The following is a 57671-nucleotide window of genomic DNA, read 5'->3' as shown; positions in this document are numbered from 1 at the left end:
GCTACTGACGATGTGATGGAGATGCCAGAGCCGGAAGAGCTATAAGTCTTTACCACAGCGTCTCAGTTTTCAGGACTCCGGTAGCGAAATGCACCGGAGTTTTGTTTTTAGCGGGATTAACTCAGACCTTAGCCACCACTTTACAGCCGTCGACAGACGGCTGTTGCTTTTCTGGCATAGTACGGCATAATACGCCTTATTTAGACGTCTAAACGTATAGAAGTTATCAGGGGTGCCAGCTGACTAACCAGACTCAGGTTCAGTATGGTGCTAGCCACAGGCGGAGCCAGCTATGCCTATTAAAGTGATTGACCAGTTACCTGCAGTAGAAGCCTTATCAGCAGAAAATGTCTTTGTAATGACCGAGAGCCGGGCGGCAGCCCAGGATATCCGGCCATTACGGATCGCGATTCTGAATTTAATGCCCAATAAAATTGTGACTGAAATTCAGTTACTACGTTTATTAGCGAATAGCCCGCTGCAGCTGGATATTGAGCTGATCCGCATCGATGATCATGTCAGTAAACATACACCGGAGAGCCATTTAAACTGCTTCTATCGTTACTTTTCTGATGTGCAGGGGCAGAAATATGATGGTCTGATTATTACCGGGGCGCCGCTGGGGCTGGTCGATTACGAAGATGTCACCTACTGGCAGCAGTTTGGTGAGATCCTGCGCTGGGCGGATACCCATGTTACCTCGACGCTATTTTTATGTTGGGCCGCCCATGCTGCGCTGTATCATTACTACGGCTTACAGCGGGAAATTCGCGGCGAGAAATTATCCGGTGTTTACTGGCAAGACGTAGTACAGCCGTTGAGCCCGCTGCTGCGCGGCTTTGATCAGCAATTTCTGGTGCCGCATTCGCGTTATGCGCAGGTGCCAAAACAAAAATACCAACAGCATGATGATTTGCATATCCTGGCTGAGGCCGATGTCACCGGAGCCTATTTGCTGCAAAACAGCAGTGGTAGCCGGATCTTTGTTACCGGGCATCCGGAATATGATCTGACCACGCTGGATGATGAGTATCAACGTGACCTGGCGGCCGGTTTGGCGCCGCGTTTACCGGAAAACTACTACCGGAATAATGATCCGGCCCAGGGGCCGCTAAAATTATGGCAGGCGCACGCCTTTTTATTATTCAGTAACTGGTTAAACTATTATGTTTACCAGGCTACGCCCTTTGACCTGAATCAGATAGGCAACAGTTAATGACAAAGCTTCGTTTAACGCCACAGCAACTACGCCAGCTGCTGGCCTCACGTATTTTGGTGCTGGATGGCGCTATGGGCACCATGATCCAACAGCACCGCCTGGATGAAGCCGGTTATCGCGGCGCGGAGTTCGCGGATTGGCCGTGCGATCTCAAAGGTAACAACGATTTGTTAGTGCTTACTCAGCCGGAACTTATTGCCGATATTCACCGGCAATACTTGCTGGCCGGGGCGGACATTATTGAAACCAATACTTTTAACGCCACCACCATTGCGATGCATGATTATCAGATGGCGCACCTGTCAGAGCGGATCAATCGTGAGGCGGCGGCACTGGCGCGGCGGGTTTGTGACGAAGTCACAGCACTGCAACCTGACAAACCCCGTTTTGTCGCCGGTGTGTTAGGACCTACTAACCGTACTGCCTCGATTTCGCCAGACGTTAACGATCCGGGGTTTCGCAATGTCAGCTTTGATGAGTTAGTGCTTGCTTACAAGGAATCGACCCGGGCGCTGATTGCAGGTGGCGCCGATATTATTATGCTGGAAACCATTTTCGATACGCTGAATGCCAAGGCCGCAGCCTTTGCCGTGTTGGAGGTGTTTGAAGAGCTGCAGCTGGAGTTACCGGTGATGATTTCGGGTACCATCACCGATGCCTCGGGCCGCACGCTGTCCGGCCAAACGACCGAAGCTTTTTATTATTCGCTGGCGCATGTCAAGCCGGTGACCTTTGGCCTGAACTGCGCGCTGGGGCCGGATTTGCTGCGTCCTTATGTCGAAACCCTGGCCACCATTTCCGAAGCTTATGTCTCGGTGCATCCCAATGCAGGTTTGCCGAATGAGTTTGGCGAATATGATTTAGGCGCTGAGGCGATGGCAGCAGAAATTGCTGATTGGGCCAAACAGGGCTTTTTAAATATCGTCGGTGGCTGCTGTGGTACCACGCCAGAGCATATTAAAGCCATTGCCGAAGCGGTAAAAGATGCGCCGCCGCGGCAACCAAAAGCGGCCGATCATAGTTTTCATCTGGCCGGCCTAGAAGCCTTTGCGGTGGAGTGGTAATGCAACAGCAGGCAAGATTTATCAATATCGGCGAGCGGACTAATGTTACCGGCTCGGCGAAATTTAAAAAACTGATATTAAAAGGCGATTTCGAAGCGGCGCTGGATGTGGCACGGCAACAGGTTGAAAACGGCGCCCAGATCATTGACATCAATATGGATGAGGGGATGCTGGACAGCAAGGCTGCTATGGTGCGCTATTTAACGCTGCTGGCAGCAGAGCCGGATATCGCCCGGGTGCCGATTATGGTCGACTCCTCGAAGTGGGACGTGATTGAAGCGGCGCTAAAGTGTATTCAGGGTAAGGCGGTAGTGAACTCGATTTCGCTGAAAGAAGGCGAAGCGAGCTTTTTACAGCAGGCAAAGTTGTTGCGCCGCTATGGCGCGGCTGTGGTGGTGATGGCGTTTGACGAGGTGGGGCAAGCTGATACCAAGGCCCGAAAAGTCGAAATCTGTCAACGCGCTTACAAGATCCTGACTGAGCAAATTGGTTTTCCGCCTGAAGATATCATTTTTGACCCCAATATTTTCGCGGTGGCGACCGGTATTGAAGAGCACAACAACTACGCGGTGGACTTTATTGAGGCGACCCGTGAAATCAAGCGCCTTTGCCCTTATGCCAAGATTTCCGGCGGTGTATCCAATGTGTCGTTCTCGTTTCGTGGTAACGATCCGGTGCGCGAAGCCATCCACTCAGTATTTCTATACCATGCTATTGCGGCCGGTATGGATATGGGCATCGTTAATGCGGGTCAGCTGGCGGTGTATGACGATATCCCGCCCTTGCTCAGGGAGCGGGTAGAGGATGTGATTCTAAATCGCCGTCCGGATGCCACCGAACGCTTGTTAGAGATTGCTGCGCAGTTTAAAGGCGATGGCAGTGTCGCCGAGAAAGTGGATGATGCCTGGCGCAGCCTGCCGGTAAATAAACGGCTGGAGCATGCGCTGGTAAAAGGCATTACCGATTTTATCGAGCAGGACACCGAAGATGCCCGGCAGCAGGCAGAGCGACCACTGCATGTGATTGAAGGCCCGCTGATGGATGGCATGAACGTCGTCGGCGATCTGTTTGGGGAAGGCAAGATGTTTCTGCCGCAGGTGGTCAAGTCAGCACGGGTGATGAAAAAAGCTGTTGCTTACCTGCAACCCTATATTGAGCAGGAGAAAGCCGGTGGCCGGGCGCAGGGTAAAATCCTGCTGGCAACGGTAAAAGGCGATGTGCACGATATCGGCAAAAATATCGTCGGCGTGGTGCTGCAGTGTAATAACTTTGAGGTTATCGATCTGGGTGTGATGGTGTCCTGCGCGGAAATTCTGCGGGTAGCTAAAGAGCAGCAGGTTGATGTGATTGGCTTATCGGGTTTGATTACGCCGTCGCTGGATGAGATGGTGCATGTGGCGAAAGAAATGACCCGGCTAGGGTTTAGCGTGCCGTTGTTGATTGGTGGTGCCACTACCTCTAAAGCGCACACTGCAGTTAAGATTGCGCCGCATTATGCGCATGGCGTGGTGTATGTGCCTAATGCTTCGCGTAGCGTCTCCGTAGTGCAATCCTTAATCAGCGCCGAACATAAACCGGCCTATCTGGCACGGGTGGCAGAGGAATATCGTATTGCGGTAGAGCAGCACCAACGCAGCCGGCCTGGTGAGCGGATGCTGAGTCTGGCCGAGGCACGGCAGAATAAATTCCATCTGGATTTAACGAAAGTAGCGCCAGCGCCGAAACAGCCTGGTGTACATTACTGGCAGCAGGTTGATTTACAGGTACTGCGCGACTACATCGACTGGACACCGTTTTTCCTGACCTGGCAGCTGTCTGGCAAGTTTCCGGCGATTTTGCAACATGCTGAAGTTGGGCTGGAAGCGCGGAAGGTGTATCAGGATGCCAATGCGCTACTGGATCAGATGATCAAAGAGAACCTGATTAGTGGTAAAGCGGCCTTTGGCTTTTTCCCGGCCAACAGTGATGGCGATGATATTATCATCTACCAGGATGACAGCCGCACCACCGAGCGCTGCCGCCTGCATAATCTGCGACAGCAACTGGCGCTACGGAATAATGCGCCGAATTGTAGTCTGGCAGATTTTGTTGCCCCTGTTGGCTCCGGCATTGCGGACTATGTGGGTGCCTTTGCGGTGACGACCGGCTTTGGTGCTGATGAGCTGGCGGCGCAGTATGCGGCAGCACATGATGATTACAATAGCATTATGGTCAAGGCGCTGGCCGATCGTTTGGCCGAAGCGCTGGCAGAGTATCTGCATTTAAAAGTCCGGCGCGAATATTGGGGTTATGCCGCCAATGAACAGCTGGATAATGAACAACTGATCCGCGAGCTGTATCAGGGGATCCGACCCGCGCCCGGCTATCCGGCCTGCCCGGAACATACCGAGAAAGGCACCTTATTTCAGCTATTGGATGTGCCGGCGCAAATTCAGATGCAGCTCACCGAAAGCTATGCCATGTGGCCGGGTGCTGCGGTCAGTGGCTGGTACTTCGCCCACCCGGACAGCAAGTATTTTGCCGTCAGTAAAATCGACCGCGATCAGCTGGCGGATTACGCACAGCGCAAAGGCTGGAGCGAGCAACAGGCCGAAAGCTGGCTGGCGCCGAATCTGCGCTAGCGCAGAAACTTGGTCAGCTGTTGCTGCAGACTGGCAAGACTGAAAGGCTTGGTCAGCATATCATCAAACTGCAGCTGACCTTGCCGTTCTCCCAGTTGCACTGCTGTATGGCCGGTGACAGCGATCACCGGCAGCTGCTGCCGCCCTGGCAACTGACGGATCGCCTGCAAGGTTTGATAGCCATTCATCGCCGGCATCTCAATATCCAGCAGCACTAAAGATACCTGCTGTTGCGCTAGCAGCAGCAGCGCCTCTTCGCCGCTGCTGGCAACCAGGCAGGGATACCCCAGTTTATCCAGCATCAGTTTCAGTAATTGCTGATTGTAATAGTTGTCATCGACGACCAGCAGTGGGTTGCCGTCATAGGGTTCAGCGCTAATCAGCGATGGCTCCGCAGGGGCTTCGCTACTGTGAGGATTGGCCGCAGGCAGTTTTGCCTTGCTAAAGTAAGCCGTAAAGCTCACCGTCGTGCCGACACCGGGTTGGCTTTGCAATTGGATCTGGCCGTGCATCAGCTCAACCAAACGCTTACTGATTGCCAGTCCAAGACCAGTGCCCCCATACTGACGGCTAATACTCTGATCCCCCTGATTAAAAGCCTGGAACAGCTGCTGTTGCTGTGTCTCACTAATGCCGATACCAGTATCGGCCAGGCTGAACAGCAGACATAGCCGCTCGTCAGAGGTGGTCAGCAGGCTGATTGTCAACCGGATAGCGCCACGTTCAGTAAATTTAACCGCATTGCTCAGCAGATTAATCAACACCTGACTCAAACGCAGTGGATCACCAACCAGCTGTGCTGGCAGATCCGGCGCCAGATTCAGTTGCAGTGGCAGTTTTTTGTCGGCTAACTGCGCACTAAACAAGGTAACGACCTGCTCAATACAGTCCTGTAATTTAAACGGCAGTTGCTCCAACTGAATTTTTCCGGCTTCGGCTTTAGAGAAATCCAGTAGGTCATTAATAATGCTGGACAGTATTTTTCCGGCATTACGGATCCGCCCCAGATACAGTTGCTTATCGCTAATGGCTTTGCTCTGCTGTGCCAGTTCAGCAAAACCCAGTACGGCATTAAGCGGCGTGCGTAATTCATGGCTGATATTGGCCAGAAACTGACTTTTGGCCTGGGTAGCTGCCTCTGCCCGCCGTCGTGCTGCCTCCAACTCCGATAAGGTTTGCTGTAAATGTTCGGTACGCTGGGAAACTAGGGCTGCCAGACGCTGCTGCTCACGCAGCAGGCTATGAGTGCGCCACTTCATTAACAGCATCATTGACAGCACAAACAGCAGCGCGAGTGCAGCATATAGCCAGCGACTTTGATACCAGGGCGCGAGAATACGGAAATGCAGGGCATCGGCACTACTGATCTGGCCGGCAGCATTGCGAGCCCGGATCTCAAAGCGATACTCGCCGGGTGGCAGATTGGTGTAGTCGCGATAGGGCTCTAAGCTCCAGGCCGACCAGCTGTCGTCATGCCCGAACAGCCTGACTTGCAACTGCTCTGCCTGCAGGTGATCAAAGTTCGGGCTGCTGTAACTAAAACGCAGGTTATTTTGCTCTGGTTGCAAGCTGAGTCCGGCGGGAACCGGTCCACCATCATAGAGTCGCTCGCCATCACTGCTGGTCAACTGCCGCAGTAACGGGGGCTTTGGTTGCGGGGCCTGAAACTGATCGGCGACAAAGCGGAAAATACCTTCGGCGCCACCAAACCACACTAATTGTTGATCAAGCAGGATGGTATCCAGCGGAATATCCGCCAGCGGCTGTAAGCTGCTGGTTGTCCATTGATAGCTGCCATCTGCTTTGGGCAGGGCAACACCGGCATGGCGGGTGCCGGCGGTATTATCCCAGATTAACATCCAAAGCCGTCCGGCGGCATCCATCAGGGGATCGCGGATCCATGGCTGTTCGCCACTGAATAAAGCGCCAAAGGTTGGATCTAAACGAAATTGGCTCTCATTAGCGTGGAACCGAAATAAGCCCCTGACCGTGGCAAAATACAACTGATCATGTAACAGATGCACACTATTCCGATTCAGACTGGGCAGACCATGGCTTTTATCATAATGGCTCAGTGATAATGGCACTGAACTGCCTCCCTGCCACTCGGCTGGTAACTGCAAACGATAAAGGCCGTGTGCCAGGGTGCCAAGCCAGAGTTGGCCATCCGGCATTTCGACGATAGAATTTAAGTTACCGTGCACGCCGGGTACCTTACCTTCATCCCGCCATTCGCCGTCCTCCAGACGCATAGTGGCTAAGCCATCTTGCAAGCCAATATACACCCGTTCTGGCACCAGCTGTGAGCGAACCAGCACTTTTGATGCCAGTTCTGAGCGTCGGATCAGCTCCGGGCCAGTTGGTTGCAGCCGGTAGACACCACTATTAGTGGCGGCCAGCAATTGCTGCTCAAAACTCAAAAAATCCCAGCTTTGTTGCCGTATCGGTTCAACCCGTCTGAAGTAGGCGTCCAGATTATCGGCTTGCTCCAGCCGGAACAGGCCCAGGCTGGTAGCGGCATAAAGATGTTGTTGGTGACGGTGAATTGCAAAGACATTACCCTCTAAGCCTCTGGCACTGTTAAAAACCGATAGAGCTGAACCCAAGGCAATGCGGGCTAAACCATGATCCAGTGCCAGCCAAAGCCCGGCCTGATGATCCTGCGCCATGGCCCGCACATTTTGATCATGTAAGCCGGAGGCCTTGGTGATCCGATCTACCAGCCTTCCCTGACGATCCAGAATAAACAGGCCGCCGTGCACGGTACCGATAGCAAAATGGCCATTTTGCAGCGTTAAGCCACTGTAAATTTCAGCCTGTTGCAGTTGTTGGTCAACGGCGGTTGCCCATGGACTGATCTGACCGTCTCGCCAGAGAAAGAAACCGTGGTCGCGGGTACCAATTAATAGTGTTTGTTCGTCAAAGGCTTCGAGAAAGAACACTGCCTTGTCGCGGAAAAAGTCACCGTTTGGCAGTGGCACAAACCCCTGATCCTGCCATTGCAGTAACCCCTGCTGCTGATCGCGGATCAGCAAACGTTGTTGAACCCAAAAGGCTTTCAGAAAGGCGCTGTCGGTAGTCCAGATACGAAACTGTTGCTGCTGCCATTGCAGCACATATTGGCGACTGATAAAAAAGACCCCATCCGGGGTAACAAAGGTTTGCCGCACGTCCTGAAAATCGCGGTAGCTCTCGGGTAGCTCAGCTGTCAGCGAGACATAATGCCGGCCACCGCTCTGCGGTGCCGTCAGATAACCGACCTCCCCTTTGGCGCCAACATAGATGCGTTCATCTGGTGCCAGGGCTAGAGAGCGGGCAACTGATTTATTAGCGGTTTGAATGGTGCGCCAGTTTACGCCATCGTATTCGAGGATGCCGACGTTATTGGCAACATAAATTAAGCCAGAGCTATCCTGCAGTAATGCCCAATTCTGGGTTCCCGCTGCGTAATCTTTGGGCTTGAAGTTCTGGAGCAGCGGGATGCCCTGGCTATGTAGTGGGGCGGCATAGCCACTGGACACAGCGCCAATAAAGAGCAGCAGGCAGATCAGCAAAGTGCGCAACAAGATGAACTCCGTTTCTGTGAGCAACAAATCAACAACGGCATCTTAACGCTTATCGCCGGTGCTGTCAGCCCGCGGGCCGGATTTCGGTCTTTAGCCGGCTTTTTCCACAGAACAGGCTCTTAATTGTGCAGCGTTTGCAGTATGATAGCGCTATTTTTCGGCGCGACGCTGAACTAAACTGTGGAGCAAGAGTGGAAAAGCCGTTTCAGATAAAATTGATTATCAGACGCTTACCGGCCAATGCGGCTATCGGCTGGATTAAGCAGGCCTGGGAAATCTTTAAACAATACCCACTGGTGTTTATTCAAATGCTGTTGCTGACCTTCGTCTTCACATTTCTGGCGGCACAATTTACGCTGACTTTTATCATTGCTGTTTTTGCCAGCCCCTTTCTGACGGCCGGGCTCTATGGCGCCATTGTTGGCGTTCAGCAACAGCAAAAAATTGACATTATGTGGCTGTTTAGGCCGTTTCAGCAGGCGTTTTGCCGGCAAGTCCTGATTATGATCGCGGCGTTGAATTTTCTGCTCAGTGTGCCGCTAATGCACTTCCGGGAACATCTGTACACTGCGATGGTGAATGCCCAACAAAGTGGTGAGCAAGAACCCTTGTTACTGCTGCAGATGATTTTGTTAGTCGCCGGCTTGTTAATTACGACCATGCTGTTTGCCTATGCCGTTGCTATTGCTTACTTTTTGAAAGAACAACGGGTGTTATTAATTTTACAGGCCAGTTTTCTGGCATGTTGGCGCAATATACCGGCGCTGTTGTTATTTGGCTTACTCAGCCTGGGTTTGTTATTGTTAACGGTACCCACCATGTTACTGGGGTTAGTCGTCGTGGTGCCGCTATTGAACATTGCGTTCTTTCTGTCGTTTAACGAATTGTTTGCGTTAAAACTGGCGGCGGGCAAGGACGCAGTGCTGGAGGTCTGAGTATGGACACGCTGGCAACCTGGCGAAAAACCGCGATCGGTTGGTTAAGCCGCCGGGAGCATAGCCGGGCAGAGCTGAAACAAAAGCTCCTGCAAAAAGGCGCTTCAGGCGCAGAAGCTGAGACAGTACTGGACTGGTGTCAGCAGCAAGGCTATCAGAATGAACAGCGTTTTCTGGAAATGCTACTGCGCAGTCGCTGTCGCCAGGGCTATGGCTATCAGTACATTCAGCAGGAAGCTCGGCAGCATCAAATCACCGCAGCTGAGCTGAGCGCGCTGGCGGAGCAATTGGAAATAGATTGGTGGGCCCTGGCCGAAGCCGCCTATCAGAAAAAATTTGCTGATAAAGCGATTGCTGATTATCAGGATAAAATGAAGCGTATGGCGTATCTGCAGCGTCGCGGTTTTAGCAGCGAGCAGATCCGTGCTGTGTTAGGTAATAATAGCTGATTAATTAAACAGGATTTTTCATGAGTATGACATCCGCCGCAATCCGGCAAGCCTTTTTAGACTTCTTTGCCAGTAAAGCGCACAGCGTAGTGCCAAGCAGTTCGCTGATCCCCGGCAACGATGCCACCCTGTTATTTACTAATGCTGGCATGGTGCAGTTTAAAGACGTGTTTCTGGGCCAGGATCAGCGCAGTTACAGTCGTGCTGTCTCCGCACAGCGCTGCGTGCGCGCCGGTGGTAAGCATAATGATTTAGAGAACGTCGGTTATACCGCCCGTCACCATACCTTTTTTGAAATGTTAGGCAACTTCAGCTTTGGTGATTATTTTAAACAGGATGCGATTCGGTATGCCTGGGAGTTTTTAACCGAGGTAGTAAAACTGCCGAAACAGCGGTTACTGGTCACTGTCTATGCCACGGACGATGAAGCCTACAATATCTGGTTAAATGAGATTGGCGTACCCGCTGAGCGGATTATCCGCATTGGTGATAACAAGGGTGCACCCTATGCCTCAGATAACTTCTGGGCGATGGGAGATACCGGCCCTTGTGGTCCTTGTACTGAAATTTTCTATGACCACGGCGACCATATCTGGGGTGGCCCGCCGGGCTCTGCGGAAGAAGATGGCGATCGTTTTATCGAGATCTGGAATATCGTCTTTATGCAGTTTAACCGCCTGGCCAGCGGTGAAATGCAACCCTTGCCAAAACCCAGTGTCGACACCGGTATGGGGCTGGAGCGGATCGCCGCCATTTTGCAGCACGTACACAGCAACTACGAGATTGATACCTTTGTTGCGCTGATCAAAGCCGCAGCTGAAGCCACCGGTGCTACCGATCTGACAGACAAATCGCTGCGGGTGGTGGCTGACCATATTCGCAGCTGCGCCTTTTTAATTGTCGATGGTGTGATGCCATCGAATGAAGGTCGTGGTTATGTACTACGCCGGATTATCCGCCGCGCTGTGCGTCACGGTAATAAGCTGGGTGCCAAGGGCGCCTTTTTCTATAAGTTAGTCGCTGCTTTGGCTGCTGAAATGGGTGATGCATACCCTGAACTGCGGGCGAAACAGGCGATTATTGAAAAAGCGCTGCAACAGGAAGAGGAGCAGTTTGGCAAAACGCTGGAGCGGGGCTTACAGATCCTGGATGAAGAGCTGTCGGGCCTTGCCGGCACAGAAATTCCGGGCGCGCTGGTGTTTAAACTGTACGATACCTACGGCTTCCCGGTAGACCTGACCAATGACGTGGCACGTGAGCGTGGCCTGAGCATTGACCAGGCGGGTTTTGATGCCGCCATGGCTGAGCAGCGCAAGCGGGCGCAGCAAGCCAGTAACTTTGGTCTGGACTATAATCAGCAACTGACATCAGCGGTACAAACCGGCTTTACCGGTTATACCGAGCATTTTGTTAATGCCAGAGTACAGGAAATTATCAAAGAAGGTCAGCAGGTTAGCCATTTAGCAGCAGGAGAAACAGGCCTGGTGATCCTGGATAGCACGCCGTTCTATGCCGAATCAGGTGGTCAGATTGGCGACACCGGTAGCTTTAAGCTGCAGAACGGTGCTGTGTTAGCGGTGCTGGATACGCAAAAGATTGCCAAAGCCTTTGCCCATAAGGTTGAAGCGAGTAGCGAGCTAAAGGTCGGTGATCAGGTTGAAGCGACTATTGATCTGGCGCGGCGCAATGCCATTCGTAAAAATCACTCGGCAACCCACTTATTACATGCTGCCTTGCGTAAAGTACTGGGTGAGCATGTGACCCAAAAGGGCTCGCTGGTTGGCCCGGAGCGGCTGCGCTTTGACTTCTCGCATTTTGAAGCGGTAAAACCCGCTGAGCTGCAGCAATTGGAGCAAATGGTTAACGAACAAATCCAACTGAACCTGCCACTGCTGACGCGCGTAATGCCTATTGAAGCGGCGAAAGCAGCCGGCGCCATGGCGCTGTTTGGCGAGAAGTATGACGACGAAGTGCGGGTACTGAGCATGGGCGAGTTCTCAATTGAACTCTGTGGTGGTACACACGTCGAACGCACAGGTGACATTGGTTTCTTTAAAATTGTCAGCGAAGGCGGTATCGCCTCGGGCGTGCGGCGGATTGAAGCCGTCAGTGGCCCGGCCGCCATTCAGTACTTGCAGCAGTTAGATCTGCAAATCAGCCAGGCCGCCAGCTTGTTAAAAGGTGATGCCTTTAGTCTGGCCGAGCGGGTACAGCAAACGCTGGACCGCAGCAAACAGCTGGAAAAAGAAATCGAGCAGTTAAAGGCCAAGTTGGCCAGCTATGCCGGAGCTTCATTAACGGCGAATGTGCAGCAAGTGGGTGAGGTTAAGGTGCTGGTGCAACAGCTGGAACAAACCGATCCCAAAGCACTGCGGACTCTGCTGGATGAGCTGAAGAACAAACTTGGTTCCTCAGTGGTGTTACTGGCCACCGTGAATGATGACAAAGTCAGTTTAATTGCTGGCGTCAGCAGTGATTTAACTGCCAAGGTACATGCCGGTCAATTGGTTGGCTGGGCAGCAGGTCAGCTCGGCGGTAAAGGCGGTGGCCGGCCAGATATGGCGCAGGCTGGTGGCACCGATACTGCAGCACTACCGGCCGTATTAAAGGCGGCATTCGACTATATTAGTGAGCGGCTGTAAGCGGTTAACGGTATAATCGGATATAAGAAAAGTTTTAAATACACTGGCGCTGAGCTATGATTCAGCGCTAATCTTATAACAGCACAGAGACAGAGCTCTGTGGTGACAGGCAAAGGAGCAATCGCATGCTAATTCTGACGCGTCGAGTGGGTGAAACCCTGATGATCGGTGACGAAGTAACCGTTACTGTACTGGGTGTAAAAGGTAATCAGGTACGGATTGGCGTTAATGCGCCGAAAGACATTTCAGTTCACCGTGAAGAAATTTATATGCGGATCCAAGCTGAAAAAGATACCAATGGCGGTAATTTCAGCGAAGGTGAATAAGCCTCGTCCTGTATTTCATTAGTGTTAAAATCGTCATTTTGCCGCTTTTAAGTCAATTAAACAGCGAATTGCTTAAAAGCTCGGCAAACACACTGTACGTTTCTAAAAATAGTTTGACTTATTTTCCTGAGACATTAATATACACGCCGCAACACAGCGCGGAGATGTGGCCGAGTGGCTGAAGGCGCACCCCTGCTAAGGGTGTATAGGGGAAACTCTATCGAGGGTTCGAATCCCTCCATCTCCGCCATTTCTCGGAATGGACGCGTAGCTCAGCTGGATAGAGTACTCGGCTACGAACCGAGCGGTCGGAGGTTCGAATCCTCCCGCGTCCGCCATCCGAGAGAAGAAGCGCTGTTATTGTAAGATGCAAAGTTTATGGACGCGTAGCTCAGCTGGATAGAGTACTCGGCTACGAACCGAGCGGTCGGAGGTTCGAATCCTCCCGCGTCCGCCATATTCGTAAGAAACCCACTAAGGTTAACGCCAAAGTGGGTTTTTTATTTTCAGCTCAATGCTAAATAGACGCGGGAGGTGAGAACCTCCGTTAGGTTCGACCAATTTGCCGGGAGCAAATTGGGACAGCTTCAGCTGGCCCGCAGGGCAGGCGGCAGGATAGCCGCCTGCAATCCCCGCGTCCGCCATATTCGTAAAAACCCGCTAAGGTGAAAACCTAAGCGGGTTTTTTATTTCCAACCAGATGATAAGCATTTGCAGCGTCAAGACCAGCGCAACGCCCTTAGCTGGGTAGTAATTTTCTCCACCGGCTTCAAGGATCACATCCCTGTGCCCTTTCAGCCTCCGCAGCATCCCTGCTGCTGTTACGAAAATTCTACCGCAACTAAGGGCTTAAATAGCATCTGTTAGGCGTCACGAAAAACATCTTAGAACACAGCAGATATAAAACGAGGTGGAAAGCATTCCGTGCACTTTGTAAGGGACTGTATTTTTCAGGGATGAAAAATGACACAAATTTGCCGGGAGCAAATTTGAACAGCTTTAGCTGGCCCGTAGGGCAAACTTCAGGATGAAGTTTGTAACCGCACGGGGATGTATTCACAGCGTGTCCCGTCAAAGTTGTACGGAATGATTACCGCCGGATGCGCTGACCAAGACGCTGCAGAGTCGGAATATGAACATGCGGTGGATTATCTAAGATGCTCTGTCAGAAGAGACTTCAACACCACCACCTATTCCTCCCCCCTGCTGAAATATGCTATAAATGGCATACTTAGCGCGACTTTCTAGCCCGGAAACCCCGTGTCCTTCAGCCAGAGCCTGACCATCAACGATGATATTGACGCCGCTGCCCCGGAGCAACAGGGCGAGTTGGTGCTTTGCCGGCATTGCGACCTGTTACAGTGGCTACCTCCACTACAGGAAGGCGAACAAGCCCATTGCCAGCGCTGTGATCATCAGCTGGATGTGCGGCAGGTGCAACCGATATTAAGACCGGTGCTGTATGCGGCGTCCGCGCTGTTTATGTTATTGCTGGCCAACCTGTTTCCCTTTATCAGTATGGGCGTGGCCGGTAATCGCAGTGAAATGCATTTCTTCGACACCTCAGCCGTGCTTTTTACCGAATACCATCAAAGTCTGGCCATTCTGGTGTGGTTATTTATTCAGGCCGTGCCGGCTTTCTGCATGGCGGCGGTGATCTATCTGAAGCTGGGCATGCTGTACCGGCTACCGGCGCGGATCTGGGTGGCGCGGGTGCTCTTTATGCTCAAGCCCTGGAGTATGGTTGATATCTTTTTAATGGGTCTGCTGATTAGCTTTGTCAAACTGGTCGCCAACGCAGATATTTCGCTTGGTTTAAGTTTTTGGGCATTCTGTATTTTTTGTTTACTGCACTTGCGGACCTTTCAGGTGATCGACCGCCATGAAATGTGGTCCCGCCTGGCCCTGGCACCTAAGGTGCCAGTGACGGCGGAGGCAGGCAAAACCGGCTTATCACAACAGCTTAAGCTTTGCCCCTGTTGCACGGCTATAGTGCCGCTGGCACAACAGCATTGTCCGCGCTGCCATACCCGGGTTTATCCGCGGGTACCGGCCAGTTTACAGAAAACCCTGGCGCTGCTGGTGACGGCCGCCGTTTTGTATATCCCTGCCAATTTGCTGCCCATTATGCGTACGGTGTCCTTTGGTAATGTCACCGACTCCACTATTATCAGTGGCTTTTTATTAATGTGGCAGGATGGCGAGTATCCGGTGGCGCTGGTGATCCTGCTGGCCAGTGTGGTGGTGCCGATCGCCAAGATCCTGATCATGTTCTGGCTCTGTTACCTGGTGCTGGCACCGGTGGCGGTGCGCAGTAAACTGACTACCCGCATTTATTTACTGGTGGATTGGGTCGGGCGTTGGTCAATGGTCGACGTGTTAGTGGTCGCCATACTGGCGGCTCTGGTGCGCTTTGGCTTGTTAATGAGTGTTTACCCAGGTGTCGGGGCCTTGGTTTTTGCTGCAGTGGTGATAATTACTATGCTGGCAGCGATCAGTTTTGATCCGCGCTTGCTGTGGGATCAGCCAGCGCGAACAGGAGAGCAGGTGTGACAGAAACGCAAAATACGGCAAAAGTAAAACCGATCCGGCAGTGGTCGCCGATCTGGGTGGTGCCCATCGCCGCGGTGTTGATCGGACTGTGGATGCTTTATAACCATCAGCAGCAACAGGGCGATATGTTGTTACTGATAGCTGAAGACGCTGAGGGCATCGTTGCCGGGAAAACCCAGATCAAAAACCGCAGTGTCGATGTCGGGCAGGTGGTATCGGTTGAGCTAAGTAAGGATCTGACTCAGGTCATGATCAAAGCCCGGATGAAACCTAATGTAACGCCACTATTGAATGAGGGCTCACAGTTCTGGGTGGTGAAGCCACAAATTGGCCGTGGCGGCATCACCGGCCTGAATACCTTGTTGTCGGGTGCCTATATCGAATTACAGCCCGGTGATTCACCGCGGGTGGTACTAACCCATCCGTTATTGAATACGCCGCCGGTGGCACCGGCAGATGCGCCCGGGATCCGGGTACAGCTGAAAACCGCCGATACCCGTGGGCTGGCAGTTGGCGATCCGGTGTTATACCGTGGCTACGAGGTCGGTACTGTTGAGAGTAGCCTGTTTGATCTGGCAGAGCGCAGCACCCGCTATCAGCTGTATATCCGCCAGCCCTATGATGCGCTGGTCACTGAAAACGTGCGCTTTTGGTTAAGTAGCGGTATTGCGATTGATTTGTCCGCAGAAGGCCTGTCGGTCGATGTCGGCTCTGCGGCCACTATTTTAAGTGGCGGAGTCAGCTTTGACTTGATGGATGGCTGGCCAGCCGGAGCCGCTGCCGCCAATGGCAGTGAATTTCAGTTATTCCCGGATCGGCAGAGTATTCAGGAAGGGATGTATAACCAGTTTGTTGAATACATCGTCTTTTTTGACGAATCAGTGCGGGGCCTGAAAGCCGGGGCGCCGGTGGAATACCGTGGCGTGCGGGTTGGTACTGTAGCCAGTGTGCCGTTTTTCTTTGCCATGGAAAAGCCGTTTGAGGTGTCTTTAAATCAGGGGGTGCCGGTACTGATCCGGATTGAAGCCGGTCGCCTGTACGAGAACCTGACGTTGCAGCAACTGGGCGTTGAGTTGCAACAGGCGGTCGATCGTGGCCTGCATGCGATGCTGAAAACCGGCAATCTGCTGACCGGTGCCCTCTACGTTGATTTAGATATTAACAATGAATTACTGGCTGATAGCAAACAGCAGCAGCTTTATCAGGAGCAGGTGGCCCTGAGTAAACAAGCCGGTTATCCCAGCTTGCCGGCTGCGCGCAGCGGTCTGAGCAATATCGAGCAGAAAGTCCTGTTGGCGCTGGATAAAATTAACAATCTTGAGCTGGAACAATTCTTAACTCAGGGTCAGCAAACCCTGGCGGCGACCGAGCAACTGCTTAGCAGCAGCGAACAGCTGTTACAGAGCGTGCAGAGCTTTATCACCCAACCTGAGCTACAACAACTGCCAGCCAATCTGGAGCAGAGTTTACAGCAGTTACAACAAGCCCTGAGCGGGGTCAGCCCGGGGTCTGCCGCCTATGAGCGGGCGGACAGTAACTTACAGATGCTGGAGCAAACCTTACGCGAGTTGCAGCCGGTATTGAAAATGCTGAATCAACAAAGTAACGCCTTACTGATTAATGCCAGTGAGCAAGCCGATCCGCAACCGAGGAAAGCCAAGCCATGAGAACCCTGCTAGTTAGTTTCAGTTTGCTGCTGGCCGCCTGTAGCAGCCAGCCGGTGCAGATTGCCTATTATCAGCTGGCGCCCTTACCAGCAGTAACGGCAACAGTGCAGCCCCTGCCGGCATTGCAGATCCAGCCGCTTAGGGTGGCGTCTTATTTGAATGGCAGTGGTTTGGTGTTGCAGCAGTCGGCGGTCGAGTATCAGATCGCCCGGCAGCATCTGTGGGCGGATGCGTTGCAACAGCAAATGCAGCGGCAACTTACCCAATATCTGTTGTTAGCCTTGCCACAGCAACCACTTGCCACAGGGTCAACTCCGGCGCCGCGGCAGTTATGGCTGGAAATCGATCGCTTTAACGCTGATGCGGCTGGCCAGGCAGTACTCAGTGGTCGTTATCGTTTAAGCAGCGCAGAGCGTGAACATTATCAGCCGTTTGAATATCAGGTCGCGCTGAATGCCGATGGTTATCCGGCGATGGTGGCCGCACTTAGTGAGGCCTGGCAGCAGTTATTACAGGATTTAGCGTCAAAACTTAAAGCCGGTGTTTAACCGGCTTTATTTTTAGTGTTGTTGTGTTTTGTGCTGTGGTTATTGTTCCGGCGGAAAATTTGCCTTTTCACAATAAAACGTATAGATGTCTGGAAATATAAACGGCTTTGGCTTGATTGTTAAGCGGCAATCGTATAGAAATATCAATAGTAGTTATAAGGCTAATTTATTATCGGTGATGGCGGTTCTGCGTCATACTGAAAGCAGAATGGGAAAATAGTGCAGGATTTACCTATGGTTGCAGATTTACTCGCGGAAGCGGCAGGCCTGATGCTGATTGGCATGATCGCGGTTTTTACCTTCTTATGTTTACTGGTACTGCTGCTGAAGCTGATGAGTTACAGCATCCAGCGCTTCTTCCCGGTGAAAGTGGCTGACAAGGTCACCCGGGTTGAACAGTCGGCCAGTGATGGCGTCTCACCTGCGGTGGTAGCAGCCATTAGCGCTGCTGTGCATCAATATCGTCAACAACAATAACGGACCAAGAGGATAATGGCATGACGAAGCCTTTACTATTAACAGAACTGGTGCTGCGTGATGCACATCAATCTTTACTGGCCACCCGCATGCGGTTGGAAGATATGCTGCCGATCGCCAGCAAACTGGATCAAGTCGGCTACTGGTCTGTTGAATCCTGGGGCGGCGCCACCTTTGATGCCTGTATCCGTTATCTGGGTGAAGATCCCTGGCATCGTATCCGTGAATTAAAGAAGGCGATGCCAAATACCCGCCAGCAGATGCTACTGCGTGGACAAAATCTGTTGGGGTACCGGCATTACGCCGATGATGTGGTGACCCGCTTTGTGGAGCGTGCGCATGAGAACGGTGTGGATGTGTTCCGGATCTTTGATGCGATGAATGATATCCGCAATTTGCAAACTGCGGTGCAGGCCGCACTGAAAGTCGGCGCTCACGCCCAGGGTACCATCTCCTACACCGTTAGCCCGGTTCATACTGTTGATATGTGGGTTGATATGGCGCGGCAGCTGGAAGATATGGGCTGTGATTCGATCTGTATTAAAGATATGGCTGGCCTGTTAAAACCCTATGACTGTGAAGAGCTGGTTACCCGGATCAAAGAATCGGTCAAGATCCCCCTGGCGATGCAATGCCACGCCACCACTGGCTTAAGTACGGCGACCTATCAAAAGGCGGTGGACGCCGGTATTGATATGCTCGACACCGCAATCTCGTCCATGAGTATGACCTATGGCCACAGCGCCACTGAAACCCTGGTTGCCATTACCGAAGGCACTGAGCGCGATACCGGTCTGAATATGGAATTATTGGCGGAAATCGCTGCCTACTTCCGCGATGTCAGAACCAAATATGCGCAGTTTGAGGGCTCGCTCAAAGGCGTCGATGCTCGTATTTTGTTGGCGCAGGTGCCAGGTGGCATGCTGACCAATATGGAAAGTCAGCTCAAAGAGCAGGGCGCACTGGAAAAGCTGGATGCGGTATTAAAGGAGATCCCGCGGGTACGCGAAGATCTGGGGTATATCCCGCTGGTGACACCCACCTCACAAATCGTTGGTACTCAGGCCGTATTGAATGTGCTGACCGGCGAGCGCTATAAGAGCATTACCAAAGAAACCGCTGGTGTACTAAAAGGCGAATATGGTGCGACGCCAGCACCGGTAAATACGGAGCTGCAGCAAAAAGTGCTGGCGGGTGGTAAGGCCATTACCTGCAGGCCGGCCGATGTGTTAACGCCAGAGTTGGATAAACTTACCGCCGAACTGACTGAACTGGCCAAGAGCGAGCAAATTGATTTAGCTGCGGCGCAAATTGATGATGTGTTGACCTATGCGCTGTTCCCGCAAGTTGGCCTGAAATTCCTGAAAAATCGTAATAATCCCGCCGCCTTTGAACCTGCGCCACAAGCTGCCAGCAGTAAGGCTGCCGCGGCGCCGGCGGTAAAAGCTGCGCCTGCTGCCGTTCAGGGCCCGGCCAGCTACAGCGTGCGGGTTGATGGCAAGGTGTATGAAGTGGAAGTGGCACCCAGTGGCGAGCTGAGCAGTATCAAACCAGTGGTTTCTGAGAATATCCCGGGCAGTGCTTCGGTTACCGGTAGCACCACCTTAAATGCGCCCTTGGCCGGTAATATCTGGAAAGTCGTTACCAAAGCCGGTGCCGCGGTAAAACGTGGCGACGTGGTGATCATTATGGAAGCGATGAAGATGGAGACGGAAGTGCGGGCAGTAGCCGATGGTGTGGTAGCGAAAATTCATGTTGCTGCCGGAGATGCCGTGTCAAACGGCGATGTGCTGATCAGTTTTGACTAGGACAGCGTTAAGTAAGGATCGGAAATGGAAGCTTTGCAAACGCTGGTTGCCTCAACCGGCCTGGTGAATTTTAGCGCCGGCCAGGTGGTGATGATGCTGGTGGGTTTGATTTTGCTGTATCTGGCGATCGCCAAAGGCTTTGAACCGCTGTTATTAGTGCCTATTGGTTTTGGCGCTATCCTGACCAATATTCCGCTAGCCGGCATGGGTGAGCCTGGTGGCATCCTCTATCTGTTTTATGAAATGGGGATTGCCTCTGGCTTGTTTCCACTGCTGATCTTTCTGGGCGTAGGCGCTATGACCGACTTTGGCGCCCTGATTGCCAATCCGCGAACCATGTTTCTCGGCGCCGCCGCCCAGTTTGGCATCTTTGCCACCCTGTTTGGCGCCATCGCACTGAATTGGGTGCCGGGTTTAAGCTTTACCCTGAAAGAGGCCTCAGCTATCGCCATTATCGGCGGTGCTGACGGGCCAACGGCGATCTTTCTGGCCTCGCGGCTGGCGCCGGATCTATTGGGGGCTATTGCTGTAGCTGCCTATTCCTATATGGCACTGGTGCCGCTGATCCAGCCGCCTATTATGCGGGCCCTGACTACAGTAGAGGAGCGGAAGATCCAGATGACCCAGCTGCGGGTTGTCAGTAAGCGCGAGAAAATTGTGTTCCCGCTGTTACTGCTGATCCTGACCATTTTATTGTTACCCACCGCAGCACCGTTAGTCGGGATGTTCTGTTTGGGCAACCTGATGAAAGAATGTGGTGTGGTCGACCGGCTCAGCAAAACGGCGCAAAACGAGCTGATTAATATTGTCACCATCTTCCTTGGTCTGGCAGTTGGCTCACGCTTAAGTGCGGACAAGTTCCTGACCACGCAAACTCTGGGGATCCTGGTGCTGGGCATGGTGGCCTTTGCTATCGGTACTGCCGCTGGCGTATTGATGGCCAAGCTGATGAATAAGGTTTCCAAACAGCCGATTAATCCGCTGATTGGTTCTGCCGGCGTGTCAGCTGTGCCGATGGCGGCCAGGGTATCGAATAAACTGGGGCTGGAAGCCGACCCGCATAACTTCCTGTTAATGCACGCCATGGGACCCAATGTGGCCGGCGTCATAGGCTCTGCGGTCGCCGCCGGTATTTTGCTGGCGCTGGTAGGTTAATCCGCCCAGTCTCATTGCTGAGTCATCTCGCATCAAACCAACAGCCCCGTTCCGGGGCTGTTGGTTTTTTACCTGGTGAGCATTTTAGGTTTTCTATTGCGCCAAGCCTTACCTGGCTGCGATGTCCTGACAGCCTGACATTATCAAATGTATACTGCTGTCAGGTGATAATCAGGGTGCTGTTTGTATGCTGTCCGCTGTCTGGCGGGCTGCCAGATATTGTTGCTGCTGCTCGGCTAACTGGCTTAGCAGTCGGGTCGCATTCTGGCTAAATTGCTGCTTCGCCTGGCCGGTTAACGGTGTGGCCTGAGGTAACTTTACGGTACGCGGGTTGCGGTGCACCCCATCAACAATAAACTCATAATGCAGGTGGGCACCGGTAACCCGGCCGGTGGCACCTAAACGGCCAATGGTTTGGCCCTGGCGCACCCGTTGTCCGCTTTTCACGTCACGGCGTGACAAATGCAGATACTTGGTCACGATATTATTCGAGTGCTGAATAAACACATAGTGGCCGTTAAGCTCATTATAGGCCGAGTGCGTAACCCGGCCATCGCCGGCCGCCATAATGGGCGTGCCGACAGGCGCCACATAGTCAGTACCATTATGGGCCCGCACTGTACCTAATACCGGATGTAAACGGCGTGGATTAAAGTTGGAGCTGACATACTGGAAACTGACCGGTGCGCGTAAAAACGCCTGGCGCATACTCTGGCCATCCGGTTTGTAGTAGTTACCATCGGTATGCAGTACGGCCTGATAATGCTGTCCCTGATTGGTAAATTCCGCGGCCAGGATGGTGCCGCTCCCCAGCGGTTCGCCGTCGAGGAATTCTGCTTTTAACAACACGGCAAAATGATCGCCGGCGCGCAGATCCAGCGCAAAGTCAATGTCCCAGCCAAAGATCCCGGCCAGTTGCATAATCTGGCCTTCTGATAAACCCGCCGCTAATCCGGCCTGCCAGAAACTGTGACGAATTTCACCGGCCAGAAACTGTTGCTGCCGTTCGACCGGTTTACTGACTTCGTTGGCAACAAAGCTGCCATCGGGTTGGCGACTGATCTCCAGGCTTTGCAGCCGGTTGATGGCATAGCGTAGTTGCTGTAATTCACCAGTCTGATCCAGGCCGAATTCCAGTTGCTCGCCCGGAAATAAGCGGGTCAGGGTACGGGTTTGCCGGCCCAGATCGAGAATTTGTTGCATGCTTTGCTGGCTGGCACCGGCTTTACGGAACAAGGCCGATAAAATATCGCCGGATTGTACTGTTACGGTTTGCCAGTTTAACGCTGGTGCGGTGTTTTCGGGCTCGTTGGGCTCAGAGATAGCTGTTGCATTGCTGGCTGTAGTTGCATTAGCCGCGGTTGGTGCCTGGGCGCGCTGCACACTATCCCACTGTAATTTAATCACCGCATCCGGTGTATCACTATTACGAGATGCCGATGCCTGCTCTGACGGGATCAACAAGATCAGGGCCAGTAAGACAGAAACCACAAGGATCAACAGACGGTGACGGGACGGAAGTTGTGAGACCAGTTGTTGCATCGGAAAACCCCCGCTTGCTGAAAATGCACAAAAACCGAGCATAAACCCTTTTTTTCGGTGATACCAGACTTTTCTGCGTTTCGCCATGGCGGAACATCAGCTAGAATGGCTGTTCTATGAGCGAAAAAGCAAGATTGCAGGAGTATAAAATGGCCGATTGGGCACAGGCATTAGCAGAGCTGAAACGCGGTTGCGAAGAAATTCTGCTGGAAGAAGAGCTAATTGCCAAATTAAAAGAAGGCAAGCCGCTGAAGATCAAGGCCGGCTTTGATCCTACGGCTCCTGATTTGCATTTAGGCCATACGGTACTGATTAATAAATTGCGGACTTTCCAGCAGTTGGGCCATGAGGTGATTTTCCTGATCGGTGACTTTACCGGCATGATTGGTGATCCAAGCGGTAAAAACGTGACCCGCAAGCCGCTAAGCCGCGAGGATGTGCTGGCAAACGCCGAAACCTACAAAGAACAAGTGTTTAAAATTCTTGATCCGGCGAAAACCCGGGTTGCCTTTAACTCGCAGTGGATGGGCGAGTTGGGTGCAGCTGGCATGATTAAGCTGGCGTCACGTCAGACGGTAGCGCGGATGCTGGAGCGCGACGATTTTAAAAAGCGCTTTGCTAACAACCAGTCGATCTCGATCCACGAGTTCCTCTATCCGCTGGTACAGGGCTGGGACTCAGTAGCATTAGCAGCCGATGTCGAGATGGGCGGTACCGATCAGCGTTTTAACCTGCTAATGGGCCGTGAGCTGCAAAAAGAAGAAGGTATGCGGCCGCAAACCGTGATGATGGTGCCATTACTGGAAGGTCTGGACGGCGTGCAGAAGATGTCCAAGTCGCTGGGCAACTATGTGGGCATTACTGATGCACCGAGCGAGATGTTTGGCAAAATTATGTCGATTTCTGACGATCTGATGTGGCGCTACTATGATTTGTTAAGCTTCCGGCCGTTAGCGGAAATCCAGCAGTTAAAGCAGGATGTGTTAGCCGGTGCCAACCCGCGCGATGTGAAGATTTTGCTGGCGAAAGAGATTATTGCCCGTTTCCATGATGAGTCGGCTGCCGAAGCGGCGCATCAGGATTTTATCCAGCGCTTTAGTAAAAATGCGTTACCGGATGATATTCCAGAGGTGGTGGTCAGCACTGACACTGCCAGTATGCCGATCGCCAATCTGTTAAAAGAAGCCGGCCTGGTCGACAGCACGTCAGAGGCGATCCGGATGATCAAGCAAGGCGCGGTTAAGTTAAACGGTGAACACAAGATTGATGATACCAAGCTGGAGATTGCTGCCGGCAGCAGTGAAATCTATCAGGTAGGAAAACGTAAGTTCGCCAAGGTTAGCTTACAAAAGGTGACCTAAGCATCTATTGCCGTCTGGCAGCTTGTGCTGCTGATATTCGCAGCAGCAAAACAGCCGGCAGTTTAACGACGCCGGCTGTTTGTTTTTTAGCGCCTGGCGCAGCAAACGTAAAGGGAGTGTTATGTTACGAGCAGTGATCTTTGCCGTCTGGGCGCTAGTTAGTCTGCATGCCTGTAGTCTGCTGCCGGATTATCATAGCCGGTCCTTAACTGATGCCGAGCAGCTGGTGATGGCGGGCGAGCACGGGCAACTGGTACTACAGTGGCCGGAACAACGCAGTGAACGGCTGGCGCTAAATAACAAAAGACGCTTTCTGGCTTATGCCGGTCAGGGCGAGTTATTGATCGATCTGCAACAGGCACAGGAGTTACAACTCAGGCTGAATCAACAGCTGCTGACGCTTACAGCCACAGCGCAACAGCAACGGATTGATATTTCGAAGCTAACCCGTAATGGCGAGAACCGGCTGGAGTTGGTCAGTATCAAGCCGGCCAATGCACAGGTACAAATTAGCATCCCTTATCCGACATTACGCAGCGATCTGACCTCTTATGCCACCGCCTTTAGTGCCGTTGACCAGTTAATAGAGCAGGAGATCAGGCAAGGCTTTCCCGGTGCCGTGCTAGTGGTGGTAAAAGATGGCGTCATTATTAAACACAGTGCCTATGGCTATGCCGAGCGCTACCAGGCGGACGGAACACTGCTGAGCCAGCCGCGGCTGATGCAAACCGATACGCTGTTTGATATCGCCTCTAACAGTAAAATGTATGCCACTAACTATGCGCTGATGCGCTTAGTCAGTGAGGGTAAGCTGGATGTGACTAAGCCGGTACAGTATTATCTGCCTGAGTATCAGGGCGATGGCCGCGAGCAGCGCACGGTCAGTGACCTGCTGTACCACACAGCCGGCTATGCGCCCGAGGTGCATTTTTTTCGCCCGGATAACCGGCATGGCCCGCAGTTCTATTCGTTAAATAAAGCCGATACGGAGCAGCTTATTCTGACTCAGGTCCCGTTTGCGACTGAGCGTGGCACGGCCGCAGTCTACAGTGATGTCGACTATATGCTGCTGGGGATGCTAATTGAGCGACTCAGTGGCCTGTCACTGGATCAGTATCTGCGTCAGCAGTTTTATTTACCGCTGGGGTTATCCCACACCCTGTTTAATCCGCTGCAACATGGCTTTAGCCGCGAGCAGATTGCCGCAACAGAGCTCGATGGTAACAGCCGCGGCGGTCGGGTGAGTTTTCCGGCAAATCGTCAGGGCGTTATCGTTGGCGAAGTGCATGATGAAAAAGCCTTCTATTCATTTCAGGGCGTGGCAGGCCATGCCGGTTTGTTTAGCACCGCTGAAGAACTGGCCGTGTTGATGGCGTTAAGTATACAAGGTGGTGGTTATGGCTGGCAGCAGTTTTTTACACCGGCAACCCTGGCGCAGTTTGTGGCGCCGTCACCCTATGACCATCGCTTTGGACTGGGCTGGCGCACCGCGGTGCAGGGCGACTTAGACTGGCACTTTGGTGCCTATGCCAGCGACAGTGCCTATGGTCATACCGGTTGGACCGGCACTGCGACAGTAATCGATCCGGAACAGCGATTATTGGTGGTACTACTTACCAATAAAAAGCACAGCCCAATCGTTGCCGAGGGTGACAGCTACCGTTTTAGCGGAGATAGCTTTGAAACCGGACGTTATGGCTCCATATTAACCCTTATTTATCAGGCTTTGCCGTAAAAGGACCGACTATGTTTTTGATTGACCAGCTTATTCTCGTTGCCTCTGTGCTGATTCTACTGGGTATTCTGTCCAGTAAGCTGTCGGCCCGGTTGGGTTTACCGATGCTGGTGCTGTTTTTATTAGTCGGGATGTTAGCCGGAGAGGAAGGGTTTGGCCGTTTAGCCTTTAACAATCCGCAGTTCGCGCACGCGGTCGGCACCATTGCGTTAGCCTTTATCTTGTTTGATGGGGGCTTGCAGACGCCGCTAAGTGCTGTGAAAAAAGTCTGGAAGCCAGCATCAATTCTGGCAACGTTGGGGGTTATGGTAACGGCGCTGATCACCGGTGTCGCGGCCAGTTATATTCTGCCAATCAGCTTAATGGAAGGTTTGCTGATCGGCGCTATCGTCGGTTCAACTGATGCAGCAGCGGTATTCTCACTATTACGTAATGCCGGCATTAATCTGAACGAGCGATTGAAGTCGACTCTGGAAATTGAGAGTGCCTCGAACGATCCGATGGCAATTTTCCTGACTGTCACACTACTGGAAGTGCTGGTAAATGGCTTAAAACCCGGTGTTGGCGTATTGCAGCTATTCTTTTTACAGATGGGTGGTGGCGCCCTGGTCGGCTTATTGATTGGTTATCTAACGCTGCAACTGCTGGACCGGATCCAACTGCAGGCAACCGGCTTATATCCGGTGTTAGTAGCGGCTGCCGGTTTACTATCCTTTGGTCTGGCGGCTAATCTCGGTGGTAGTGGCTTCCTGGCCATCTTTATCTGTGGTGTGATGATTGGTAATAACAAATTTGCGTTTCAGAAAACGACCTTTCTGTTCCATGATGGTTTGGCCTGGCTAAGCCAGATTATGATGTTCGTGATGTTAGGGTTACTGATTAACCCCAGCTCACTGCTGGATGTTTGGTGGCAAGGGTTACTGATCGCCGCAGTGCTAATTTTTGTCGCCCGACCATTGGCGGTATTGCCGGTGCTGAAATGGTTTGGCTTTTCACTACGGCAGATGACTCTGGTGTCCTGGGTTGGGCTGCGTGGCTCAGTACCGATTATCCTGGCGATTTTTCCACTAATGTATGGCTTGCCGGGTGCGGAACTTATTTTCAACGCGGTGTTTTTCGTGGTGTTAATTTCCGCAACCTTACAAGGCTCCACTCTGGCTTGGGTTGCTAAAAAGTTGGATTTGATTGAACCGGTAACAGCCAAGCCAGCGGCAACACTGGAAATTACCGCCTTAGGGGATGTTGACGCCGAAATTGTCGAGTACACCCTGGCAGCAGGATCGAGAGCGATCAATCGCCGCTTGTCCCGGATGGCCTTACCTGAGGGGGTGGTGGTTGCCATGATTACCCGGCAGGAGCAAATTATTCCGCCGCGAGGTTCAACGGTGCTAGAGGCTGGTGATCATCTGTTTGTGGTGCTGAAAAAAGATTATAAACCGATGCTGGAGCAAATTTTTTCTGAGCCAGGTTTTATTAACCCTGAATTACCCACTACGCTAAGGTTAAAAGGGGCGAGTCGGTTTAGTGATCTGGCTTGGTGTTATAACCTGGATTTTACGGGGCAGGATGCTGAGCTAACATTGGATGAGTATTGCCGGGAAAAACTGAGCACTGAGGTTGTGGCTGGAGCTGAGGTAATTATCGGCGCGATAAAATTAACTGTGGATGAAATTGTCGGTAACCGCATTACCACAATACGACTGGATACCCGGCTGGAAAGCGATTAAACGCCCGATAACGCATAGCGGCGAACTGGTACGCGTCGGCGGCCTGGACGAAAAGCTGGATACTGGCATTGCCATTATGCTGGATGTAGAAAAGGCGCTTGGCCTGACCGAACATATCAAAAAGCTGGAACAGCAAAAGCCGCTGGACGCCTGATAAGCAGCCGTTAGCGGCCGTACGCTAACTAAGCAACCAATACACCACCGGCAGGGTCACTAAGCCAGCCAGAATACCAAAACCGATCACGCCGCTGACTAAGCGTGGCGCCAGACCTGCCATAATGGCGATAGCGCCGGCCGAAATCATCGGCGGCATCGCCGCCTGAAAGATACTGATTTGTACCGCCAGACCTTCCTGTCCCAGCGCGCGCCAAATTAGCCAGGCACTGATTGGCATCAAAGCCAGTTTGATGCAGAGTGCGCTAATCAAAGGTGACACTTCAGCTTTACTAAAGCGGAAACTGAGCTGAAAGCCAACCGCAATCATCACCACCGGCACCAGGGTCGCGGCCAGATTATCCACCAGTGATACTGCCAGTGGCGGCAGACTAAAATCCCGGATCAGCAAGCCAACGATCAACGCAATAAAAGACGGAAAACCAATAATCTTCAGCAAAATCGCCTTGGGGGTTGGCTTAGTCATTGTTGGGCTATAGATCGCCGCCACGATAGTGACATAGGTTGCCAGCGCAATAAAGGAACCAATCTGGTCATACACCACGGCATAAGGCATGGCGGTTTGACCAAACAGCGCTTCGGTCATCGGAAAGCCAAGAAAAGAGGTATTGCCCAGCGGCAGGATCACCAGCAAAGCCCCGGTGACTTCGCGGGACCAGCCAAATAACCGGCTGAGTAGCAATACTGTGGCCACCACCACCAACAGCAGCAACCAGGGGGTGACAGCCGGGATCAACAGGGCAAAGGAGAACTCCAGCAACTTGATATTTTTCAGGATCAGCGCCGGTAATGCCACATAGAGCACATAGATATTCAGCACTAAACCACTGTTGTCCGGCATGGCGGGTAAACGGCGTAACAGCATGCCAATAAGCAAATAGGCCAATACCAGGTAAAAATTTTCCATCTTCTACTCGCTGTTGGTTAAAGGGGCAGAGCGCGAAATTAACTGTTCTTTAGCGGCTTTACTGAGTTGCTTGATTTGATACTCCGCTTTACTGGCGCTGGCGCGACAAGGGTAAGGCTGTTGATAAACCAAGGTCAGTGGGCCCTTACCGCGCAACGACTTAGCACCACCGGCTAATTCGCCCCGATGTTGGCGCAGGCGCCGTACCGGGTCGGTACTAATGCCGGTATAAAGTTGCCCTTGTGCGGTACGGATCAGATAAAGATACCAGTCGGACACGGCATCATATCTCCGGCGCCGTCGCCCTGCTATAATAGCCGGCTGACACAGCTTGACGAAAAACTAGTTCGGAATATCGCATGCAATTTCAAACCCTGGCTCTGGCAGAGCCTATTCTACGTGTTTTAGCTGAGCAGGGCTATCAGGCTGCTACGCCAGTGCAGCAGCAAGCTATCCCGCCGATCCTGAGTGGCAAAGATGTGCTGGCTGGCGCCCAAACCGGTACCGGCAAAACAGCGGCATTCACCTTACCATTGCTGCAACAACTGCTCAATGCGCCGAAAGTCTTACAACCAGCCCAAGTTAGAGTATTGGTATTAACGCCCACCCGCGAGCTGGCGCAACAGGTATTTGAAAGTGTGCAAACCTATAGCCGCTATTTGTCAGTGCGGTGTGCCGTATTTTATGGCGGGGTGTCAATCCGGCCGCAATATGACGAGGCGGAGCAAGGGCTGGATATTCTGGTCGCCACGCCGGGGCGTTTAATTGATCATCTACATCAACAGACCATTGATTTAAGTCAGCTGGAAGTGCTGGTGCTGGATGAAGCAGACCGCATGCTGGATATGGGGTTTATTGTTGATATTAAACGCATTATGGCCAAGTTGCCGGCACAGCGGCAGACCCTGCTGTTTTCGGCGACCTATTCCAAAGAGATTAAAATTCTGGCCGATGAGCTGTTAAATAAGCCGGTATTAATAGAGGTGGCCACCGCTAACGCAACTGCAGACCGCGTCACCCAACAAGTTTATCTGGTCGATCGTCATCGCAAGCGCGAATTGATTTCGCATATGATTGGCATGCAAAACTGGCCACAGGTGCTGATCTTTGTCCGCACCAAACATGGTGCCGACCGGCTGGCGAAACAACTGCAAAAAGACGGCCTGACCACAGCCGCGATCCATGGCGATAAGGCGCAGGGAGCAAGGCAACGCGCACTGGACGAATTTAAACAGGGTAAGGTGCGGATCTTAGTGGCGACCGATATCGCCGCCCGTGGTTTGGATATCAGTGAGTTACCCTATGTGGTGAACTACGATCTGCCTCAGGTGGCCGAGGACTATGTCCATCGGATTGGCCGCACCGGGCGTGCTGGTTTAAGTGGCGTAGCGGTCACGCTGGTGGGGCCGGATGAACTCGGCGCTTTGCAGGATATTGAAAAACTGACCCAGCAGGTCCTGCCAACCCAGATCGTACCGGGTTATGAGCACGACCCCAGTTTTCAGCCACCAGAAGAACAGCTGGCGCGTAAACCCGGACAGCGGCCAGGCGCACGGCAGGATGGCCCGGCGAAAAAGCAATCTGCCGGCAAGTTAAAAGCCAAGTTGCGGGCAAAAGCGCTGGGTAAAGTCTGATTTCGGTGCTGCTAAGGATTAGAGAAGCAGCGTCAGTTCATATAACAGCTTTTGCACATTTTGCCGGCTATCCATTAGCAGTAACAGCTCAAGCTGTTGCTGCTTAGCATCCACCCGATAAAACAGCAGATTATGTTTATCCAACTGCCATTGCCGGTACTCGGTTAAGCCCAGTTTGAACAAGCGTTCGCTAATTGGCGCAATCAGTGGCTGCGCGGGTAAAGTCGTGGCGATCTGCTCTTTAATACTCGCCAGTGTTTTATCCGCCAGTTCTGCGGAATACTTTTCAGTTAAAAATGCCTGCAACCGTTGGCGGGATAAGCGAAACAGTGGCGAGGCGACCAGCTTGTAGCCACTAGTCAAAGGCTTGCTCCAGCGTTAACGCCTTATCTTGTAATGATTTTTCAGAAAGTTTTAATAATTTTAATAAAGCGAGGGTATCCTGCTGGAATTGATAATCCTGATAGGACTGCACCACAAAAGCCGGCTTACCGTTTTTGGTTATCAGTAGCTCTTCCTGTAGCTCCAGTGTATTGGCATGTTCTTTCAGGTAGGTAATGGTCTCAGTTTGCATTGGCAGTCCTTTAAAAGACTTTTTTCAGACTGATTCAGCTTAGCAGAGAGTATTGCAGGCGGCAAATAGCGAGCTAACTGCGATAGAGGGTTTTGATCAAATGAAAGCCAAACTGGGTTTTAACCGGCCCTTGCACACTTAACAGCGGCCCTTTAAAGACCGCATCATCAAAGGGCTTGACCATCTGGCCTTTACGAAACTCACCGAGGTCACCGCCTTTTTTTCCAGACGGACACAATGAGTGTTGTTTTGCCAGTTTGCCAAAGTCGGCGCCTTGCTCCAGCTGCTTTTTCAGCTTTTCCGCTTGCTCGCGGCTTTTTACCAGAATATGTAAGGCGCAGGCTTTGGCCATGGTCGTTGCTCCCGCGATTAACCAGCAGGTTGCTGCTGGGTGATACAGTGAATATTACCGCCACCAAGCAGGATTTCCCGGCCTGGCACTGTCACCACCTGATGCGCCGGGAACAGCCGCTGCAGGATCTCTGCTGCGACCTGATCGTTCGGATCATCAAAGGTGGGCAGAATTAAGCCGCCATTACATAAATAGAAATTAATGTAAGAGCCGGCCAGACGGGCATTGGCTTCGCGAGGGATCGCGGCCATTGACTGATCAACAGAGGCATATTCTTCGGCTTTGGCGATAATCGGCGCCGGTACTGGCAGCTTATGCACCTTAATTTTGCGGCCTTTCGCATCGGTACTGGCTTCTAGATAGTCCAGCGCCGCCTTGCTGCGGGCATACTGTGGATCGTTCTTATCGTCAGTCCAGGCTAACAACACTTCACCGGGTTTGACAAAGCAGGCCATATTATCGACATGACCGTCAGTTTCATCATTAAAGATGCCGTCTTCCAGCCACAGCACTTTTTCAATGGCCAGATGCTCGCGCAGCACGGCTTCAATCTCTTCGCGGCTTAAATGCGGGTTGCGGTTGGCATTGAGCAAGCATTCAGCTGTGGTAAGCAGGGTGCCTTCACCATCGACATGAATAGCGCCACCCTCCAACACAAAGCCCTCGGTGCGGTAGCGCGGCAGCTGCTCAATGCCAAGAATTTTACTGGCAACCTGATCATCGCGATCCCAGGGGAAATACAGGCCGCCATTCAGGCCACCCCAGGCGTTAAAGGTCCAGTCCACGCCACGGACTTCCCCTTTGCCATTGGTAACAAAGGTCGGGCCGGTATCACGGCACCAGGCGTCATTGTTGGAAATTTCGACCACCCGGATTGGGAACTTCGTGTTGGCCTGGCTTAGCTGGGCGTAGGCATTGGCATATTGTGCCGCCGATACGCCAACCGATACCGGTTCAAAGCCGGCGATGGCTTTAATTACGGTAACAAAGGCGGCTTGTGCCGGCTTGGCACCTAAACGCCAACTGTCAGTGCGCTCCGGCCAAATCATCCAGGTTTGCTTATGCGGCGCCCACTCGGGCGGCATGCTAAAACCGTCTTGTTTTGGGGTAGAGGTTAGCGTTTGGCTCACTTGCTGTTCTCCGGGTTGATTTTGCCGTCTTTGGTCAGCAGCGTATCGTAGATATCGATGCGACGGTCACGGAATACGCCCCAGGCGCGGCGAATGGCGGCTACTTCATCTAAATCAAAGGTATGGACCAGTACTGCTTCGTCAGTTTCGTTCGCTTCCTGTACCTTGGCACCGCTGTGGTCAGCAATAAAAGAGCTGCCATAGAAGGTAATGGAGAAATCGCCCTCGGTTTCAGTACCAACGCGGTTAGATACGATCACCGGCGTTAAGTTTGCCGCCGCATGACCTTGCTGCGTGCGCTGCCAGTGATCACGTGAGCTAATAGTGGGATCATGCGGCTCGCTGCCGATAGCCGTTGGATAGAAAATCAGCTCAGCGCCCATTAAGGCCATACTACGGGCACACTCCGGGAACCACTGGTCCCAGCAAATACCGACGCCCACTTTGGCATAACGGGTATTCCAGACTTTAAAGCCGGTATCGCCCGGAGTGAAGTAGTATTTTTCGCTGTAACCCGGGCCATCCGGAATATGGCTCTTGCGGTAAATGCCCATATTGCTGCCATCGGCATCCAGCATCACCACAGTGTTATACAGGCAGTTGCCGGCACGCTCATAAATGCTGATCGGCAGCACCACTGCCAGCTCTTTAGCAATTTTGGCAAAGTGTTTTACCGCCGGGTTTTCTTCTACCGGCACGGCAAAACCTAAATACTCAGGCTTTTGCTTTTGGCAAAAATAGTTACGTTCGAACAGTTCCTGTAACAGAATGATTTGTGCGCCCTGAGCCGCCGCCTGGCGCACCAGTTTTTCCGCGCGGGCGATATTTTCTTCGACATTCCAGCCACCAATCATCTGGGTAGCAGCAACCGTTACATTACGCATCAGATCTCTCCAAGTCAGCAGTGATAAGTCCGGTCTACAGGGTACCGGCGTATATAGCCGACATCAGCTTTGCCAGCATGTCGGCTATCGCTTTGCCGCCGCGGCGTAGCCGGGCAACAGGGCGCGCAAAATGCCGCATTTTCAGTCAGCCGTCAATCTTTTTTCGGCTTATTTGATCTGGCTGTTTTGCACGCTACAAAATTGTTGTTAACCTTAGCAAAATTTTACCGGAATTACTTGCCGCAGTGCGGGAAAAGCAGGACAAAAAGATGCAAAACCTAATAACCAGCGATGTGGTGATCAGCGGCGGCGGTATGGTCGGTGCAGCCCTGGCTGTTGCACTTAGTCGCTTAGGCTTGTCGATTACCGTGTTGGAGCGCCAGGCGCCAGCGCCGTTCAATGCGCAAAGTGCGATTGATTTGCGGGTGTCGTCATTAAATCTGCGTTCCGAGCGCTGGCTGACAGCTCTCGGCGCCTGGCAAAACCTGCAGCAAATGCGGCTGTGTCCGTATCAATATTTACAGGCAGGCGAGGGCAGTGCGCAGCTGCGCTTTGCTGCCAGTGAGATTGGCGAGCGTCACCTTGGCCATATTGTCGAAAACAACCTGGTACAGCTGGCGCTGTGGCAGCAATTTGCTGAGTCAGTCACGGTACTGACTGACTGTGAAATTACTACGCTGCAGCAAGACGAGCAGGGCGTGGAGCTAACGCTGAGCGATGGTCGTGAGCTGCAGTGCCAGTTATTAATTGGTGCCGATGGTGCTCAGTCTAAAGTGCGGCAGCTGGCACGCATCGGTACGGCCGGCTGGCAATATCAGCAAGCTTGTCTGGTGGCCTATGTCGATACGCCCTATCCGCAGCAGGATATTACCTGGCAGCAGTTTTACCCCAGTGGCCCGCGCGCCTTTTTACCCTTACCCGGTGCGCAGGCGTCCTTAGTCTGGTATGACGAAGCCGCCAAAGTTAAACAATTGGCGGCGTTAAGCCCCAAAGCTTTAGAGCAGGCCTTTATTGAGGCGTTTCCGCCAGAGCTGGGCGCGATTAAGCTAAAAGGCTCAGCCTGGTTTCCGCTGGCGCGAATGCAGGCGCAGCAATATGTTAAGGGCCGGGTGGTATTAGCCGGCGATGCAGCGCATACCATTAATCCGCTGGCCGGGCAGGGGGTGAACTTGGGCTTTGCTGATGCGATGTTATTGGTTGAACAGCTGGCGGCGAATTTAAGCGCTGGCAAATCCCTCACGGATGCGGATAGTTTACAGCAGTATCAGCGGCAGCGGCGTATGCAGAATACGCTGATGATGGGGGCGATGGATGTGATTTATCAGACCTTTTGTCGGGAGTCGGCGCCGCTGTCGTTGTTGCGACAGCAGGGGCTCAGGTTAGCGGCCAAGGCAGGGATGGCGAAGCAGTTGTTAACTAAGTATGCCGTGGGGAATTCGGTGTTTTAAACCTGCTGCCTAGACGCCATAGTTTTAGATGCTGCCCGGTGCACTGAGTTAGAACCTGCGTAATGATTAGCACCAGTAGCGTTGAGGTTGGGGCAGCGCCCTTAGCTGGGTAGTAATTTTCTCCACCGGCTTCAAGGATCACATCCCTGTGCCCTTTCAGCCTCCGCAGCATCCCTGCTGCTGTTACGAAAAATCTACCGCAGCTAAGGGCTTAACAAATACCGGTGGGGCATCACGAAAATATGCTTTTGGCGGCACTATCGTGAACGAGGCGGTAAATGCAGAGTACACTTTTCTGGGGACGTCTTTGGCATGGATGCCAAAGAGGAGCCTACAGGGATGTATTCACGGCGTGCCCCAGGAAAGTTGTACGGCGCGTTTAACCGCCGGATGCACCGAGCTAGAACCTGCGTAACGATTAGCAGCAGTAGCGTTGAGATTGGGGCAGCGCCCTTAGCTGGGTAGTAATTTTCTCCACCGGCTTCAAGGATCACATCCTTGTGCCCTTTCAGCCTCCGCAGCATCCCTGCTGCTGTTACGAAAATTCTACCGCAGCTAAGGGCTTAACAAATACCGGTGGGGCATCACGAAAATATGCTTTTAGTGGCACTATCGTGAACGAGGTGGTAAATGCATAGTACACTTTGACCGGGGACGTCTTTCGCATGGATGCGAAAGAGGAGCCCCCAGGGACGGGTTCACGGCGTGCCCCGGCAAAGTTGTACGGCGCGTTTAGCCGCCGGATGCACCGCGCTAGAACCTGCGTAACGATGAGCATCAGTAGCGTTGCTCCGCTCTTGACGCTGCAAAATCTATATGTGTGCTAGTTAGCCATCGTGATGCTATGAAATTTAGCCAAACGCCAAAAAGAGAAAACCCGACACATGGTCGGGTTCTCTAAATAATGGCAGGGGCGGCTGGATTCGAACCAACGCATGGCGGGATCAAAACCCGCTGCCTTACCGCTTGGCTACGCCCCTACTGGGAATTCTGAGTTAATGGCAGGGGCGGCTGGATTCGAACCAACGCATGGCGGGATCAAAACCCGCTGCCTTACCGCTTGGCTACGCCCCTGCAGAAACTACAGCTACTTGTTTAGGATGGTGCGGAAGAAGAGACTCGAACTCTTACGCCTCGCGGCGCTGGAACCTAAATCCAGTGCGTCTACCAATTTCGCCACTTCCGCATGCATGAGAAAAGTAAAGTGGTGGCTACAGCGGGAATCGAACCTGCGACCCCAGCATTATGAGTGCTGTGCTCTAACCAGCTGAGCTATGTAGCCACGTAAACTTGTCCTAAGCAAGTGGCGCGTATTATGCTGATCTGAAGAAATAGCGTCAACCGTTTTTTTCGCATATTCCGGTTCTGTCTGCTTGTTTGCCGAATTTCTATGCAGTAGGGCTGGAATAGCGTGAAAAGCTTAGCAAAAGATGGCAAAAAGCCGGGTAAACCCGGCTCTTAATCAGTGCTTTGGTAACGAAAAAGCGCTTAGACGTTAAAACGGAAGTGCATCACATCGCCATCTTTAACAATGTAATCTTTACCTTCTAAACGCCATTTCCCGGCTTCTTTGGCACCGGCTTCACCGTTGTACTGCACGAAGTCATCGTAAGACACCACTTCCGCGCGGATAAAGCCTTTTTCAAAGTCAGTATGGATCACGCCAGCGGCTTGTGGTGCTGTGGCACCAACAGCAACAGTCCAGGCCCGTACTTCTTTCACGCCGGCCGTAAAGTAGGTGTGCAGGTTTAACAGTGAGTAACCACCGCGGATCACACGGTTCAGGCCTGGCTCTTCCAGCCCCATATCGGCCATAAACTCAGCCTTTTCTTCATCGTCCAGCTCGGCGATTTCTGATTCGATAGCGGCACAAACCGGTACTACGATGGCGCCTTCTTTGGCAGCGATGCCGCGCACTACGTCCAGATGCGGGTTATTGTCAAAACCGTCTTCCAGTACGTTGGCGATATACATGGTTGGCTTAATGGTTAAGAAGTTCATATAGGCAATCAGCGCCTTTTCTTCTTTATCCAGCTCCAGCTGACGCAGCGTTAAACCGTTTTCCAGGTGGGCTTTTACTTTTTCCAGCACTGCCAGCTCGGCTTTGGCGTCTTTATCGCCGCCTTTGGCTTTTTTCTGTACCCGTAAAATGGCACGTTCGGCACTGTCCATATCCGACAGCACCAGTTCCATATTAATGGTATCGATATCGTCGGCCGGGTCAATTTTTCCGGCAACGTGGATAATATTTTCATCGTCAAAGCAGCGCACCACATGGCCGATAGCATCGGTTTCGCGGATATTGGCCAGGAATTTATTGCCTAAACCCTCGCCTTTAGACGCGCCCTTTACCAGGCCGGCGATATCGACGAATTCCATGGTGGTGGGGATTACGCGTTGTGGGTTAACGATTTGCGCCAGTTTATCCAACCGCAGATCCGGTACCGGGACCACACCGGTGTTTGGTTCAATGGTACAGAACGGGAAGTTAGCTGCTTCGATACCAGCCTTAGTTAAGGCGTTGAATAAAGTAGATTTGCCGACGTTAGGTAAACCTACGATGCCACATTTAAAACCCATGAATGTATCCTTTAATCTGCGGTGGGGCCAGCTTAGCTGGCCTGAAAGCTGTGTAAACGGCTCTGGGCTTTTACCAGACCGTCGCGTGCCAGTATAGCAAAGCAGGCAACAGCTTCCTCTATGCTCTGGTCGATCAGTTTTTGTTCGCTTGCGGGCGCCTTACCCAGCACAAAGCCAGTAACCTGATCTTTGTGGCCCGGATGGCCGATGCCTAAGCGCAAACGATAGAAATTCGGATTATTGCCCAGTTTGCTGGTGATATCGCGCAAGCCGTTATGCCCGGCATGGCCACCGGCGAACTTGAATTTAGCACTGCCCGGCGGTAACGCCAGTTCATCATGCACTACCAGAATTTGCTCCGGCGCCAGTTTATAAAACTGTGCCATAGCTAATACGGCTTTGCCGCTTAAATTCATATAGGTAGTCGGCACCAGGAGTTTGTATTCCTGCCCGGCCAGCATAAATTTGCCGGTCAGACCAAAAAATTTGGCTTCGGGTTTCAGGTTACAGTGATAGGTGCGGGCAAGTTGTTCTACAAACCAGACACCGGCATTGTGCCGGGTGTATTGATATTCGGGGCCCGGATTACCCAGGCCCACGATTAACTGTACAGCAGGCTGAACAGTATCAGACATTACTCAGCGGCAGCGTCTTCAGCTTTACCAGCTGGCTTGTTCACAGAAACCACTGGCAGGTCATGACCTTCGCCTTTGGTTAACTGAACAAACTTAACGCCTTTTGGTGCTTTGATATCAGACAGGTGCAGGGTAACGCCTACAGCGACATCAGCCAGGTCAACTTCGATAAACTCTGGCAGATCCTGTGGTAAACAGGTGATTTCAACTTCGTTCAGACCGTGAACAACAACACCGCCTTTCTTCGCAGCAGCATCTTCGTTCAGGAAGTGAACCGGAACAGTAGTGTGCAGCTCATGGCCAGCTTCTACGCGTTGGAAGTCAACGTGCAGAATTTTTGGCTTGAACGGGTGACGTTGCATCGCTTTCACGATAGCTTTAACTTCTTCACCGCCAACGCTGATGGTCAGGATGTGAGAGTAGAAAGCTTCGAAGCTTTGTGCTTTTAACAGCTTAGCGTGATCTAAAGTGATAGACAGTGCTGGCTTATGACCACCGTAGATGATCGCTGGCACTTGGTCAGCATGACGCAGGCGGCGGCTCGCACCTTTCCCCAAGTCGTTGCGGACTTCTGCATTTAACGTGAAAATTGCATCAGACATGATGTACTCCAAAAATTAGAATTTGTTACGGCTTGCGACCAGCCATAACCTGTAGCCCTTTTAAAAGGCGCGACATCTTACCACCAGCGTCTGGTTGCTGCAAATAAAAGCTGTTGCCAATAAAAAAGGCAGGATAACCTGCCTTTTTCAACTTTGGCTTGCGGCTTAATCAAACATCGCCGAGATCGATTCTTCGTTACTGATACGACGGATACACTCTGCGATCAGGTCACTTAACGTCAACTGCCGTACTTTCGGAATGGCACGCATCGCCGCAGACAGTGGAATAGTATCGGTGACGATCAGCTCATCAATCACTGACTCACTGATAATTTCCGGCGCCCGGCCTGAGAAGACCGCATGGGTAGCGTAGGCAAATACCCGCTTGGCGCCTTGTTCTTTCAGCGCTTCCGCCGCTTTACACAGGGTACCGCCGGTATCAATCATATCGTCAACAATAATACAGTCACGGTCTTTTACGTCACCGATAATATGCATTACCTGGGATACGTTGGCTTTTGGCCGGCGCTTATCAATAATCGCTAAGTCGGCGTCATTCAGCAGTTTGGCTACCGCACGGGCGCGCACTACACCACCGATATCCGGCGATACCACCACCGGTGCTTCAAGCGCTTTTTTGCGCATATCGTCCAGCAGTACCGGTGTTGCGAATACATTATCTACCGGCACATCAAAGAAGCCCTGAATTTGCTCGGCATGCAGGTCGACCGTTAATACCCGGTCAACGCCAACGCTGGATAAAAAGTCGGCGACTACTTTGGCGGTAATAGGTACCCGGGCTGAACGTACCCGACGATCCTGCCGGGCATAACCAAAGTAAGGAATCACTGCTGTGATCCGGCCGGCTGACGCGCGACGTAAAGCGTCAACAATGACAATCAGTTCCATCAGATTGTCGTTAGTAGGGGCACAGGTAGACTGGATAATAAAGACGTCTGAACCGCGTACATTTTCGTTGATTTGCACACTGACTTCGCCATCACTGAAGCGACCGACAGCGGCATCTCCCAGTTTGATGTAAAGACGGCTGGCGATTTTGTTGGCAAGATCTGGTATGGCGTTACCAGCGAAAACCTTCATGTCGGGCACGGTAGGATCCTCAGGGCAGTTATGAGTCCGGTTTAATCATAAAAGCCGCTGTTGAGTATAGTTGCTGCCGGAAAAAATACTCCGGCAACGGCTAAACTGAATGGCGGCTCGAGTTGCTGTAAACGGTATCAGTTAAAGCCGCTAATAAAGGCGACGTATTAACCCCTCTGGCGATAAAGCCCCGACAGTTTGCCGGCAGGTTCGCTAGGGCATGCTGAGCACTGGCCGCGTCCGGAAATTCGGCGAACACACTGGCGCCAGTACCCGTCATTCGACACGGCGCATATTCTAGCAACCACTGTAAGGTTATTGCAACAATCGGATACAGCCGTTCGACCAGCGGCTGGCAGTCATTCTGCCATGGGCTGCTAAGCAGCTCTGTCAGGCTTATCTTAGGTGTATCTCTTTTTAAATCAGGATGTTGGAATATTGCTGCCGTGCTGATATGACAAGCTGGTGTGACGACCAAATAAGTCTTTTCCGGCAGTGAAACCGGCTGTAAGTGCTCACCAACTCCTTCGGCAAAGGCCGTTTGGCCGTGCACAAAAACCGGCACGTCTGCACCCAGCTTCAGGCCCAGTGCCGCTAGTTCAGCGCTAGTTAATTGCAGCTGCCATAACAGGTTAAGTGCATGCAAGGTGGTGGCAGCGTCTGACGAACCACCGCCCAGGCCGCCACCCATCGGCAGGTGTTTTTCCAGCCGGATCTGACAACCGGCGTTGGCACTGGCCAAAGGTTTTAATAACATGGCTGCGCGGTAAATCAGATTATCCTGCCCGGCCAGTTCCGTCAGATCACAGCTTAGGTTGATTTCACCACTCTCGTTCGGGGTAAAGTGCAGCACATCGCCGGTATCCAGCATTTGAAACAGCGTTTGCAGATTATGGTAGCCATCAGGCCGCCTGCCGGTGATATGCAAAAATAAATTCAGCTTTGCTACCGCGGGTAAAGTCAGGGTCATAACTGCCAGCTCCGGATCACCAGTCTGACCTGGGTATCGGCACTGTGCAGCTGTAATTGCCGGGGTAAAGATAAGGCATCATCAAAAAAACTGCGGTAGGTCAGTTGCCAGCGAATGCCGGTGCTGTCGGTCAGGGTAAAACTTACCAGTCGGCCAGCAGCGTCGTATTTCAGGTCAGTTGCCGAATCACCCGGCAAGCCGCGTAACCATAGCGCCATATCGTGCAGCGGAATCGACCAGCCAGCCAGTTGCCACAGTAAATTACTGGCATCAGCTGCCTGATAGCGCTCGCCCCGCACCAACAGTTCGGTCAGCTCGCTACTGGCCGTCAGCTCAAACAGGCTGATACCCAGCATATTGGCCAGCCGTGCCTGATAAGCAGTGGCATCCTGTTGCTGCCAGCGCAAATTGCCATTGACGGTTTCGGCCGGAGATTTAATACCAACCGAGGCCTGTACTGTAAAGTTGTGCATAGCCGACAGTTGCTGCTGTCGTTCGCTTTGTGGCAGTACCGTTTGGGTACCGGGTAAGGTCTTGGTGCTGGTACAGGCAGTGCTTAACAGGGCAATTGCTAACAGCGCTAACATTCTGAAGAGTGAACTCAAGCTATGGTCCTTTACGATGGCTTATCTGCTTTTGCTTTTCTTAGTTCGGGCTTTTTCGTACAATTCGCCCCCTATCCCGATATGATACAGGTGAACACCATTTTTGCACTAGGCATTAATCACAAAACGGCACCGGTGGCGCTGCGCGAGAAACTCGCCTTTGCGCCCGAGCAGGTACCGGATGCATTGCACCAGCTTGCCAGCAAGCTGGAGATTAGCGATGCGGTGATTTTGTCCACCTGTAACCGTACCGAACTGTATTTTAGCGGTGCTGCTGAGCAGGCTGAACAGGTGTTGCACTGGCTGGCTGGCTTTCATCAGTTACAGTTGACAGAGTTGCAACAGCATCTGTATCTGTATCAACAGCAGGATGCGGTGAATCATTTAATGCGGGTGGCTGCCGGCTTAGATTCACTGGTGTTAGGTGAGCCGCAGATCCTGGGGCAGGTGAAGCAGGCCTATAATCAGTCACGTCAGGCCGGCACCATTAACCCACAATTTGAACGGCTGTTTCAGAAAACCTTCGCCGTCGCCAAGGCCGTACGTACTGAAACGGAGATCGGCGCTAACGCCGTCTCAGTCGCTTTCGCTGCCGTCAGCCTGGCAAAACAGATTTTCGGTAAGTTAGAAAAGGTACGGGTGTTGCTGATTGGTGCCGGTGAGACCATTGAACTGGTGGCCCGGCATTTAACGGAGCAGGGCGCAACCAGTCTGAGTGTGGCTAACCGCACCTATGAACGTGCCGAAGCTCTGGCGCGGCAGTTTAATGCACAGGTGTTAACTCTGTCGCAGGTACCGGCCCGCTTGCATGAAGCCGATATCGTGATTTCTTCTACTGCCAGCACCTTGCCGATTGTCGGTAAAGGTATGGTTGAGCAGGCATTGAAGCAGCGGAAGCACAAACCGATGTTTCTGGTCGATTTAGCGGTACCACGGGATATCGAAGAGCAGGTTACGGAGTTAGAAGATGCCTATCTCTATACCGTAGACGATCTGCAAACCATAGTGGCGGAAAACCTGAATAACCGCCAGCAGGCGGCAGAGCAGGCCGGGGTGCTGGTACAAAGTGGCAGCGCTGAATTTATGCAGTGGCTGCAATTACAGGATAAAGCCGATTGGCTACGTGATTACCGGCAGCGCTGCGAAGAAGTAAAAACCGAGTTATTAAGCCGGGCGCAAAAGCAACTGGCCGCCGGCCAGGAACCGGAAAAAGTGATGGCGGAACTGGCGAATAAACTTAGCAACCGCCTGATGCACAGCCCCACCCGGACTATCCGGCATTTATTACAGTCTGAGCAGCCAGAGTCGACAGAGCTGGTCAAACTCCTTATTGATTTATAAACAGGTTTTAATCCTAAAATGAAAGAATCGGTATACCGCAAGCTGGAAGGTTTGGTTGAGCGTTACGAAGAGGTCCAGGCGCTGTTAAGCGACGCCTCGGTGATTAGCGATCAAAAGCGCTTTCGCGAATTGTCCAAAGAATTCAGCCAGCTGGAAGAGTTAAGCAAGGCATTTCGTAGTTATCAGCAAGCGCAGGAAGACTTGCTGATGGCCGAAGAAATGCAAAAAGACAGCGATCCTGAGATGCGCGAAATGGCGCAGGAAGAATATAAACTGGCGAAAAGCCGCATTGAGCAGCTGGATACGGATTTGCAAATCCTGCTGCTGCCTAAGGATCCGAACGATAATAACAGCTGCTTTCTGGAGATCCGCGCCGGTGCCGGTGGTGACGAGGCGGCGATTTTTGCCGGCGATCTGTTCCGCATGTATAGCCGTTTTGCCGAGCGGCAACGCTGGCGGGTGGAAATTGTCAGTGCCAATGAAGGCGAGCACGGTGGCTTTAAAGAGGTGATCGCCAGTGTGCAGGGCGAGGGCGTTTTCGGCACCCTGAAATTTGAATCCGGTGGTCACCGGGTGCAACGGGTACCCGCCACTGAATCGCAGGGCCGGGTACATACCTCGGCCTGTACTGTGGCCATTATGCCGGAAATCCCGGAAAGCGAAGCCATTGAGATCAATCCGGCCGATCTGAAAATTGATACCTACCGTGCCTCTGGCGCCGGTGGTCAGCACGTAAACCGTACCGACTCTGCTATCCGCATTACCCACTTACCGTCTGGCATCGTCGTTGAATGTCAGGATGAGCGCTCACAGCATAAAAACCGTGCCCGTGCGATGAGTGTGCTGGCGTCGCGCTTACAGGCGGCAGAAGATGAAAAGCGTCGGCTGGAAGAGCAAAGCACCCGCCGCTCATTAGTGGGCAGTGGCGACCGTTCAGAGCGGATCCGCACCTATAACTTCCCGCAAGGCCGTTTGACCGATCACCGGATCAACCTGACCATCTACCGTTTAAATGAAGTGATGGAAGGGGAGTTAGAGCAGGTGATTGAACCGCTGAAACACGAGCATCAGGCTGATCTACTGGCGATGCTGGCTGATGAAAACCGCTGATGACCTTGCAGCAATGCGTGCAGCTACTGAGTCAGCAACTCGGGAGTCTGAGCGATAATCCGGCACAGGAAGCACGTTTATTGCTGTGCCATCTGCTGGGCTGCAAGCCCGGCTATCTGTATACCTACCCGGAGCGGGAAATCACTGCCACTGAGCTGCAACAGCTGCAACCGTTGATACAGCGGCGGCTGCAGGGAGAGCCGCTGGCCTATATCTTTGGGCATTGGCCTTTCTATGGCCTGGAGCTGGCTGTGGCACCCTGTACCTTGATCCCGCGGCCGGATACCGAAATATTGGTTGATCAGGCGCTGGCTCTGGACTTACCGGCTCAGGCGCAGGTGTTAGATCTGGGTACCGGTACCGGCGCTATCGCTTTGGCACTGGCCGTCAACCGGCCACAGTGGCAGCTAACCGGCGTTGATCTTAATCCGGATGCCGTTGCGCTGGCACAGCGTAATGCCGCGGCGCTGCAAAGCCGTAATAGTCGTTTTTTGCAAAGCAGCTGGTTTAGCGCCCTTAGCGGCCAGCGCTATGATCTTATCGTCAGTAATCCACCGTACATAGAAGCAGCCGATCCGCATCTGGCGGCACTGAGCTTTGAACCGCTGTCAGCCTTGGTGGCGGCAGAGCAGGGCCTGGCGGATCTGGCACAGATTATTGCCAGCGCACCGGCACATTTACAGCCCGGTGGCTGGCTCTGGCTGGAGCACGGTTATAACCAGGCAGAGCAGGTACAGCAGTTACTCAGCGTTGGCGGATTCAGTCAGGTCAGTTCAGTTCGCGATTATGGCGGTAACTGGCGCATCAGTGGTGGTCAGTACCAGCCTCGCGATAACTGAATAAAAATGTTAAATATTTTGACCTGACAAAAAATCCGGCTTATAACAGTAAGATAAGGTTGCCGGGAGTGTGTCATGTCCGATGAATTTTTGTTTGCTGCTGAGCCTGAAGAGCCGCATCAGGTCAGTAATGGTTGCTGGAAAGTCCTGATTGTTGACGATGAACCTGAGGTTCATGCCGTCACCCGGTTGGCGTTAAATGACTTTAGTTTTCAGCACAAAAAGCTGGAATTTATCAGCGCCTACTCCGGTGCCGAAGCCAAAAAAGTCTTGGCAGCTCAGCCCGATATCGCGGTGGTGCTGCTGGATGTGGTGATGGAAACCGACGATGCCGGTTTACTGGTCGCCAGCTATATCCGCGAAACCCTGCATAACCATTTTGTGCGCATTATTCTGCGTACCGGCCAACCTGGTCAGGCACCGGAACGGCAGGTGATTGTTAATTACGATATTAATGATTATAAATCCAAAACCGAGCTGACCGCACAAAAGCTGTTTACCGTGATGATGTCGAGCTTAAGGTCCTACCGCGATATTATTTCACTGGAGCAAAGCCGGCAGGGGCTGGAGAAAATTATTAAAGCCTCGGTCGACCTGTTCTCATCGCACTCAATGGAGCAGTTTATTGACGGTGTGCTACAACAGCTCACCTCAGTGCTCGGTTGTGATGAAGATGCCCTTATCGTTAGCTCGTCTCTGGTCGCCGGCAATATTCAAACTACCGACCCGCACGATCTGGTGGTGTTTGCCGGTCAGGGCGAGTTTGAAAGTAAAGAAGGAAAGCCCATTAAGGATGTGCTGGACCCAAGCTTACTGGAAGCCTTTGAGGCGGCGTTAACCACCAAGGATATTGTTTATCGCGATAACTATCTGGTGGCCTATTGCTGCAGTAAATTCACCCAGGGCTCACTGCTTTATGTCTCAGGCTTGCCCGGCCCGGTTAATGAAACCCAGAAAAAGCTGATTGAACTGTTTGCGCAGAATGTCCAGGTGGCATATGAAAATGTGCAGCTGCAACATGAGGTGGAAGATACCCAGCGCGAAATCGTCTATCGCTTAAGTGAAGCGGTAGAAGTGCGTTCGGTCGAAACTGGCAACCATGTACGGCGTATTGCCTTTATTTGCTATGAACTGGCGAAAGCCTATGGTTTGTCGGATTTGGATGCCGAAAAACTGATGTTTGCTGCGCCGTTGCATGATGTCGGTAAAGTTGGCATCCCGGATAATATTTTAAATAAGCCAGCGCATCTGACAGACCAGGAATGGCAGGTAATGCAAACCCATGCCAGTATCGGTTACAACATTCTGAAAGGCTCCAAGCGCTCTATCGTACAGGCCGGCGCTATCATTGCCCGGGATCACCACGAGAAATGGGATGGAAGTGGTTATCCGGATGGTAAAAAAGGTGAAGATATTCATATCTATGCCCGGATCGCCGCCCTGGCTGATGTTTACGATGCGCTGCGCCACCGCCGCTGTTATAAAAATGCCTGGACTTTAGAGCAGGTACTGGCCGAAATAGAACAGCAGGCTGGTAAACAATTTGACCCCAAGTTGGTTGAAACATTCAAAGTGATCGTACCCAAGCTGGAAGCAATATTACAAAAATACCCGGATGCGCATGACGCGGACGGGGTATAATCCGCAGCGAGTTAACCGAAACACGTGCAGCCGGTGCCGCTATCACAAGCCCGGCTGACACGCCGCATTTAGGATAGTTGTTATGTATATGGCGTTTAAACACCTGCATCTGTTACTGGTTGCGCTTAGCGTAGCCTTGCTTTGTCTGCGCTTTGCGCTGCGCGTCAGAGAGTCTGGTTTGTTACAGCAGAAATTCCTGAAAATTGCCCCGCATGTGGTGGATACCTTTTTATTATTATCAGCCGTCGCGCTAATGTTTACCATTCAGCAGTACCCCTTTGTTGATGCCTGGCTGACAGAAAAAGTACTGGCGCTGCTTGCCTATATCGCGCTGGGCTACTCGGCGTTAAAAGGCCGTACTGCGGCAATCCGCTGGTTGTCGTTCTTAGGTGCTTTAGGTTGGTTGGGGCTGATGGTGCGGGTTGCGCTGAGTAAAACACCGTTGTTTTTACCTCTTTAATGTTAATAGTGAACAGGTTGAATTATGTTGAATAAGGTGGTCCAGGTTGCCGGCATTGATGTCGCCAACGATAAGCCCTTTGTATTGTTTGGCGGTATGAATGTGCTGGAATCCCGTGACTTGGCACTGACCATTGCCGAGCATTATGTGCGGGTGTGCGAGAAATTACAGATCCCCTATGTGTTTAAAGCCTCCTTTGATAAGGCAAACCGCTCGTCGGTGCACTCTTATCGTGGTCCGGGTTTGGAAGAAGGGCTGCGGATTTTCGAAGAAATTAAGCACACCTTCAAGGTACCTTTGATTACCGATGTGCATGAGCCTTATCAGGCGGCGCCGGTGGCCGAGGTCGTTGATGTGATCCAGCTACCGGCTTTTCTGGCGCGGCAGACCGACTTAGTGGTCGCGATGGCAAAAACCGGTGCCGTGATTAACGTTAAAAAGCCACAATTTCTGGCACCGCATGAAATGCGGCATATTCTGAAAAAATTTCAGGAAGCCGGTAATGAGCAGGTCATTCTGTGTGAGCGTGGCTCTTGCTTTGGTTATAACAACCTGGTGGTCGATATGCTGGGTATGGACGAGATGAAGCAGTACGCACCGGTGATCTTTGATGCCACCCATGCCTTGCAAAAGCCGGGTGGTCGTGAGGATTCGGCTGATGGCCGGCGGGCGCAGGCGGCACAGCTGGCGCGCTCGGGTATGGCATTAGGCCTGGCCGGACTCTTTATTGAAGCGCATCCGGATCCAAATCAGGCAAAATGTGATGGCCCCTGTGCCTTGCCGTTGGCTAAGCTGGAGCCCTACCTGCAACAGATGCAGGCACTGGACCAGTTAATCAAAGCTTTTCCTGCCTTAGATACCTCGGCACGCTAGAGCAGCGCTATTTTAGCTGATTGGACCGCCACCATCAGGTGGCTGGTCCATAACGTTGCTCAATAAAAGCCACCACTTTGCGATATTCCTGTTGCACAGTGCCGAGTATTTCCCGTAATGCGGTCCAATCTGAAACTTCAGCGGCCTTTTCCAGTTGTAAACATTGTTCTGCCAGGGCATTGGCGCCGATACTTTTCGCCATCGCTTTGAGTTGATGTGCCAGACTGCGCAGTTCACTACGGTTACTATTACTCAACTCTGTTGTTGCCTGCTGCAACATTGGGCTGGCTTGCTGTGTGAAGTATTGCAGATACTCCTGATGTTTAAGCGGGGCATCACCCAGGAAACTGCTTAGTGTGGAGAACGATACCGGGCTGCTTTGTTCGGTATCCGGCTTCTTCTTGCTGCGCTCTGATGGTGCTGGCGCCTGATCCAGCGGTAACCAGCGCTGCATCACTGTCTGTAAGGTCTGCAGCTCAAGTGGCTTGGTGATATAGGCGTCCATACCGATGCTCAGACATTTTTGTTCTTCACCTTTCAGCGCATTAGCAGTGAGCGCAATAATACGGGTAAAATCAACATCATCAGGCCGTTGTAAGCCTTCTTTTCGGATCGCCTTGACCAGATCATAACCGCTCATATTCGGCATATGCAGATCGGTTAATAGCAGCGGGTAATGATAGCGGCGCCATTTCTCCAGGGCGATGGCGCCGTCATCAGCGACCTCTACGGCATAACCCAACGCATTCAACTGCTCAACAATCACCCGTTGATTCATCAGATTATCTTCAGCTAACAACACCAGCTTACCGGCTTGGCGGGCTTGTTCGATATCAGGAACAGGCCCCTGATGCAGTGGTTGCTTATGCTGCGGCTGCAGTTGACGGGCTTTGCGACCAGTAATAATCAGAATGCCGTCCAGTAACTGACTGCGGCAAAGCGGGGCGCTATGCACATAAAACACATTGTCGAAGGTGGTGTCGGATAGCTCCAACTGATTGGTAATGACCACAAATTTTACACTTTGTAGCATCGGATGCGTGATGATCGTACTTAGCTCCCGCATCGAAATCTGTTCATAGGTCGCGTCCAGCAACCAAACTGCCTGTTGTTTCGCTGGTAAGGGTTTAAATTGCTCAGCCCGCTGCAGCAGAGCATCGACACTATTGGCGATCTGTAGCTCTGCGCCGCTATACAATAAATAGTCGGATAAATGTTGCTGATTATCACTGTCTTGCGTAAATAAGCAGATCACCAGATCGCTGAGACTGTCTTTTGATAAATAACTGGTCTCGTCTGAGCGGCGCATTGGCAGCCTGACACTAAACTCGGTACCCTTACCAGGTTCGCTTTCTACCTGGATTTCACCATACATCAGCGCGGTCAAGCGCTGACAGATCGAGAGTCCGAGACCTGTACCACCAAACTTACGGGTGACTGAACCCTCAGCCTGATTAAATGGGTGGAAAACATAGTTGATTTGGCGCTGGGTCATGCCGCGGCCATTATCAGCAACTTTCAGTCTGACCTGAGTGAACTCCAGATTTTGTTCCAGCAATTCCGCACTAATTACCACCACACCGGTTTTCTCCGGTGTGGTTTCGGTAAATTTAATGGCGTTACCGGCCAGGTTGTACAAAATTTGCCGCAGTCGAACCGGATCACCAAGCAAGCCGTCAGGGATCCGCGGATCGATATACAGTTTTAAATCAATCTGCCGCTGGTAGGCGACTGACACCAGGATCCGGCCAACTGCTTCAATAATATCGGCCAGCGACACCGGTAATTTTTCCAGCTCCAGCTTGCCGGCTTCGATTTTCGAGAAGTCGAGAATATCATCAAGGATCCGCAGTAGTGAAAAAGACGACTCGCGAACAGTGTCTGTCATACGGAACTGTGAGGTGGACAGCTCGGTTTTACGCAGTAAATCGACAGTACCGATAATGCCATTCATCGGGGTGCGGATTTCATGGCTCATGGTCGCCAGGAAGGTCGACTTGGCGTCGTTAGCTTTTTCTGCCGCCAGTTTGGCGGTTTCCAGCGCGTCGGTGCGCTCTTTAATACGTTGTTCAACTTCTTGTTTTAACTGCTCAATATCCTGCTCTGACTGTTGCAGGGCTTGTTGGCTTTGACCGAGTCGCCGGAACAGCGTATTCAGATATTGTGCCAACTCACCGATATCGTCTTGTTGCTGAGTATCCAGAGTGCCACTGTATTGCTGACGTTCCAGCATATCGCGACAGCCACTAACTAATGGCTGCAGGCGCAGGCGGAATTTTTGACTGATCTGATAGCTCAGCGCCGCAACAAATAGCAAGGCGATTAGCACACTTAAAGCAAAAGCGAATAACAGTGGCAGTACATTGTTTTCGGGTAACTGCCGGACATATACCATCACATAGCCGGGTAACTCGGGCAACAGCCGGTTAACCAGCAGTAATTGCTGTTGCTGACTGCTCTGGTGCGATAATTGCGGATTAGGCACAAAATTCGGCAAATTATCGGTATGCTGTAAGAGCTCCACCTGAGAACCCTGCAAACGGTACAGGTAAATAGCCCGATTGCGGTCATTATTTCGGGCTTGTTGCAATAGTTGCTGTGCTGCAGCGTTATTATCCTGCTGCAGGGCCTGTTGCACTGCCTGACTCAGGATTTGTGTTTCGGCGGCCAGGCGCTGCAACTCTTCATCATGCCGTTGTGCCGCGGGTGCTTGGATCCAATACAGCACAAGTACCTGGATCACCAAACACAGGCTCACTACTGCGGCTAAGCGCCAGAAAACAGGTTTAATTACCGTTTTATTGCTCATTCCTATTCCGTAATCTGTTGTCAGCCAAGCACATAGCTCAGGTTTTAATCACGCTATCTTAACAAGTTTTCTAGTCCAAAAGCAGTACAAATTTTAAGGCTATGTCAGCGCTTTGGCTAACTAATAAGCTGTCGGTAGCCATTTCTAAAATATCTGTTGACTTGAGATCGCAAAATCCGTTTAATACGCGGCATTGCCCAGATAGCTCAGTCGGTAGAGCAGCGGATTGAAAATCCGCGTGTCGGTGGTTCGATTCCGCCTCTGGGCACCATAATTTTAGGATATGGTGCTAACGATATCCCAAAGCGTGTCGCAGCCGCTTTAGCTCAGTTGGTAGAGCAACTGACTTGTAATCAGTAGGTCATCCGTTCGACTCGGATAAGCGGCACCAACCAGTTTTGCCCAGATAGCTCAGTCGGTAGAGCAGCGGATTGAAAATCCGCGTGTCGGTGGTTCGATTCCGCCTCTGGGCACCATAAAACGCAAAAAGCCAGCTAAGAGCTGGCTTTTTGCGTTTTATGGCCAATACCAGCTCAACGCTGGTATTGGCTATCGTCTCCGGTATGCTTGCGTACCGGAGACGCGATCTGCGATACCAAAAAAGTCACCACACTATAGCGCCAACCGGTTCAGCTTCCCGTCTCCGGTATGCTCGCGTACCAAAGACGCCATCTGCGATACCAAAAAAGCCACCACACTAAGACGCCAACCGGTTCTGCCTCCCGTCTCCGATGCGCTCGGATATGCTTCCCGTCTCCGGTATGCTTGCGTACCTGAGACGCCATCTGCGATACCAAAAAAGCCACCACACCAAACCGCCAACCGGTTCTGCTTCCCGTCTCCGGTATGCTTGCGTACCAGAGACGCGATCTGCGATACCAAAAAGCCACCACACTATAGCGCTAACCGGTTCTGCTTCCCGTCTCCGGTATGCTTGCGTACCGGAGACGCCACCTGCGATATCCGAAAAAAAGACACCGCACCAAAACGCCAAACCGCTCTGCAACCCATCCACGTTAGCCAATAGAGATAAGAATGCAAAAATTCCCGTTCAGTGAAATAGGCAACAGGTTACTTCTTTGTTAAGCTCAGTGCGTTTTGCCAATAATCACAAGAATATCGGAGTCCACCTAAATGAAATATGCCGTTACCCTGCTGGCTGCTGCGGTGCTGACCGCTTGCGGCGGCCCGAAGCAAGAAGTGAAACCGGAGCAAACCGTGACTGTTACCCAACAGCAACAACAGCTGAATTACCCTGTTACCGCCAAAGGCGATGTGGTTGACACCTATTTTGGTACTCAGGTGGCTGATCCATACCGCTGGCTGGAAGATGATCGCAGCAGCGAAACCGAAGCCTGGGTGAAGGCGCAAAACCAGACTACCTTCGACTATTTAAAGCAGATCCCGTTTCGTGACCAAATCCGCGATAAACTGCAACAAGCCTGGAACTATGAGCGGGTAGGGGCGCCGTTTAAAGAGGGCGATTACACCTACTTCTATAAAAACGACGGCCTGCAGAACCAATTTGTACTGTACCGCCAGAAAGACGGTGGTGAGGTAGAGGTATTCCTGGATCCGAACACCTTTAGCGCCGATGGCACAACGTCGCTGGCCGATATCCGCTTCTCGCGTGATGGCAAACTAGCGGCTTACGCTATTTCAGAAGGCGGTAGCGACTGGCGTAAAGTTATAGTAATCGACACCGAAACCAAGCAGCAAATTGGCGATACCCTGACCGATATTAAATTCTCCGGTATTGCCTGGGTCGGTAACGACGGCTTCTTCTACTCCAGCTATGACAAACCGGATGGTAGCGAGCTGTCAGCCATGACCGATCAGCATAAGCTGTACTACCATAAGCTGGGCACACCACAGAGCGCAGATAAAGTAATTTTTGGTGCCACTGACGAGCAGAAGCACCGTTATGTTGGCGCCAGTGTGACTGAGGATGACCGCTATTTGTTAGTGTCAGCGGCGGTATCAACCTCTGGCAATAAGCTGTTTATCAAAGATTTAACTCAGCCGGATAGTGGCTTTGTTACCATTTTAGACGATACCAGCTCAGATACCGATCTGGTAGACAATGTTGGCGATACGCTGATCCTGGTGACCAACCGCAATGCCCCTAACCGTAAGGTGGTAAAGGTATCGGCTAAGGCACCACAGCCAGAAAACTGGCAGGATCTGATCCCGGAAACCGAACATGTACTGCGTATCAGCAGCGGTGCTGGCTTCCTGTTTGCCAACTATATTGTTGATGCCATTGCTAAGGTAAAACAGTATGACTACGACGGTAAGCTGGTACGTGATATTGCGCTGCCAGGTGTCGGTAGTGTCGGCGGCTTTGGCGGTAAAAAAGACGCCGATACGCTGTATTTTAGCTTTGCCAACTATATTACACCGGGCTCTATTTACGCCTTTGAGCCAAAGGCCGGCGCATCCAGCCTGTATAACCAGCCGAAAGTGAACTTCGACCCCAGCCGTTATGTGTCTGAGCAGGTGTTCTACACCTCGAAAGACGGCACCAAGGTACCGATGATTATCAGCTATCGCAAAGATTTAAAACGCGATGGCAGCAACCCAACCATTCTGTACGGTTATGGTGGCTTTAATATCAGCTTAACACCGTCATTCAGCGTGGCAAATGCCGTGTGGATGGAGCTGGGCGGTATTTATGCCGTGGCCAATATCCGAGGTGGTGGCGAGTACGGTAAAGAATGGCACCGTGCCGGTACCCAGCTGCAAAAGCAAAATGTATTTGACGACTTTATTGCTGCAGCCGAGTACCTGCAGACCGAAAAATACACCTCACCGGCTAAAACCGCGGTACGTGGTGGCTCGAATGGCGGCCTACTGGTAGGTGCGGTCATGACACAGCGGCCAGAGCTGTTTGGCGTCGCCATTCCGCAAGTTGGTGTACTGGATATGCTGCGTTACCATACCTTTACTGCCGGCGCCGGTTGGGCATACGACTACGGTACCGCTGAGCAATCTGAGGACATGTTCAAATACTTACTGGGTTATTCACCGGTGCATAACGTGAAAGCCGGGGTTACCTATCCGGCTACGATGATCACGACGGCGGATCACGATGACCGCGTAGTGCCGGCGCACTCCTTTAAGTTTGCTGCCGAGCTGCAGGACAAAGCCAGCAAAGCGACGCCGCAGTTGATCCGGATTGATGTCAAAGCCGGTCACGGTGCCGGTATGCCGGTATCGATGGTGATTGATCAGGCCGCCGATATTTACAGCTTTACCCTGTTTAATATGGGTTACAGCAGCCTGCCGCAATAAGTGGCAGTAAAAGTACAAGGGCGCCTGCGGGCGCCCTTTGTTTTAGCTGAAATGATTGCCAAAAAAAATCAGACAGAGTAAGCTGCGTGCCCTTTTTAATTTATGGTTTCGCCACCACCTCTATGTTTAATCTAGCAGGTTTGGGAGTATCCAGATGGCAAAAGCAGTGATTTTAGTGCTCGACAGTTTCGGCATTGGCAGCGCGCCGGATGCGGATAAGTTTGGCGATAGCGGCGCCAATACCTTTGCCAGTATTGCCCGGGTGTTTGCAGAAAAAAAACAGCGCCCGTTGGCTATTCCTAACCTGACGGCATTGGGGCTGGCAAAGGCCGCTACCAGCGCGACACCCGGTTTATCGTTAGCGGTACCGCCAGCCAGCAGCATTAACGGCGCCTTTGGTTATGCCCGGGAACTGAGTAGTGGTAAAGATACCCCAAGCGGCCACTGGGAAATTGCCGGGGTACCGGTGTTATTCGACTGGGGCTATTTTACCGAGAAGACCAACAGTTTCCCGCCGCAGCTTATCGAGGAGTTATGCCGCCGTACCGGCGTTAGCGGTATTCTGGGTAACTGCCATGCGTCGGGGACCGATATTCTGGTCAAACTCGGTGATGAGCATATTAAAACCGGCATGCCGATCTGCTACACCTCAGCTGACAGTGTGTTTCAGGTTGCCGCCCATGAAGAGCATTTTGGTTTAACCCGCCTGCTGGAGTTTTGCCAGGTCGCGCGTGAGCTGCTGGACCCTTACAACATCGGCCGGGTGATTGCCCGCCCCTTTACCGGTGACAGCGCCCAAACCTATGCCCGCACCGGTAATCGCCGTGACTACTCGGTATTACCTCCGGCCCCGACGGTTCTGGATAAACTGGTTGCTGCCGGCGGCCAGGTAATCAGCATTGGCAAAATTGCCGATATTTACGCGCATCAGGGCATTAGTAAAAGCCTGAAAGCCACCGGCCTGCCAGCCTTAGTGGATACCACCTTAGCCCAGATGGCAACGCAAAGTGCGCAGAGTATTATTTTTACCAACCTGGTTGATTTTGATCAAAACTTTGGCCATCGCCGCGATCCTCTGGGTTATGGCGAAGCCTTAGAGTATTTCGACAGCCGCCTGCCGGAAATTTTGCAGGCCTGTGACGACGACACCCTGGTATTACTGACTGCCGATCATGGTTGTGATCCAACCTGGCCGGGCACGGAACATACCCGTGAGTATGTTCCGGTGCTGCTGTTCCGTAAGGGCATTGGCGAGGTGGATTTAGGCGAGCGGCAAAGCTTTGCCGATATGGGCCAGACCCTGGCCGACTTTTTTGGGCTGGATGCACTGGCATACGGCGATTCCTTTTTAGCAAAATTACAGTAAGAGAACTTATGGCTACTCCACATATTAATGCGCCGGAAGGCGCCTTCGCTGAAACCGTGTTAATGCCAGGCGACCCGCTGCGTGCCAAGCATATTGCCGATACTTTTTTAGAGGATGCGGTATGCGTTAATACTGTACGCAATATGTTCGGTTACACCGGCACCTACAAGGGCAAAAAAGTCAGCGTGCTGGGCTCTGGTATGGGCGTGCCGTCAATGTCGATTTATGCCACAGAGTTAGTGAAGTTCTATGGTGTAAAAAACATTATCCGCATCGGCTCCTGTGGCGCTTTGCCGCTGGATGTTAAAGTGCGGGATGTCGTTATCGGTATGGGTGCCAGCACTGATTCGATGGTTAACCGCAACCGCCTCGGCGGCCTGGACTTTGCTGCCATCGCCAGCTTTAGCCTGCTGGAAAAAGCCGTTGCCGCCGCCCGCGCTAAAGATATCAATGTGAAAGTGGGTAATGTGTTTACCTCTGATCTGTTCTACAACCCAAGTGAAACTCTGTTTGATACGCTGGAGAAATACGGCGTACTGGCGGTAGAAATGGAAGCCGCCGGTCTTTATGGCGTCGCCGCCGAATATGGCATTAATGCGTTGGCGATTTTCACGGTAAGCGACCATATCCGCACCGGCGAAGCGTTAAGCGCCGAGCTGCGCCAAACCAGCTTTAACGAGATGGTTGAAGTGGCACTGGGCTGTTTGTAATTTACTGGGAATACGCGTTATGTCACTGACTACCAATAAAATGTTTTATGTGTCGTGGGAAGCCTTTCACCGTGCCACTAAGGAGCTGGCACGCCAGTTACTGGGCCAGAACTTTACCGCTATAGTGGCAGTAAGCCGCGGTGGTCTGGTACCGGCGGCGATTATCGCCCGCGAGCTGAATATCCGGGTGCTGGACAGCATCTGTGTGGCGAGCTACCAGCACGACAAGCAGGGTAGCCTGAGCGTGCTAAAAGATGCTTCCTTGGCCGACTCTGAGCAGCTGCTGATCGTCGATGATCTGGTCGATACCGGTGAAACAGCCAAAGCGCTGCGCGAGCGTTTTCCTAAAGCCCGTTTTGTTACCGTGTATGCCAAGCCGCAGGGTAAGCCGCTGGTGGATAACTATGTTACCGATATCGAGCAGGATACCTGGATCCAGCTGCCATGGGATATGGAACTGGCCTACAGCAAGCCGCTGGCAGAGGAAGTATGAGCCGACAAAGCGTAACGCTAACGCTGCCCGACTGGATTAACGACGTGGTCGACTGGCAGCGCCGCTATCAGCACGATGATGAAAAAATGGCGTTAGCCATTGAGTTGTCACGGCAAAACGTACTGCGTGGTACCGGCGGCCCCTTTGGTAGCGCCATTTTTGACTGCGACAGCGGCAAGCTGTTAAGTGTTGGTGTAAACCGGGTAATGCCGCTGCATAACTCCAGCGCCCATGGCGAGATGGTAGCCATTATGCTGGCCGAGCAGGCGCTGCAAAGCTTTAGCCTGAATGCCGACGGCGTTAAACGCGAGCTATTTACCTCCTGTGAACCTTGCGCCATGTGCTTAGGCGGCACCCTGTGGAGCGGCGTAAAACGGTTAGTTTGCGCCGCCACCGCCGAAGATGCCCGCGCTATTGGCTTTGACGAAGGCCCGGTATTTGAACCCAGCTACCAATATCTGCGCGACGCCGGCGTCGAAGTCGTGCGCCAGGTACAACGCAGCGCCGCCGCCCAGGTACTAAAAGACTACCTAAACCACGGCGGCACCATCTACAACGGCTAACGCCCACCAATTCCAACGCTAAACCACACCCGACTCCATTACGCCAGCCGTACCGGAGTCGATCCTGCGATACCAAAAAGCACCCCAATCCCAGACATTAAACCGCACCCCGACTCCGGTATGCCTGCGTACCGGAGTCGATCCTGCGATACCAAAAACTACTCCAATCCCAGACATTAAACCGCACCCCGACTCCGGTACGCCAGCCGTACCGGAGTCGATCCTGCGATATCAAAAAACACCCCAATCCCAGACACCAAACCGCACCCCGACTCCGGTATGCGAGCGTACCGGAGTCGATCCTGCGATACCAAAAAGTACTCCAATCCCAACGCTAAACCGCACCCCGACTCCGGTATGCGAGCGTACCGGAGTCGAATCTGCGATAGTAAGAAGTACACAAACGCGAGAAATAACTGAAAGTTAGCGATAAGCACCTGGCTATCCCTAAGGGTTACAACACTGTCCAAACGACCTGGTAGCGTAATTAATTTGTAAATATGCTAATAGCAAGGTTATAACCCGCTATCTACAGCGCTAAATTTACCCGAAATCAAAATAATTGATTTAATGCTGTTTATTCGTTAGCGTAGTGTCAAAAATGGAGATAGAAGGGCGTTTACACTGCGTAAAAGCAGGTGCGTTCTAAACTAATAAGTTGTTATATGCCATTTAGGAGGGCTCGATGAAATGCCCGGTATGTTCAGAAGAATTCGGTTACTTACGACTGGATAACTTGGAAAAAGTAAAAAAGGAAACCTTTTTTAATTGTCCGAAATGCGGGCAAAGGCTCAGTAATTCTCCGCTGCTAGAAATCCAGAGAAAAATGGACTTTTTTATTTATGGAGCTTTAACTCTTTTGATAGTTTTGCTGGGGGTTGAATACATTACTCCAGGCGATTCAATGAGCCTACTTTCCACGGTTATAATACTTACCATTTGCCCGATATTATTACTTTTAGGGATCTTGCAAATGAATAAAATGGATACAACTGAGTACCGTAAAATTGATTGAGAAAATGGCATATAACAAACAAATTTTATCGCCAGCAAAAAGCGCTGGCTGCGACGCCAACCGCGTGCGCGGTCGTCGCGCTAAATTTGGGCGTTAAGCATCTCTTATGAGCATTGAAGAACGAATAGAAAAATCTAGGTTCATGACTGAGGGATCCCCACAAATT

At 52.1% G+C, this 57671-nt stretch carries 48 protein-coding genes and 10 tRNA genes (1 of these 58 running past the window's edge); 38 read left to right on the top strand and 20 right to left on the bottom strand.

Annotation, left to right across the window (positions count from 1 at the left end; all coding sequences use genetic code 11):
* The 4 genes from recA to metH form a co-directional block, all read left to right on the top strand.
* On the top strand, nt 1-45 hold the final stretch of the coding sequence (gene recA, locus A9165_RS00285) for a recombinase RecA (protein ID WP_008607285.1). It extends 1002 nt beyond the left edge of the window; only the last 45 of its 1047 coding nucleotides appear in the window; its start codon lies beyond the left edge, outside the window; the stop codon is at nt 43-45.
* A 247-nt stretch (nt 46-292) separates the two neighbouring features.
* Nucleotides 293-1216, top strand: a complete 924-nt coding sequence (metA, locus tag A9165_RS00280; protein WP_065954535.1) for a homoserine O-succinyltransferase — start codon at nt 293-295, stop codon at nt 1214-1216.
* Nucleotides 1216-2283: a homocysteine S-methyltransferase family protein gene (locus tag A9165_RS16730; protein ID WP_141686125.1), complete on the top strand. Its 1068-nt coding sequence runs from the start codon at nt 1216-1218 to the stop codon at nt 2281-2283. The genes metA and A9165_RS16730 overlap by 1 nt, the downstream gene beginning before the upstream one ends.
* Entirely contained in the window at nt 2283-4904 is a 2622-nt protein-coding gene (metH, locus tag A9165_RS00275) for a methionine synthase (RefSeq protein ID WP_141686124.1), read from the top strand. The genes A9165_RS16730 and metH overlap by 1 nt, the downstream gene beginning before the upstream one ends.
* Here the strand turns inward: metH and A9165_RS00270 are convergent.
* On the bottom strand, nt 4901-8470 hold the full coding sequence (locus A9165_RS00270) for a hybrid sensor histidine kinase/response regulator (protein ID WP_065954534.1): 3570 nt from the start codon (nt 8468-8470) through the stop codon (nt 4901-4903). The two genes, metH and A9165_RS00270, sit on opposite strands and share 4 nt — an antisense overlap.
* Before the next feature lie 191 nt (nt 8471-8661).
* On the opposite strand from A9165_RS00270, the gene A9165_RS00265 reads away from it, so the two are divergent.
* The 13 genes from A9165_RS00265 to A9165_RS00205 all read left to right on the top strand — a co-directional run bounded on the left by A9165_RS00265 (nt 8662) and on the right by A9165_RS00205 (nt 21030).
* Nucleotides 8662-9405, top strand: coding sequence for a hypothetical protein (locus tag A9165_RS00265; protein WP_039925065.1), 744 nt, complete (start codon nt 8662-8664; stop codon nt 9403-9405).
* Nucleotides 9406-9407: 2 nt separating this feature from the next.
* Nucleotides 9408-9854, top strand: coding sequence for a regulatory protein RecX (locus A9165_RS00260; RefSeq protein ID WP_065954533.1), 447 nt, complete (start codon nt 9408-9410; stop codon nt 9852-9854).
* Between the two features lie 20 nt (nt 9855-9874).
* A complete protein-coding gene (alaS, locus tag A9165_RS00255) occupies nt 9875-12496 on the top strand; it encodes an alanine--tRNA ligase (RefSeq protein ID WP_065954532.1) in 2622 nt (873 codons plus the stop codon).
* Nucleotides 12497-12621: 125 nt separating this feature from the next.
* The gene (csrA, locus tag A9165_RS00250; RefSeq protein WP_008607295.1) at nt 12622-12822 is read left to right on the top strand and encodes a carbon storage regulator CsrA; all 201 of its coding nucleotides are present in this window, start codon (nt 12622-12624) and stop codon (nt 12820-12822) included.
* Nucleotides 12823-12982: 160 nt separating this feature from the next.
* Nucleotides 12983-13072, top strand: a tRNA-Ser gene (locus A9165_RS00245).
* Nucleotides 13073-13083: 11 nt separating this feature from the next.
* Nucleotides 13084-13160 (top strand) — tRNA-Arg (locus A9165_RS00240).
* A 42-nt stretch (nt 13161-13202) separates the two neighbouring features.
* A tRNA-Arg gene (locus A9165_RS00235) sits at nt 13203-13279 on the top strand.
* A gap of 803 nt (nt 13280-14082) precedes the next feature.
* Nucleotides 14083-15375 carry a PqiA/YebS family transporter subunit gene (locus tag A9165_RS00230; RefSeq protein WP_065954531.1) on the top strand — a complete coding sequence of 431 codons (1293 nt, stop codon included), beginning with the start codon at nt 14083-14085 and terminating at the stop codon, nt 15373-15375.
* On the top strand, nt 15372-17042 hold the full coding sequence (gene pqiB, locus A9165_RS00225) for an intermembrane transport protein PqiB (RefSeq protein ID WP_008607298.1): 1671 nt from the start codon (nt 15372-15374) through the stop codon (nt 17040-17042). The genes A9165_RS00230 and pqiB overlap by 4 nt, the downstream gene beginning before the upstream one ends.
* The gene (locus A9165_RS00220) at nt 17039-17590 is read left to right on the top strand and encodes a membrane integrity-associated transporter subunit PqiC (RefSeq protein ID WP_008607299.1); all 552 of its coding nucleotides are present in this window, start codon (nt 17039-17041) and stop codon (nt 17588-17590) included. The genes pqiB and A9165_RS00220 overlap by 4 nt, the downstream gene beginning before the upstream one ends.
* Nucleotides 17591-17824: 234 nt before the next feature.
* Complete coding sequence (locus tag A9165_RS00215) at nt 17825-18067, top strand: oxaloacetate decarboxylase subunit gamma (protein WP_008607300.1); 243 nt, start codon at nt 17825-17827, stop codon at nt 18065-18067.
* Between the two features lie 20 nt (nt 18068-18087).
* Nucleotides 18088-19875 (top strand): sodium-extruding oxaloacetate decarboxylase subunit alpha, encoded by a 1788-nt coding sequence (gene oadA, locus A9165_RS00210; protein WP_065954530.1) that lies wholly within the window; start codon nt 18088-18090, stop codon nt 19873-19875.
* 24 nt (nt 19876-19899) lie between these two features.
* The gene (locus tag A9165_RS00205) at nt 19900-21030 is read left to right on the top strand and encodes a sodium ion-translocating decarboxylase subunit beta (RefSeq protein ID WP_008607302.1); all 1131 of its coding nucleotides are present in this window, start codon (nt 19900-19902) and stop codon (nt 21028-21030) included.
* A gap of 171 nt (nt 21031-21201) precedes the next feature.
* Here the strand turns inward: A9165_RS00205 and A9165_RS00200 are convergent, their stop codons facing one another.
* Nucleotides 21202-22572: a peptidoglycan DD-metalloendopeptidase family protein gene (locus A9165_RS00200; protein WP_065954529.1), complete on the bottom strand. Its 1371-nt coding sequence runs from the start codon at nt 22570-22572 to the stop codon at nt 21202-21204.
* Between the two features lie 149 nt (nt 22573-22721).
* On the opposite strand from A9165_RS00200, the gene tyrS reads away from it, so the two are divergent.
* The 4 genes from tyrS (at nt 22722) to A9165_RS00180 (ending at nt 27549) form a co-directional block, all read left to right on the top strand.
* Nucleotides 22722-23933 (top strand): tyrosine--tRNA ligase, encoded by a 1212-nt coding sequence (gene tyrS / locus A9165_RS00195; RefSeq protein ID WP_065954528.1) that lies wholly within the window; start codon nt 22722-22724, stop codon nt 23931-23933.
* Nucleotides 23934-24054: 121 nt separating this feature from the next.
* Nucleotides 24055-25668: a penicillin binding protein PBP4B gene (pbp4b, locus tag A9165_RS00190; RefSeq protein ID WP_065954622.1), complete on the top strand. Its 1614-nt coding sequence runs from the start codon at nt 24055-24057 to the stop codon at nt 25666-25668.
* Between the two features lie 11 nt (nt 25669-25679).
* The gene (locus A9165_RS00185) at nt 25680-27395 is read left to right on the top strand and encodes a potassium/proton antiporter (RefSeq protein ID WP_008607306.1); all 1716 of its coding nucleotides are present in this window, start codon (nt 25680-25682) and stop codon (nt 27393-27395) included.
* Nucleotides 27334-27549 (top strand): hypothetical protein, encoded by a 216-nt coding sequence (locus A9165_RS00180; protein ID WP_008951333.1) that lies wholly within the window; start codon nt 27334-27336, stop codon nt 27547-27549. The genes A9165_RS00185 and A9165_RS00180 overlap by 62 nt, the downstream gene beginning before the upstream one ends.
* A gap of 24 nt (nt 27550-27573) precedes the next feature.
* Here A9165_RS00180 and A9165_RS00175 read toward each other — a convergent pair whose 3' ends face one another.
* Together A9165_RS00175 and A9165_RS00170 are read right to left on the bottom strand one after the other, a co-directional pair.
* Nucleotides 27574-28476 carry an AEC family transporter gene (locus tag A9165_RS00175; protein ID WP_008607307.1) on the bottom strand — a complete coding sequence of 301 codons (903 nt, stop codon included), beginning with the start codon at nt 28474-28476 and terminating at the stop codon, nt 27574-27576.
* Between the two features lie 3 nt (nt 28477-28479).
* Nucleotides 28480-28755, bottom strand: coding sequence for a GIY-YIG nuclease family protein (locus tag A9165_RS00170; protein ID WP_065954527.1), 276 nt, complete (start codon nt 28753-28755; stop codon nt 28480-28482).
* A gap of 80 nt (nt 28756-28835) precedes the next feature.
* On the opposite strand from A9165_RS00170, the gene A9165_RS00165 reads away from it, so the two are divergent.
* On the top strand, nt 28836-30110 hold the full coding sequence (locus tag A9165_RS00165) for a DEAD/DEAH box helicase (RefSeq protein ID WP_065954526.1): 1275 nt from the start codon (nt 28836-28838) through the stop codon (nt 30108-30110).
* 18 nt (nt 30111-30128) lie between these two features.
* On the opposite strand, the gene A9165_RS00160 is transcribed toward A9165_RS00165, so the two are convergent.
* The 5 genes from A9165_RS00160 to aguB form a co-directional block, all read right to left on the bottom strand.
* Entirely contained in the window at nt 30129-30473 is a 345-nt protein-coding gene (locus A9165_RS00160; RefSeq protein WP_065954525.1) for a hypothetical protein, read from the bottom strand.
* Nucleotides 30466-30684, bottom strand: coding sequence for a type II toxin-antitoxin system prevent-host-death family antitoxin (locus tag A9165_RS00155; RefSeq protein WP_008607312.1), 219 nt, complete (start codon nt 30682-30684; stop codon nt 30466-30468). The genes A9165_RS00160 and A9165_RS00155 overlap by 8 nt, the downstream gene beginning before the upstream one ends.
* A 73-nt stretch (nt 30685-30757) precedes the next feature.
* Nucleotides 30758-31036: a peptidylprolyl isomerase PpiC gene (gene ppiC, locus A9165_RS00150; protein ID WP_008607313.1), complete on the bottom strand. Its 279-nt coding sequence runs from the start codon at nt 31034-31036 to the stop codon at nt 30758-30760.
* Nucleotides 31037-31053: 17 nt separating this feature from the next.
* Entirely contained in the window at nt 31054-32166 is a 1113-nt protein-coding gene (gene aguA, locus A9165_RS00145) for an agmatine deiminase (RefSeq protein ID WP_065954524.1), read from the bottom strand.
* Nucleotides 32163-33053: an N-carbamoylputrescine amidase gene (gene aguB, locus A9165_RS00140; protein WP_176714584.1), complete on the bottom strand. Its 891-nt coding sequence runs from the start codon at nt 33051-33053 to the stop codon at nt 32163-32165. Before aguB ends, aguA begins: the two co-directional genes overlap by 4 nt.
* Before the next feature lie 266 nt (nt 33054-33319).
* Between aguB and A9165_RS00135 the strand changes: the two genes are divergently transcribed.
* On the top strand, nt 33320-34498 hold the full coding sequence (locus A9165_RS00135) for an FAD-dependent oxidoreductase (protein WP_008951340.1): 1179 nt from the start codon (nt 33320-33322) through the stop codon (nt 34496-34498).
* A gap of 905 nt (nt 34499-35403) precedes the next feature.
* Here A9165_RS00135 and A9165_RS00130 read toward each other — a convergent pair.
* The 10 genes from A9165_RS00130 to lolB form a co-directional block, all read right to left on the bottom strand.
* A tRNA-Gln gene (locus A9165_RS00130) sits at nt 35404-35478 on the bottom strand.
* Between the two features lie 19 nt (nt 35479-35497).
* Nucleotides 35498-35572 (bottom strand) — tRNA-Gln (locus A9165_RS00125).
* Nucleotides 35573-35599: 27 nt separating this feature from the next.
* Nucleotides 35600-35684: transfer RNA gene (locus tag A9165_RS00120), tRNA-Leu, on the bottom strand.
* Nucleotides 35685-35703: 19 nt separating this feature from the next.
* Nucleotides 35704-35780: transfer RNA gene (locus A9165_RS00115), tRNA-Met, on the bottom strand.
* Nucleotides 35781-35986: 206 nt separating this feature from the next.
* Nucleotides 35987-37078, bottom strand: coding sequence for a redox-regulated ATPase YchF (ychF, locus tag A9165_RS00110; RefSeq protein ID WP_008607321.1), 1092 nt, complete (start codon nt 37076-37078; stop codon nt 35987-35989).
* 32 nt (nt 37079-37110) lie between these two features.
* Entirely contained in the window at nt 37111-37713 is a 603-nt protein-coding gene (gene pth, locus A9165_RS00105; protein ID WP_008607322.1) for an aminoacyl-tRNA hydrolase, read from the bottom strand.
* A complete protein-coding gene (locus A9165_RS00100; protein ID WP_008951341.1) occupies nt 37713-38315 on the bottom strand; it encodes a 50S ribosomal protein L25/general stress protein Ctc in 603 nt (200 codons plus the stop codon). Before A9165_RS00100 ends, pth begins: the two co-directional genes overlap by 1 nt.
* A 165-nt stretch (nt 38316-38480) precedes the next feature.
* Nucleotides 38481-39425, bottom strand: a complete 945-nt coding sequence (locus A9165_RS00095) for a ribose-phosphate pyrophosphokinase (protein ID WP_008951343.1) — start codon at nt 39423-39425, stop codon at nt 38481-38483.
* A gap of 91 nt (nt 39426-39516) precedes the next feature.
* Complete coding sequence (gene ispE, locus A9165_RS00090) at nt 39517-40386, bottom strand: 4-(cytidine 5'-diphospho)-2-C-methyl-D-erythritol kinase (RefSeq protein WP_065954522.1); 870 nt, start codon at nt 40384-40386, stop codon at nt 39517-39519.
* Complete coding sequence (lolB, locus tag A9165_RS00085) at nt 40383-40991, bottom strand: lipoprotein insertase outer membrane protein LolB (protein ID WP_039925079.1); 609 nt, start codon at nt 40989-40991, stop codon at nt 40383-40385. The genes ispE and lolB overlap by 4 nt, the downstream gene beginning before the upstream one ends.
* 81 nt (nt 40992-41072) lie before the next feature.
* Here lolB and hemA point away from each other — a divergent pair, with 81 nt between their 5' ends.
* From hemA to kdsA, 6 genes are all read left to right on the top strand, one after another.
* The gene (hemA, locus tag A9165_RS00080) at nt 41073-42332 is read left to right on the top strand and encodes a glutamyl-tRNA reductase (RefSeq protein WP_008951346.1); all 1260 of its coding nucleotides are present in this window, start codon (nt 41073-41075) and stop codon (nt 42330-42332) included.
* A gap of 18 nt (nt 42333-42350) precedes the next feature.
* Nucleotides 42351-43442 (top strand): peptide chain release factor 1, encoded by a 1092-nt coding sequence (gene prfA / locus A9165_RS00075; protein ID WP_008607334.1) that lies wholly within the window; start codon nt 42351-42353, stop codon nt 43440-43442.
* The gene (gene prmC / locus A9165_RS00070) at nt 43442-44281 is read left to right on the top strand and encodes a peptide chain release factor N(5)-glutamine methyltransferase (RefSeq protein ID WP_065954521.1); all 840 of its coding nucleotides are present in this window, start codon (nt 43442-43444) and stop codon (nt 44279-44281) included. Before prfA ends, prmC begins: the two co-directional genes overlap by 1 nt.
* Nucleotides 44282-44356: 75 nt before the next feature.
* Complete coding sequence (locus tag A9165_RS00065; RefSeq protein WP_065954520.1) at nt 44357-45922, top strand: DUF3369 domain-containing protein; 1566 nt, start codon at nt 44357-44359, stop codon at nt 45920-45922.
* An 82-nt stretch (nt 45923-46004) separates the two neighbouring features.
* On the top strand, nt 46005-46382 hold the full coding sequence (locus tag A9165_RS00060; protein ID WP_008607337.1) for a SirB2 family protein: 378 nt from the start codon (nt 46005-46007) through the stop codon (nt 46380-46382).
* 24 nt (nt 46383-46406) lie between these two features.
* Nucleotides 46407-47255 (top strand): 3-deoxy-8-phosphooctulonate synthase, encoded by an 849-nt coding sequence (kdsA, locus tag A9165_RS00055; RefSeq protein WP_065954519.1) that lies wholly within the window; start codon nt 46407-46409, stop codon nt 47253-47255.
* A gap of 34 nt (nt 47256-47289) precedes the next feature.
* Here kdsA and A9165_RS00050 read toward each other — a convergent pair whose 3' ends face one another.
* Nucleotides 47290-50064 carry an ATP-binding protein gene (locus tag A9165_RS00050; RefSeq protein ID WP_065954518.1) on the bottom strand — a complete coding sequence of 925 codons (2775 nt, stop codon included), beginning with the start codon at nt 50062-50064 and terminating at the stop codon, nt 47290-47292.
* 195 nt (nt 50065-50259) lie between these two features.
* Here A9165_RS00050 and A9165_RS00045 point away from each other — a divergent pair.
* From A9165_RS00045 to A9165_RS00005, 9 genes are all read left to right on the top strand, one after another.
* Nucleotides 50260-50335: transfer RNA gene (locus A9165_RS00045), tRNA-Phe, on the top strand.
* Between the two features lie 44 nt (nt 50336-50379).
* A tRNA-Thr gene (locus A9165_RS00040) sits at nt 50380-50455 on the top strand.
* A 9-nt stretch (nt 50456-50464) separates the two neighbouring features.
* A tRNA-Phe gene (locus A9165_RS00035) sits at nt 50465-50540 on the top strand.
* A gap of 658 nt (nt 50541-51198) precedes the next feature.
* A complete protein-coding gene (locus A9165_RS00030) occupies nt 51199-53358 on the top strand; it encodes a prolyl oligopeptidase family protein (RefSeq protein WP_065954517.1) in 2160 nt (719 codons plus the stop codon).
* 154 nt (nt 53359-53512) lie between these two features.
* Nucleotides 53513-54724, top strand: coding sequence for a phosphopentomutase (locus A9165_RS00025; protein ID WP_065954516.1), 1212 nt, complete (start codon nt 53513-53515; stop codon nt 54722-54724).
* Between the two features lie 8 nt (nt 54725-54732).
* A complete protein-coding gene (deoD, locus tag A9165_RS00020) occupies nt 54733-55434 on the top strand; it encodes a purine-nucleoside phosphorylase (protein WP_057785774.1) in 702 nt (233 codons plus the stop codon).
* A gap of 19 nt (nt 55435-55453) precedes the next feature.
* Nucleotides 55454-55927 carry a xanthine phosphoribosyltransferase gene (gpt, locus tag A9165_RS00015; RefSeq protein WP_008607347.1) on the top strand — a complete coding sequence of 158 codons (474 nt, stop codon included), beginning with the start codon at nt 55454-55456 and terminating at the stop codon, nt 55925-55927.
* Entirely contained in the window at nt 55924-56490 is a 567-nt protein-coding gene (locus A9165_RS00010) for a nucleoside deaminase (RefSeq protein WP_008984309.1), read from the top strand. Before gpt ends, A9165_RS00010 begins: the two co-directional genes overlap by 4 nt.
* Nucleotides 56491-57175: 685 nt before the next feature.
* Nucleotides 57176-57505, top strand: a complete 330-nt coding sequence (locus A9165_RS00005; RefSeq protein ID WP_065954515.1) for a hypothetical protein — start codon at nt 57176-57178, stop codon at nt 57503-57505.
* The last annotated feature ends 166 nt before the right edge of the window (nt 57506-57671 follow it).

It is taken from the genome of Alishewanella sp. HH-ZS (assembly GCF_001704375.1).
Classification (GTDB): domain Bacteria; phylum Pseudomonadota; class Gammaproteobacteria; order Enterobacterales; family Alteromonadaceae; genus Alishewanella; species Alishewanella aestuarii.
Note: the sequence above shows the minus strand (reverse complement) of the source record. Positions and strands in the feature narration are given on the sequence as shown.

What these genes read in the sequence shown, in the direction of transcription:
- metA (WP_065954535.1), top strand. Translation starts at nt 293, where the DNA reads ATGCCTATTAAAGTGATTGACCAGTTACCTGCAGTAGAAGCCTTATCA.
- A9165_RS16730 (WP_141686125.1), top strand. Translation starts at nt 1,216, where the DNA reads ATGACAAAGCTTCGTTTAACGCCACAGCAACTACGCCAGCTGCTGGCC.
- metH (WP_141686124.1), top strand. Translation starts at nt 2,283, where the DNA reads ATGCAACAGCAGGCAAGATTTATCAATATCGGCGAGCGGACTAATGTT.
- A9165_RS00260 (WP_065954533.1), top strand. Translation starts at nt 9,408, where the DNA reads ATGGACACGCTGGCAACCTGGCGAAAAACCGCGATCGGTTGGTTAAGC.
- alaS (WP_065954532.1), top strand. Translation starts at nt 9,875, where the DNA reads ATGAGTATGACATCCGCCGCAATCCGGCAAGCCTTTTTAGACTTCTTT.
- csrA (WP_008607295.1), top strand. Translation starts at nt 12,622, where the DNA reads ATGCTAATTCTGACGCGTCGAGTGGGTGAAACCCTGATGATCGGTGAC.
- A9165_RS00220 (WP_008607299.1), top strand. Translation starts at nt 17,039, where the DNA reads ATGAGAACCCTGCTAGTTAGTTTCAGTTTGCTGCTGGCCGCCTGTAGC.
- A9165_RS00215 (WP_008607300.1), top strand. Translation starts at nt 17,825, where the DNA reads ATGGTTGCAGATTTACTCGCGGAAGCGGCAGGCCTGATGCTGATTGGC.
- oadA (WP_065954530.1), top strand. Translation starts at nt 18,088, where the DNA reads ATGACGAAGCCTTTACTATTAACAGAACTGGTGCTGCGTGATGCACAT.
- A9165_RS00205 (WP_008607302.1), top strand. Translation starts at nt 19,900, where the DNA reads ATGGAAGCTTTGCAAACGCTGGTTGCCTCAACCGGCCTGGTGAATTTT.
- A9165_RS00200 (WP_065954529.1), bottom strand. Translation starts at nt 22,572, where the DNA reads ATGCAACAACTGGTCTCACAACTTCCGTCCCGTCACCGTCTGTTGATC.
- tyrS (WP_065954528.1), top strand. Translation starts at nt 22,722, where the DNA reads ATGGCCGATTGGGCACAGGCATTAGCAGAGCTGAAACGCGGTTGCGAA.
- pbp4b (WP_065954622.1), top strand. Translation starts at nt 24,055, where the DNA reads ATGTTACGAGCAGTGATCTTTGCCGTCTGGGCGCTAGTTAGTCTGCAT.
- A9165_RS00185 (WP_008607306.1), top strand. Translation starts at nt 25,680, where the DNA reads ATGTTTTTGATTGACCAGCTTATTCTCGTTGCCTCTGTGCTGATTCTA.
- A9165_RS00180 (WP_008951333.1), top strand. Translation starts at nt 27,334, where the DNA reads ATGAAATTGTCGGTAACCGCATTACCACAATACGACTGGATACCCGGC.
- A9165_RS00175 (WP_008607307.1), bottom strand. Translation starts at nt 28,476, where the DNA reads ATGGAAAATTTTTACCTGGTATTGGCCTATTTGCTTATTGGCATGCTG.
- A9165_RS00165 (WP_065954526.1), top strand. Translation starts at nt 28,836, where the DNA reads ATGCAATTTCAAACCCTGGCTCTGGCAGAGCCTATTCTACGTGTTTTA.
- A9165_RS00155 (WP_008607312.1), bottom strand. Translation starts at nt 30,684, where the DNA reads ATGCAAACTGAGACCATTACCTACCTGAAAGAACATGCCAATACACTG.
- ppiC (WP_008607313.1), bottom strand. Translation starts at nt 31,036, where the DNA reads ATGGCCAAAGCCTGCGCCTTACATATTCTGGTAAAAAGCCGCGAGCAA.
- A9165_RS00135 (WP_008951340.1), top strand. Translation starts at nt 33,320, where the DNA reads ATGCAAAACCTAATAACCAGCGATGTGGTGATCAGCGGCGGCGGTATG.
- ychF (WP_008607321.1), bottom strand. Translation starts at nt 37,078, where the DNA reads ATGGGTTTTAAATGTGGCATCGTAGGTTTACCTAACGTCGGCAAATCT.
- pth (WP_008607322.1), bottom strand. Translation starts at nt 37,713, where the DNA reads ATGTCTGATACTGTTCAGCCTGCTGTACAGTTAATCGTGGGCCTGGGT.
- A9165_RS00100 (WP_008951341.1), bottom strand. Translation starts at nt 38,315, where the DNA reads ATGTCTGATGCAATTTTCACGTTAAATGCAGAAGTCCGCAACGACTTG.
- ispE (WP_065954522.1), bottom strand. Translation starts at nt 40,386, where the DNA reads ATGACCCTGACTTTACCCGCGGTAGCAAAGCTGAATTTATTTTTGCAT.
- hemA (WP_008951346.1), top strand. Translation starts at nt 41,073, where the DNA reads ATGATACAGGTGAACACCATTTTTGCACTAGGCATTAATCACAAAACG.
- prfA (WP_008607334.1), top strand. Translation starts at nt 42,351, where the DNA reads ATGAAAGAATCGGTATACCGCAAGCTGGAAGGTTTGGTTGAGCGTTAC.
- prmC (WP_065954521.1), top strand. Translation starts at nt 43,442, where the DNA reads ATGACCTTGCAGCAATGCGTGCAGCTACTGAGTCAGCAACTCGGGAGT.
- A9165_RS00065 (WP_065954520.1), top strand. Translation starts at nt 44,357, where the DNA reads ATGTCCGATGAATTTTTGTTTGCTGCTGAGCCTGAAGAGCCGCATCAG.
- A9165_RS00060 (WP_008607337.1), top strand. Translation starts at nt 46,005, where the DNA reads ATGTATATGGCGTTTAAACACCTGCATCTGTTACTGGTTGCGCTTAGC.
- kdsA (WP_065954519.1), top strand. Translation starts at nt 46,407, where the DNA reads ATGTTGAATAAGGTGGTCCAGGTTGCCGGCATTGATGTCGCCAACGAT.
- A9165_RS00050 (WP_065954518.1), bottom strand. Translation starts at nt 50,064, where the DNA reads ATGAGCAATAAAACGGTAATTAAACCTGTTTTCTGGCGCTTAGCCGCA.
- A9165_RS00030 (WP_065954517.1), top strand. Translation starts at nt 51,199, where the DNA reads ATGAAATATGCCGTTACCCTGCTGGCTGCTGCGGTGCTGACCGCTTGC.
- A9165_RS00025 (WP_065954516.1), top strand. Translation starts at nt 53,513, where the DNA reads ATGGCAAAAGCAGTGATTTTAGTGCTCGACAGTTTCGGCATTGGCAGC.
- deoD (WP_057785774.1), top strand. Translation starts at nt 54,733, where the DNA reads ATGGCTACTCCACATATTAATGCGCCGGAAGGCGCCTTCGCTGAAACC.
- gpt (WP_008607347.1), top strand. Translation starts at nt 55,454, where the DNA reads ATGTCACTGACTACCAATAAAATGTTTTATGTGTCGTGGGAAGCCTTT.
- A9165_RS00010 (WP_008984309.1), top strand. Translation starts at nt 55,924, where the DNA reads ATGAGCCGACAAAGCGTAACGCTAACGCTGCCCGACTGGATTAACGAC.
- A9165_RS00005 (WP_065954515.1), top strand. Translation starts at nt 57,176, where the DNA reads ATGAAATGCCCGGTATGTTCAGAAGAATTCGGTTACTTACGACTGGAT.